This window comes from Bradyrhizobium sp. P3_C3, from assembly GCF_056402655.1.
In genome coordinates this window covers 339,597-395,469 of record NZ_JBFUGY010000002.1, presented here as the reverse complement: position 1 = coordinate 395,469, position 55,873 = coordinate 339,597, and the positions used below count along the sequence as shown (strand labels likewise).

General features: G+C 64.4%; 53 protein-coding genes and 2 pseudogenes (2 of these 55 only partly in view). 31 read left to right on the top strand and 24 right to left on the bottom strand.

Going from position 1 to position 55,873, the window contains the following annotated elements:
- Positions 1–142 carry the 3' end of an enoyl-CoA hydratase-related protein gene (locus tag AC1DW2_RS04375; RefSeq protein WP_441496825.1) on the top strand. The gene continues 659 nt to the left of window position 1, outside the view, so only the last 142 of its 801 coding nucleotides appear in the window; its start codon lies off the left edge, out of view; its stop codon occupies positions 140–142.
- Positions 143–203: 61 nt separating this feature from the next.
- Positions 204–1,124 (top strand): TonB family protein, encoded by a 921-nt coding sequence (locus AC1DW2_RS04370; RefSeq protein WP_441496826.1) that lies wholly within the window; start codon positions 204–206, stop codon positions 1,122–1,124.
- A gap of 23 nt (positions 1,125–1,147) precedes the next feature.
- Here the strand turns inward: AC1DW2_RS04370 and AC1DW2_RS04365 are convergent, their stop codons facing one another.
- On the bottom strand, positions 1,148–1,396 hold the full coding sequence (locus AC1DW2_RS04365) for a hypothetical protein (protein ID WP_441496827.1): 249 nt from the start codon (positions 1,394–1,396) through the stop codon (positions 1,148–1,150).
- Positions 1,397–1,595: 199 nt separating this feature from the next.
- On the opposite strand from AC1DW2_RS04365, the gene AC1DW2_RS04360 reads away from it, so the two are divergent.
- Both AC1DW2_RS04360 and AC1DW2_RS04355 read left to right on the top strand, forming a co-directional pair.
- Positions 1,596–2,585, top strand: a complete 990-nt coding sequence (locus AC1DW2_RS04360; RefSeq protein WP_028148334.1) for a TRAP transporter substrate-binding protein — start codon at positions 1,596–1,598, stop codon at positions 2,583–2,585.
- 17 nt (positions 2,586–2,602) lie between these two features.
- Positions 2,603–4,639, top strand: coding sequence for a methyl-accepting chemotaxis protein (locus AC1DW2_RS04355; protein WP_477005301.1), 2,037 nt, complete (start codon positions 2,603–2,605; stop codon positions 4,637–4,639).
- A 43-nt stretch (positions 4,640–4,682) separates the two neighbouring features.
- On the opposite strand, the gene AC1DW2_RS04350 is transcribed toward AC1DW2_RS04355, so the two are convergent.
- Entirely contained in the window at positions 4,683–5,567 is an 885-nt protein-coding gene (locus AC1DW2_RS04350) for a LysR family transcriptional regulator (RefSeq protein WP_441496829.1), read from the bottom strand.
- A 110-nt stretch (positions 5,568–5,677) separates the two neighbouring features.
- Here AC1DW2_RS04350 and AC1DW2_RS04345 point away from each other — a divergent pair, with 110 nt between their 5' ends.
- From AC1DW2_RS04345 to AC1DW2_RS04330, 4 genes are read left to right on the top strand one after another with little or no spacing between them, the layout of a single operon-like run.
- Positions 5,678–7,045, top strand: coding sequence for an FAD-dependent oxidoreductase (locus AC1DW2_RS04345; protein WP_477005300.1), 1,368 nt, complete (start codon positions 5,678–5,680; stop codon positions 7,043–7,045).
- Between the two features lie 45 nt (positions 7,046–7,090).
- Positions 7,091–8,095 carry an ABC transporter substrate-binding protein gene (locus AC1DW2_RS04340; protein ID WP_441496831.1) on the top strand — a complete coding sequence of 335 codons (1,005 nt, stop codon included), beginning with the start codon at positions 7,091–7,093 and terminating at the stop codon, positions 8,093–8,095.
- A 16-nt stretch (positions 8,096–8,111) separates the two neighbouring features.
- The gene (locus AC1DW2_RS04335; RefSeq protein WP_028159948.1) at positions 8,112–8,885 is read left to right on the top strand and encodes an ABC transporter ATP-binding protein; all 774 of its coding nucleotides are present in this window, start codon (positions 8,112–8,114) and stop codon (positions 8,883–8,885) included.
- Positions 8,878–9,696, top strand: a complete 819-nt coding sequence (locus tag AC1DW2_RS04330; RefSeq protein ID WP_441496832.1) for an ABC transporter permease — start codon at positions 8,878–8,880, stop codon at positions 9,694–9,696. The genes AC1DW2_RS04335 and AC1DW2_RS04330 overlap by 8 nt, the downstream gene beginning before the upstream one ends.
- A gap of 115 nt (positions 9,697–9,811) precedes the next feature.
- Here AC1DW2_RS04330 and gtdA read toward each other — a convergent pair whose 3' ends face one another.
- The gene (gtdA, locus tag AC1DW2_RS04325; protein ID WP_441496833.1) at positions 9,812–10,852 is read right to left on the bottom strand and encodes a gentisate 1,2-dioxygenase; all 1,041 of its coding nucleotides are present in this window, start codon (positions 10,850–10,852) and stop codon (positions 9,812–9,814) included.
- Between the two features lie 209 nt (positions 10,853–11,061).
- On the opposite strand from gtdA, the gene maiA reads away from it, so the two are divergent.
- A complete protein-coding gene (gene maiA / locus AC1DW2_RS04320; protein ID WP_354118633.1) occupies positions 11,062–11,694 on the top strand; it encodes a maleylacetoacetate isomerase in 633 nt (210 codons plus the stop codon).
- Positions 11,684–12,196 (top strand): MarR family winged helix-turn-helix transcriptional regulator, encoded by a 513-nt coding sequence (locus tag AC1DW2_RS04315; protein WP_212485708.1) that lies wholly within the window; start codon positions 11,684–11,686, stop codon positions 12,194–12,196. Before maiA ends, AC1DW2_RS04315 begins: the two co-directional genes overlap by 11 nt.
- A gap of 161 nt (positions 12,197–12,357) precedes the next feature.
- Here AC1DW2_RS04315 and AC1DW2_RS04310 read toward each other — a convergent pair whose 3' ends face one another.
- From AC1DW2_RS04310 to AC1DW2_RS04290, 5 genes are all read right to left on the bottom strand, one after another.
- Positions 12,358–13,971 carry a benzoate-CoA ligase family protein gene (locus AC1DW2_RS04310; RefSeq protein ID WP_477005299.1) on the bottom strand — a complete coding sequence of 538 codons (1,614 nt, stop codon included), beginning with the start codon at positions 13,969–13,971 and terminating at the stop codon, positions 12,358–12,360.
- Positions 13,968–15,107 carry an FAD-dependent monooxygenase gene (locus tag AC1DW2_RS04305; RefSeq protein ID WP_085398803.1) on the bottom strand — a complete coding sequence of 380 codons (1,140 nt, stop codon included), beginning with the start codon at positions 15,105–15,107 and terminating at the stop codon, positions 13,968–13,970. Before AC1DW2_RS04305 ends, AC1DW2_RS04310 begins: the two co-directional genes overlap by 4 nt.
- A gap of 188 nt (positions 15,108–15,295) precedes the next feature.
- Positions 15,296–15,511, bottom strand: a complete 216-nt coding sequence (locus AC1DW2_RS04300) for a hypothetical protein (RefSeq protein ID WP_028148322.1) — start codon at positions 15,509–15,511, stop codon at positions 15,296–15,298.
- A 126-nt stretch (positions 15,512–15,637) separates the two neighbouring features.
- Positions 15,638–16,429 carry a cysteine rich repeat-containing protein gene (locus tag AC1DW2_RS04295; protein WP_441496836.1) on the bottom strand — a complete coding sequence of 264 codons (792 nt, stop codon included), beginning with the start codon at positions 16,427–16,429 and terminating at the stop codon, positions 15,638–15,640.
- A gap of 241 nt (positions 16,430–16,670) precedes the next feature.
- Positions 16,671–17,672, bottom strand: coding sequence for an NADP-dependent oxidoreductase (locus AC1DW2_RS04290; protein WP_441496837.1), 1,002 nt, complete (start codon positions 17,670–17,672; stop codon positions 16,671–16,673).
- Positions 17,673–17,882: 210 nt separating this feature from the next.
- On the opposite strand from AC1DW2_RS04290, the gene AC1DW2_RS04285 reads away from it, so the two are divergent.
- Together AC1DW2_RS04285 and AC1DW2_RS04280 are read left to right on the top strand one after the other, a co-directional pair.
- Complete coding sequence (locus AC1DW2_RS04285) at positions 17,883–19,178, top strand: dicarboxylate/amino acid:cation symporter (protein WP_477005298.1); 1,296 nt, start codon at positions 17,883–17,885, stop codon at positions 19,176–19,178.
- 12 nt (positions 19,179–19,190) lie between these two features.
- Positions 19,191–20,111, top strand: coding sequence for an amino acid ABC transporter substrate-binding protein (locus tag AC1DW2_RS04280; protein WP_441496838.1), 921 nt, complete (start codon positions 19,191–19,193; stop codon positions 20,109–20,111).
- Positions 20,112–20,165: 54 nt separating this feature from the next.
- On the opposite strand, the gene AC1DW2_RS04275 is transcribed toward AC1DW2_RS04280, so the two are convergent.
- Positions 20,166–20,972, bottom strand: a complete 807-nt coding sequence (locus AC1DW2_RS04275; RefSeq protein WP_441496839.1) for an ATP-grasp domain-containing protein — start codon at positions 20,970–20,972, stop codon at positions 20,166–20,168.
- A 372-nt stretch (positions 20,973–21,344) separates the two neighbouring features.
- Here AC1DW2_RS04275 and AC1DW2_RS04270 point away from each other — a divergent pair, with 372 nt between their 5' ends.
- The 4 genes from AC1DW2_RS04270 (at position 21,345) to AC1DW2_RS04255 (ending at position 25,540) form a co-directional block, all read left to right on the top strand.
- Positions 21,345–22,118 carry a ferredoxin--NADP reductase gene (locus AC1DW2_RS04270; protein WP_014490313.1) on the top strand — a complete coding sequence of 258 codons (774 nt, stop codon included), beginning with the start codon at positions 21,345–21,347 and terminating at the stop codon, positions 22,116–22,118.
- A gap of 342 nt (positions 22,119–22,460) precedes the next feature.
- Positions 22,461–23,372 carry a patatin-like phospholipase family protein gene (locus tag AC1DW2_RS04265; RefSeq protein ID WP_441496841.1) on the top strand — a complete coding sequence of 304 codons (912 nt, stop codon included), beginning with the start codon at positions 22,461–22,463 and terminating at the stop codon, positions 23,370–23,372.
- Positions 23,373–23,574: 202 nt separating this feature from the next.
- Positions 23,575–25,200 (top strand): FMN-binding glutamate synthase family protein, encoded by a 1,626-nt coding sequence (locus tag AC1DW2_RS04260; protein WP_441496879.1) that lies wholly within the window; start codon positions 23,575–23,577, stop codon positions 25,198–25,200.
- 100 nt (positions 25,201–25,300) lie between these two features.
- Positions 25,301–25,540, top strand: a complete 240-nt coding sequence (locus AC1DW2_RS04255; protein WP_028159962.1) for a PilZ domain-containing protein — start codon at positions 25,301–25,303, stop codon at positions 25,538–25,540.
- A gap of 73 nt (positions 25,541–25,613) precedes the next feature.
- On the opposite strand, the gene AC1DW2_RS04250 is transcribed toward AC1DW2_RS04255, so the two are convergent.
- From AC1DW2_RS04250 to AC1DW2_RS04225, 6 genes are all read right to left on the bottom strand, one after another.
- Complete coding sequence (locus AC1DW2_RS04250; RefSeq protein WP_166074473.1) at positions 25,614–26,909, bottom strand: hemolysin family protein; 1,296 nt, start codon at positions 26,907–26,909, stop codon at positions 25,614–25,616.
- Between the two features lie 110 nt (positions 26,910–27,019).
- The gene (locus tag AC1DW2_RS04245; RefSeq protein ID WP_063986036.1) at positions 27,020–28,333 is read right to left on the bottom strand and encodes an ABC transporter ATP-binding protein; all 1,314 of its coding nucleotides are present in this window, start codon (positions 28,331–28,333) and stop codon (positions 27,020–27,022) included.
- Positions 28,334–28,346: 13 nt separating this feature from the next.
- Positions 28,347–30,080: an ABC transporter permease gene (locus AC1DW2_RS04240; RefSeq protein WP_477005297.1), complete on the bottom strand. Its 1,734-nt coding sequence runs from the start codon at positions 30,078–30,080 to the stop codon at positions 28,347–28,349.
- 28 nt (positions 30,081–30,108) lie between these two features.
- Positions 30,109–32,076 (bottom strand): carbohydrate porin, encoded by a 1,968-nt coding sequence (locus AC1DW2_RS04235; RefSeq protein ID WP_441496844.1) that lies wholly within the window; start codon positions 32,074–32,076, stop codon positions 30,109–30,111.
- Positions 32,077–32,472: 396 nt separating this feature from the next.
- Positions 32,473–32,736, bottom strand: a complete 264-nt coding sequence (locus AC1DW2_RS04230; protein WP_063980696.1) for a hypothetical protein — start codon at positions 32,734–32,736, stop codon at positions 32,473–32,475.
- A gap of 139 nt (positions 32,737–32,875) precedes the next feature.
- Positions 32,876–33,682, bottom strand: a complete 807-nt coding sequence (locus tag AC1DW2_RS04225; protein ID WP_477005296.1) for a creatininase family protein — start codon at positions 33,680–33,682, stop codon at positions 32,876–32,878.
- A gap of 139 nt (positions 33,683–33,821) precedes the next feature.
- Between AC1DW2_RS04225 and AC1DW2_RS04220 the strand changes: the two genes are divergently transcribed.
- The 7 genes from AC1DW2_RS04220 to AC1DW2_RS04190 all read left to right on the top strand — a co-directional run bounded on the left by AC1DW2_RS04220 (position 33,822) and on the right by AC1DW2_RS04190 (position 40,087).
- Positions 33,822–34,844 (top strand): ABC transporter substrate-binding protein, encoded by a 1,023-nt coding sequence (locus AC1DW2_RS04220; protein ID WP_085402695.1) that lies wholly within the window; start codon positions 33,822–33,824, stop codon positions 34,842–34,844.
- Positions 34,845–34,854: 10 nt separating this feature from the next.
- On the top strand, positions 34,855–35,670 hold the full coding sequence (locus tag AC1DW2_RS04215; protein ID WP_063980698.1) for an ABC transporter ATP-binding protein: 816 nt from the start codon (positions 34,855–34,857) through the stop codon (positions 35,668–35,670).
- Positions 35,667–36,485 (top strand): ABC transporter permease, encoded by an 819-nt coding sequence (locus tag AC1DW2_RS04210; protein WP_038942786.1) that lies wholly within the window; start codon positions 35,667–35,669, stop codon positions 36,483–36,485. Before AC1DW2_RS04215 ends, AC1DW2_RS04210 begins: the two co-directional genes overlap by 4 nt.
- Complete coding sequence (locus AC1DW2_RS04205) at positions 36,485–37,474, top strand: 2-hydroxyacid dehydrogenase (RefSeq protein ID WP_085402676.1); 990 nt, start codon at positions 36,485–36,487, stop codon at positions 37,472–37,474. Before AC1DW2_RS04210 ends, AC1DW2_RS04205 begins: the two co-directional genes overlap by 1 nt.
- Entirely contained in the window at positions 37,474–38,166 is a 693-nt protein-coding gene (locus AC1DW2_RS04200; protein ID WP_441496845.1) for an AprI/Inh family metalloprotease inhibitor, read from the top strand. Before AC1DW2_RS04205 ends, AC1DW2_RS04200 begins: the two co-directional genes overlap by 1 nt.
- Positions 38,167–38,265: 99 nt before the next feature.
- Positions 38,266–38,673 (top strand): YciI family protein, encoded by a 408-nt coding sequence (locus AC1DW2_RS04195; protein WP_441496846.1) that lies wholly within the window; start codon positions 38,266–38,268, stop codon positions 38,671–38,673.
- A 133-nt stretch (positions 38,674–38,806) separates the two neighbouring features.
- A complete protein-coding gene (locus tag AC1DW2_RS04190; RefSeq protein ID WP_085402673.1) occupies positions 38,807–40,087 on the top strand; it encodes an RNA polymerase sigma factor in 1,281 nt (426 codons plus the stop codon).
- A gap of 14 nt (positions 40,088–40,101) precedes the next feature.
- Here the strand turns inward: AC1DW2_RS04190 and AC1DW2_RS04185 are convergent, their stop codons facing one another.
- Positions 40,102–41,490, bottom strand: coding sequence for a peptidoglycan-binding protein (locus AC1DW2_RS04185; protein ID WP_477005295.1), 1,389 nt, complete (start codon positions 41,488–41,490; stop codon positions 40,102–40,104).
- 268 nt (positions 41,491–41,758) lie between these two features.
- Here AC1DW2_RS04185 and AC1DW2_RS04180 point away from each other — a divergent pair, with 268 nt between their 5' ends.
- From AC1DW2_RS04180 to AC1DW2_RS04170, 3 genes are all read left to right on the top strand, one after another.
- Entirely contained in the window at positions 41,759–42,133 is a 375-nt protein-coding gene (locus AC1DW2_RS04180) for a hypothetical protein (protein ID WP_441496848.1), read from the top strand.
- A gap of 163 nt (positions 42,134–42,296) precedes the next feature.
- The gene (locus AC1DW2_RS04175; RefSeq protein WP_441496849.1) at positions 42,297–42,617 is read left to right on the top strand and encodes a glycine zipper domain-containing protein; all 321 of its coding nucleotides are present in this window, start codon (positions 42,297–42,299) and stop codon (positions 42,615–42,617) included.
- A gap of 104 nt (positions 42,618–42,721) precedes the next feature.
- On the top strand, positions 42,722–43,585 hold the full coding sequence (locus AC1DW2_RS04170; protein WP_441496850.1) for a DUF1444 domain-containing protein: 864 nt from the start codon (positions 42,722–42,724) through the stop codon (positions 43,583–43,585).
- A gap of 30 nt (positions 43,586–43,615) precedes the next feature.
- On the opposite strand, the gene AC1DW2_RS04165 is transcribed toward AC1DW2_RS04170, so the two are convergent.
- Together AC1DW2_RS04165 and AC1DW2_RS04160 are read right to left on the bottom strand one after the other, a co-directional pair.
- On the bottom strand, positions 43,616–44,404 hold the full coding sequence (locus AC1DW2_RS04165) for a bestrophin-like domain (protein ID WP_477005294.1): 789 nt from the start codon (positions 44,402–44,404) through the stop codon (positions 43,616–43,618).
- 27 nt (positions 44,405–44,431) lie between these two features.
- Positions 44,432–44,593, bottom strand: a pseudogene (locus tag AC1DW2_RS04160) (JAB domain-containing protein); the annotation flags it as partial.
- A gap of 832 nt (positions 44,594–45,425) precedes the next feature.
- Here AC1DW2_RS04160 and AC1DW2_RS04155 point away from each other — a divergent pair.
- On the top strand, positions 45,426–45,677 hold the full coding sequence (locus AC1DW2_RS04155) for a hypothetical protein (RefSeq protein ID WP_477005293.1): 252 nt from the start codon (positions 45,426–45,428) through the stop codon (positions 45,675–45,677).
- Positions 45,678–46,123: 446 nt separating this feature from the next.
- Here the strand turns inward: AC1DW2_RS04155 and AC1DW2_RS04150 are convergent, their stop codons facing one another.
- The 3 genes from AC1DW2_RS04150 to AC1DW2_RS04140 form a co-directional block, all read right to left on the bottom strand.
- On the bottom strand, positions 46,124–49,048 hold the full coding sequence (locus AC1DW2_RS04150) for an autotransporter family protein (RefSeq protein WP_477005292.1): 2,925 nt from the start codon (positions 49,046–49,048) through the stop codon (positions 46,124–46,126).
- A 278-nt stretch (positions 49,049–49,326) separates the two neighbouring features.
- Complete coding sequence (radC, locus tag AC1DW2_RS04145) at positions 49,327–50,040, bottom strand: RadC family protein (RefSeq protein ID WP_441496854.1); 714 nt, start codon at positions 50,038–50,040, stop codon at positions 49,327–49,329.
- Positions 50,041–50,139: 99 nt separating this feature from the next.
- Complete coding sequence (locus AC1DW2_RS04140; protein ID WP_441496855.1) at positions 50,140–50,526, bottom strand: VOC family protein; 387 nt, start codon at positions 50,524–50,526, stop codon at positions 50,140–50,142.
- A gap of 534 nt (positions 50,527–51,060) precedes the next feature.
- Here AC1DW2_RS04140 and AC1DW2_RS04135 point away from each other — a divergent pair.
- Positions 51,061–51,384, top strand: a complete 324-nt coding sequence (locus AC1DW2_RS04135; RefSeq protein ID WP_477005314.1) for an antibiotic biosynthesis monooxygenase family protein — start codon at positions 51,061–51,063, stop codon at positions 51,382–51,384.
- Positions 51,385–51,978: 594 nt separating this feature from the next.
- On the opposite strand, the pseudogene AC1DW2_RS04130 reads toward AC1DW2_RS04135, so the two are convergent.
- Positions 51,979–52,374, bottom strand: a pseudogene (locus AC1DW2_RS04130) (EamA family transporter); the annotation flags it as partial.
- Between the two features lie 133 nt (positions 52,375–52,507).
- Here AC1DW2_RS04130 and AC1DW2_RS04125 point away from each other — a divergent pair.
- The 3 genes from AC1DW2_RS04125 to AC1DW2_RS04115 all read left to right on the top strand — a co-directional run bounded on the left by AC1DW2_RS04125 (position 52,508) and on the right by AC1DW2_RS04115 (position 54,545).
- The gene (locus AC1DW2_RS04125; RefSeq protein WP_247316363.1) at positions 52,508–53,104 is read left to right on the top strand and encodes a bifunctional transcriptional activator/DNA repair enzyme AdaA; all 597 of its coding nucleotides are present in this window, start codon (positions 52,508–52,510) and stop codon (positions 53,102–53,104) included.
- A gap of 103 nt (positions 53,105–53,207) precedes the next feature.
- Positions 53,208–53,774, top strand: coding sequence for a TetR/AcrR family transcriptional regulator (locus AC1DW2_RS04120; protein WP_441496859.1), 567 nt, complete (start codon positions 53,208–53,210; stop codon positions 53,772–53,774).
- A gap of 48 nt (positions 53,775–53,822) precedes the next feature.
- Positions 53,823–54,545, top strand: coding sequence for a 3-oxoacyl-ACP reductase family protein (locus AC1DW2_RS04115; protein WP_477005291.1), 723 nt, complete (start codon positions 53,823–53,825; stop codon positions 54,543–54,545).
- A gap of 73 nt (positions 54,546–54,618) precedes the next feature.
- Here AC1DW2_RS04115 and map read toward each other — a convergent pair whose 3' ends face one another.
- Together map and AC1DW2_RS04105 are read right to left on the bottom strand one after the other, a co-directional pair.
- Positions 54,619–55,437, bottom strand: a complete 819-nt coding sequence (map, locus tag AC1DW2_RS04110) for a type I methionyl aminopeptidase (RefSeq protein ID WP_063980716.1) — start codon at positions 55,435–55,437, stop codon at positions 54,619–54,621.
- Positions 55,438–55,544: 107 nt separating this feature from the next.
- Positions 55,545–55,873 carry the 3' end of a mechanosensitive ion channel family protein gene (locus AC1DW2_RS04105; RefSeq protein WP_071916939.1) on the bottom strand. 988 nt of this gene lie beyond the right edge of the window, so only the last 329 of its 1,317 coding nucleotides appear in the window; its start codon lies off the right edge, out of view; it ends in the stop codon at positions 55,545–55,547.

Below are 55,873 nucleotides of genomic sequence, written 5' to 3'. Positions count from 1 at the left end.
GTTTGGCGGGATGGCGGTGGACGATGCCGCGTACAAGCGGCTCGTGCACCTGCATTCGGTCAAGCGTCAGAGCGCGGAGGCGGCGGAGGGCCTAGCGTCGTTCGCCGAAAAGCGCGCGGGGCGTTGGAGCAACCAAGGGTAGATTTTGCTCCGGCGATGTGCTGGATGGCCACCACTATCGAGAGTGTGGGGGCTGAGAGGTCATGCGTCGGAAGTTCATTCTTGCACTGCCGTTGCTCGTCGCAATCTGGCCCGGTCATGCAAGCTCCGATGACAGCGTCGTCTGCAATGACGAGAAGGTTGCCTCCAACATACGCATCGAGATCTGCACAAGACTGCTCGATCAGGAGAAGAACAAGGAGAGCCGATCCCGACTGCTGGCCCGCCGCGCCGATGCCTATTTTGACAAGGACGACTTCGCACATGCGTTGACCGATTTCGACGAAGCGATTGCAAGTCATCCGGGGAATGCTGACGCCTTCATGCATCGCGGTTTCCTGCACTGGTACCGTCTCGAAGATGACGCCGCGTTCAAGGATTTCGATGGGGCGCTCCGGCTTGATCCGGCGCCATCGCGCCTGTTGTCCCGGGGGCGGAGATACGTTTTGCTGCGACAGTTCGATGCTGGGATCGCCGACATGACACGGGCGATCAAGCTCGATCCTCGTTCCAGGGACGCCTATGCGGATCGCGCATGGGCTTACAGCCGGAAAAAGGCATTCGATCTCGCGATCGCGGACTATGACCGGTTGCTCAAGCGTGACCCGAGCGACGGCCGCAGTACGCTGGCGCGTGACAATGTGCGCGCGGCGAAGGGCGCAGGTGTGAAATCCATCGATGAATACGGCCGCATGTTGGTTGCGCGGCTGCAAATCGAAAAGTCCTACCCGCGGCAGGCCGTCAGCGACAGGGTCGAAGGGGTGGCGGAGCTTGCATTCAGCATCACCCGCTGGGGATTGCTCGCGGCGAGCAGCGTGAAAACCAGCTCAGGCTCGGCCATGCTGGATGAGGCGGCGCTCAATACCCTCAGGCAGGCACAACCGTTCCCGCCATTGCCTCCCGGCAGCAGGTCGATCGAGGCCTTCGTGATCTCACTGATCTATCGAAATCAGTCGGAACGTTAGGCGCCTTGAGCTCGGTTGCGAGCTCAGCAACCGCGGCAGATGTTGTTGATACTGCGATAGACGGCATCGTCGTCCTGCCGCATCTGGCGCATCGATTCGAGCGTCTTGCTTTCCGCGCTGGGCTCCGGCTTGCGCTTGGCGGCCAGCGCCGCTTCCTGACGTTGGTAACACGCTTCGCGCTCCGGCTTGGCCTGGATGAACCGGCATTGCGCGACCTCGGCGCGGGCCGGGGCCGTACCGCCCATGATGCCGATCGCGATGGCGGCAGCCACGCATATTCTTGATCCCATCGTCATTCCCTCGAACCACACATTATCCCACAGCAACCCGATACCATCTGCATCGGACCTCCGTCCCAATTCTCGTCGGCGGCGGTTCGAAGCGAATCTCCGTAATTCCGCGGGGCCTTCCTTAAGGGTTCAATCATTCCCCGCCATTAGGGTTACGACAATTGTCACGCCATGGTGTCGAATGCACAGACAAGTTTTGGGACTTTGGAAAGCCGGATCGATCGTCGCCGCGGCGGCAGGGTTGCTGGTTCTGCAACCGGCTGCCGCTTCACCGCGATTGATCTCTCTGGCATTCAATTCCCAGCTGGGGAGCCCGCAGCAAATCGGAGCCGATGAGTTTCGCCAGAAGCTGGTGGCATCGGCCGGCAAGCGCATCGTGATCGACGAGCGCGCCACCAACGCGCTCGGCAGCGAGAACGCCATCCTGGCGGCGACCCGGGCCGGCTCGGTCGATATGGCGGTGCTGTCGGGGTCTGTGGTCAGTTCGGTCGTCCCCGAACTTGGCGTGTTCGACATTCCCTTCCTGTTCCGCGACACAGCCCACGCGAAGGCCGTGGCGCAAGGTCCGGCCGGCGCGGCGATCGCCACTAAATTCGCGGACAAGGGGCTGACGCTGCTGGCGATCGGCCGACAGGGATTTCGCAACGTCACGAATTCCAAACGGCCGGTTCGCTCGCCCGAGGATATCAAAGGGCTCAAGATTCGCGTCATTCCGAACGAGATCTACCAGATGACGTTCAAGGCGCTCGGCGCCGAAGTGGTCCCGATGGAATTTCCGCTGGTCTACACCGCGCTGAAGGACGGCCGGCTCGATGGGCAGGAAAATCCGGTGCCGACCATCGCCGGCTCCCGGCTCTACGAAGTCCAGAAATACCTCACGCTGACCGGTCACTTCTTCGCGCCGATCGCATTCGTCGCCAACCGTGCCATGTTCGAACAGCTTCCGCCGGCCGATCAGGCCATGCTGATCGCGCTGGCGAAGGAGGGAGCGGAGGCGACCTGGCAGGCGAAGCTCGATGCCGCGTCGCTCGAGCAGGTGCGTAGCGGCGGCATGGACGTCATCGAGACATTCGATCGCCAGCCCTTCGTCGACGCGGTCAAGCCGCTCGATCAGGAATTCGAGAAGCGGTTTGGCAAGGATCTGCTCGCCGCCATCCGCTCCACCCGTTGAAGAATTTCGGATTTGCCATGAAATTATCGCACATGATGTCCCGCGTCGGCGTTCGTCCGCGCGTGTTCGGCGGCTTCGCGCTGGTTCTCAGCTTTCTGGTCCTGCTCGCGGGCTTCGCCATGGTCCAGGTCGAGCGGATCGGCGGAACGGTCAATGAGCTCGTGACCAGCGCTGCCGGCGACGCCGGCATGTCGCAGGCACGGGCCGCGCTTCTGGAGGCGAACTCGGCAGTCGAGAAATTCATCCGAACCTGGAATGTCGGCGACAAGGATGCCGCGGCCAAGGCGATCGACGGCGTCGGCAAACTGGCCGATCAGGTCGACCGGCAGTTCGGCAAGCTGCAAGCGATCGCGGAAGGCATCGGCCCGGTCAAGACCGCGCTGGAAACCTATCGCTCGTCGTTCACCGCGGCAGCGGAGGCGGCGGATCGGCTGCGCGCCGCGACCACGAAAACCGACGCGCAAGGTGCAGCCGCCGGCCTCAATGTCAGCGGCATCCAAGTTGCGCTCGCCAACCGGTCCGAGGACGCGGAACGGCTGGTCAACCCGATGCGCCTGGCCGGCGTCGTTGACGCGCTGCGGATCACCGTGATGCGCTATGGCTCCACTTTGTCGACGGGCGATGCCGACGACGCCAAGCAGGCGTTGTCCTATGCCCAGCTGGCGATCGCAGACACCGAAGCTGAGCTGGCGGGGGCGAGCGACGCGAAGCTGAAGGCACTGGTCGCAGCGCTCAAGACTGCGATCACTGCCGACGCGGCCGCGCTGGACGAGGTCATCAAGGTGGCCGCCGATCTGCGCGCCAGGCAGGCCGAATTGAAGAAGGCCAGTGCGGCAATCGACGACCACGTCAACAAGATCAACGCGAAGCTCGGCACCGTGCGCGCCGAGCAGGGCGACAAGACCGCGGCAGCGGTCGATCAGACCAAGCAGACCGTCATCGCGACCGCGGCCGGCGCGCTGCTGCTGGGAGCGGTGCTGGCGTGGTTGATCGGCGCCAGCGTGTCCGGTCCGATTCGCAGCATGACCGACCGGATGCAATCGCTGGCGGCGGGCGAGCTCGATGAGCCGATCCCCGGCGGCGACTCGCGCGACGAAATCGGCCGCATGGCGCGCGCCGTCGAGGTGTTCCGCGAAAACGCGCTGGCGGTTCGCCGCATGGAAGGCGAGGCGACGGCACAGCGCGAAGCCAGCGAGGCTGACCGCGCCCGCATGATGTCGGATCTTGCCGGCCGCTTCGAGCAGGGCATGCAGGGAGTCATTTCCGGTGTCGGCGGCCGTGCCGACGACATGGGGCGCAGCGCCGAGGAGTTGGCAAAGGTCGCCGAACGCGGACGCGGGCTCGCCGAAGCGGTCGCGACCCGCGCCGAGCAGGCATCGATGAATGTGCAGACCGTCGCCTCCGCCACCCAGCAACTCGCGGCCTCGATCCGTGAAATCTCGAGCCAGGTGCACCGCTCCGTCGCGGTCTCGAACAGGGCGACCGACGAGACCAACCGCACCTCAGAATTGATGCATGGGCTGTCGGATGCGGCTGAGAAGATCGGCACCATCATTCAGCTGATTCAGGCCATCGCCAGCCAGACCAATTTGCTGGCGCTGAATGCGACCATCGAAGCGGCGCGCGCCGGCGACGCCGGACGAGGCTTCGCGATCGTCGCCAGCGAGGTCAAGAGTCTCGCCACCCAGACGGCGCAGGCGACCGAGCAGATCGCGAGCCAGATCGCGACGATCCAGAGTGCGACCGGCCAATCGGTTCAGGCGATCAGGCAGTTCGGCTCCACCGTCAAGGAAATGGCCGACATCGCCACGGCGATTGCCGCGGCGGTCGAAGAGCAGGGCGCGGCCACGGGCGAAATCGCGCGCAACGTCGAGGAGGCGGCCAACGGCACCACGGCGGTGACGCAGGAAATCGGTCAGGTGCGCGCCGTGGCGGGCGAGACCGACGCCGGCGCCGAAGCCGCCCTCACGGTCGCAGCCGCCCTCAAGCAGCAGGCGGATTCGATGAGGTCGAACGTCGACGATTTCCTCCACACCATCCGCTCGGCGGCCTGAACCCGGAGAAGCCGGCGACGCCACGAGGGCGCACGAGGCGGTCTTACAGCACCGGTAGCAGCGCGCTCTTCAATTCGCGCAAGAGAGCCTGCACCGCGGCGGCGTTGCGCCGCCGCTCGGGGATCGCGGCCTTGACCCACAGCTCGGGAATTGGAAAGTCGCGCAGCACCGGCTTGAGCGTACCGTCGCGCAGGGCATCCGCCACGAGATAATGAGAGATCAGCGCGATGCCGTTGCCGGCGGTCGCGCTGCGCGCCAGCACATGGCCCTCGTTGGAGGAGAGCAGCGGGCTGACCTGGACGCTGATGCGTCCGCGCGGGCCGTCGAAGATCCACTCCGGTCCCGTCGGCAGGAAGCTGAGGCAGCGATGGTCGACAAGGTCGCGCGGGTGCTTTGGCGCGCCGTGCTTCTTCAAATAGGCCGGTGAGGCGCAGAGCAGCCGTTTCAGCGGACACAGCGGCTCGTCGACCACACCGCCGAAGGAATGAGGGAAGGCGCCGATGGCGATGTCAAAGCCTTCGGTGACGGGATCGACCGGGCGGTCGATCAGCACGATCTCGAGTTTCAATCGCGGGTTCTGCGTCTGGAAGGCGCTGAAGGCGTCGGCAAGGCGCGCCACGGTGAGCGAGGTCGGCGCCTTGATGCGGAGGTGATCGACGAGATCGTGTCCCTTCTCGCCCATCCGCGAGAGCAGGTCGGTGGCATCGGCGACGACACTGCGGGCGCGATGCACATAGCGCTGGCCGGCTTCCGTCAGGCGCAATTGCCGGGTCGAGCGATGGAACAGCGGCGCGCCGATCCGCGCCTCCAGTTGCGTGACGCGCTTGGCCACGACCGAGGTCGAGACATTGAGCTTGCGCGCGGCGGCAGAGAATCCGGCCGCATCCGCGGTGGCGAGGAAGGCCTGAAGGTTCACCAGGATGTCCATGTCGACCTTTCTCGATTCGAGAAAGCTGATCGCATATTTTGGTGGATTGTAGCTCGCCCTGCGTTAATTCATAGTCGGCTTCAAGCAAGAGATTTTGGGAGCGGACGCGCATGCGGGCCATGATGATCGAAGAACCGGCACGCCAGGTGCCGCTCTACGGCGAATATGAAGTCGTCGTTCTCGGCGGCGGCCCTGCCGGCATCGTGGCGGCGGCGTCAGCGGCGCGCGCCGGACGAAAGACGCTGCTGATCGAGCGCTACGGATTCCTCGGCGGCATGGGCACGGCTGCCGGCGTCACCAATTTCTGCGGCCTGCATGGCAATGTCTACGGCCAGGCCCACCGGCTGGTGCAGGGCATGGCGTCCGATCTGCTGGCGCGGATCGATCATTTGAACGGCCTCAACGCGCCGCATCTGATCCTCGGCAAGGTCTTCGCCCAGGCCTATGACACCGCGGCCTACAAGATCGCGGCCGACGAACTGCTCGCAAGCCACAAGGTGCACCTCCTCTTCCATGCGCTCGGCGCCGGCGTCGTGATGGGCGATAACAGCCGCATCGATGCGCTGATGGTCGAGACCAAGGCCGGACGGCAGGCGGTCCGCGCCGAGATCTTCATCGATTGCTCCGGCGACGGCGACCTCGCGGTCTGGGCCGGGGCGCCGTTCGAGGTCGGCGATGAGCACGGCCATCCGATGTACCCCTCGATGATGCTCCGTCTCAACGGCATCGATCCCGAGAAGGCTGGCGATGCCTGGCGGACCATCCCGCAATTGATGGAGAAGGCGATCGCCGCCGGCACCCACACATTCCCGCGCAAGAGCGCGATCGTGCGACCGCAGAAATCAGGCATCGAATGGCGGGTGAATTTCACCCAAGTGGCGCGCGAGGACGGCCATGCCATCAACGGCATCGAGCCCGACGACCTCACCCGCGGCGAGATCGAGGGCCGCAAGCAGGCGCTGGCCGCATTCGAGTTCCTGCGCAGCACCGTGCCGGGCTTCGAAAAGTGCTACATCGTCGATTTGCCGCCGCAGCTCGGCATCCGCGAGACCCGCCGCATCAAGGGCGGCTACCAGCTCAGCGGCGAGGACGTGCTCGGCTGTGCCTCGTTCGCGGATTCGATCGGCGTCAATGGCTGGCCGATCGAGGCCCATGTTCCCGGCGACGTCGTCTTCACGTTCCCGCCAATCCCGGAATCGCGCGGCTATAGCGAGCTGCCTTACCGGATGCTGGTGCCCGAGGGCGTCGACAATCTCCTCGTCGCCGGCCGCTGCGCCTCGATGACCCATGAGGGGCAGTCGGCGGCGCGGGTTTCCGGTGCCTGTTTCGTGATGGGGGAGGCCGCCGGTTCCGCCGCGGCGCTGGCGCTCTCAGGAAACCGCATCCCGCGCGACATCCCCATTGAAAAATTGCAGGAAACGTTGAAACAACAGGGCGCCTTCATCGGGCGGGACCAGCCCGTGCCCGAAGGTTTGTGACGGTTGTAACATTACGACCGAGAGAACGACGACGGAGGACACGGGATGATCGGGATTGCGCGGCTCGCACTGGCTGGCCTGATGACGATCACAGCGATGGGCACGGCCCGGGCCGAAGACGCGCTGAAGGCCAGGATCGGCGTGCTCCGCCTGTCGTCGTCCGCGCCCGTCTTCATTGCGCAGGACAAGGGCTATTTCCGCGAGGCCGGTCTCGACGTCGAGCTGAAGTTCTTCGATGCGGCGCAGCCGATCGCGGTCGCGACGACCTCGGGCGACATCGATTTCGGCGTCACCGCCTTCACCGCCGGTCTCTACAATCTCGCCGGCAAGGGCACGCTGAAAGTGATCGGCGGCATGAGCCGCGAGAAGGCCGGTTATCCCCTGATCGGCTATTTCGCCAGCAACAACGCCTATGCCGCCGGGCTGAAGACGCCGAAGGACCTCGCGGGCAAGCGCGTGGCCGTGACGCAGGTTGGCTCGTCCTTTCACTATTCGCTGGGGTTGCTCGCCGACAAATACGGTTTCAAGCTCACCGACGTGAAGATCGTGCCGCTGCAATCGCTGTCGAACGCGGCCGCCGCACTGAAGGGCGAAACCGTGGATGCGGCGCTGCTGCCGATCTCCACCGCGCGAAAGCTGATGGACGAGGGCGGCGCGAAGTTTTTGGGTTGGGTCGGCGACGAGACGCCCTGGCAGCTCGGCGCAGTGTTCGCCTCGCCCAAGACGCTGACCAACAAGGTGCTGGTGACAAAATTTCTCGGCGTACTCGCGAAAGCCGACCGCGAATATCACGACGTCATCCTCGCCGCGATGAAGGACGGCGTCGCGCCCATCAACGACAAGACAAAACCGTTGCTGGAGATCATCGCAAAATACACCAATTTGCCGGTCGAGCAGGTGGTCGGCAATTGCGCCTATATCGATCCCGACGGCAAGCTGGACGTCAAGAACGTCGACAACCAGATCAAATGGCTCCAGGAGCAGGGCTTTGCCGACAAGGGCTTTGATGCGAACGCGATCATCGCCAAGGATTTTGTGAAGACGGATTGAGAGTAGAACGCAGCTTATGGACCTGATCGCCAACCACATCAGCCACCGTTTCGGCGACCTCGCCGTGCTCGACGACGTTTCCTTCACCGTCGGCGCTGGCGAGGTGGTGGCGATCGTCGGTCCGTCCGGCTGCGGCAAGAGCACGCTGCTGTCGATCCTCGGCGGGCTGTTGCAGCCGACCTCGGGCGCGCCGGAGCTGCGCGGGACGCCGCCGGCGGACAGCCTCAATCCGCTGACCTTCGTGTTCCAGGATTTCGCGCTGCTGCCCTGGGCGACGGTGGAGGAGAATGTCGAATTCCCGCTGCTGCATACCCAGCTCTCGGCCGTGCAGCGCCGCGCGCTGGTCGACGACGCCTTGCGCCGCACCGGCCTGACCGACTTCCGCACAACCTATCCGAAGCAGCTCTCCGGCGGCATGCGCCAGCGCGTCGGCATTTCGCGCGCGCTTGCGGTCAAGCCCGCCATCCTGCTGATGGACGAGCCGCTCTCGGCGCTGGATTCGCAAACCCGCGAATTGCTGATGGAAGACTTCGTCCGCCTGCTCGCCGATGGCGGCATGGGCGCGGTCTATGTCACCCACAATCTCGAGGAAGCCGCACGGCTCGCCGACCGCATCGTGGTGCTGTCGCGGCGGCCGGGCCGTATTCGCGAGGTCGTGACCGTACCGATGACGCGCACCGAGCGCGGCGAGATCGCTGCGCGTGAAAAGCTGCTGGCGCTTCAGAACCAGATCTGGTCGCTGATCCGCAACGAGGCGATCGACGCCGAGCGCGAGGTCCAGCATGCTTGATCGCGCGGGGACGTCTGCGAAGGATGACACGACGCGGCGCGTCCGTTTTCGCGGCGCCGGGTTCGTGCCCGCCAGCAGCCGCTTCGGCGGCTGGATCGCGCTCGCCCTCGTCATCGCGATCTGGCAGGCGGCCGGCAGCGCGGGGCTCGTCAATCCGCTGTTCCTGCCGGCGCCGGCTGCGATCGCGCGGGCGATCTACGAGCTCGCGATGTCAGGCGCGCTCTGGCAGCATCTGTCGGCCTCGATACTGCGCATCGGCGTCGGCTGGGTGCTGGGAACGGCGGCCGGCGTCGCGGTCGGCTTCGCCATCGGCCTGTCGCGGCTTGCGCGCAGCGTCGGCATCACCTTCATCTCGGCGCTGTTCCCGATCCCGAAGATCGCACTGCTGCCATTGCTCATTCTCTGGCTCGGCATCGGCGAAGAGCCGAAGATCGCGACCATTGCGCTCGGCGTGTTCTTCTCCACCGCGATCTCGGTCTATAGCGGCGTCGATGCGGTGCCGCGCAACCTCATCCGCATGGCGCAGAGTTTCAACGTTCCCTTCGCCACCATCGTGCGCAAGGTGATCTGGCCCGGCGCGCTACCCGCCATCCTCGCCGGCTTCCGCATCACCGCGTCCGTCGCGCTGCTGCTCGTCGTCAGCGCCGAGATGATCGGCGCCCAGTACGGGATCGGCGCCTTTGTGCTTCAGGCCGGCAATCTGATGCAGACGGACCAGCTGCTCGCGGGCGTGGTGATCCTGTCGGTGTTCGGGCTTGTGGTCGGGAAGGTGATCGGCTGGCTGGAGGTTAAATTATTGCACTGGCGGTGAGGCATACTCCCGTCATTGCGAGGAGCGAAGCGACGAAGCAATCCAGACAATCTCCACAGAAAGATTCTGGATTGCTTCGCTTCGCTCGCAATGACGATGTGGCTAGCAGCGTCGCCTACGCGTTCCCGCGATCCTCGCGGAACAGATCCAGCTTCTGCTGCACCGGGCGATCCGAGAAGCTGAACAGCACGGCGTCGTCTTCGGCCTCGTGCGTCACCCACTGCCAGCTCGGCACCACGAACAAGTCTCGTGGGCCCCATTCGAAAACGGCATCACCGATCCGGCTGCGTCCCTTGCCCTCAATCGGACAGAACACGGTCGCATCGGTCGCGCGGTAGCGTGCGGTCTTGAAACCCTTCGGCAGCAATTGGATGAAGGTGCCGATGGTCGGCATTGCGAAATCGCCGGTCTCGGGGTTGCTGAATTTCAGCTTCAAGCCGTGGCAGGCGTCCCACTCCTGGCTCGCGCGTGCCTTCTCCAGCGCCTCGCGGGTGTAGGCATAGGGATAGCTGAAGATCGGTGAGGTCTTGGACGATCGCTTTGCGTCGACCGGCAGCAGATTGTGGCCGTAGCGTGCGAAGCTGTCGCCGGCGGGCTTTGTGATCCTCTGCTGGTCGTCCTTGGAACCTTCCGCAAAAGAACAGTCGAGGAACTGCACCAGCGGGATGTCGAGGCCGTCGAGCCAGAACATCGGCTCATCGGTCTCGTTGGAATGATCGTGCCAGGTCATCGACGGCGTGATGATGAAATCGCCGGGCTCCATCGCGGTGCGCTCGCCGTCGACCGCGGTGTGGGCGCCCTTGCCTTCGAGCACGAAGCGCAGCGCCGACTGGCTGTGGCGGTGCGCGGGCGCGACGTCGCCGGGCACCACCATCTGCACGCCGGCATAGAGCGAGGTCGTGATTTTCGACTGGCCGCGCAGGCCGGGGTTCTCCAGCACCAGCACGCGCCGCTCGGCTTCCTTGGCCGTGATTAGTCGGCCCGCTTCCGTCATGTAGTCGCGGATGACGTCGAATTTCCACAGATGCGGGCGGCAGGCGCTCTTCGGCTCCGGCGTGATCAAATCGCTCATCACCGTCCACAGCGCGGTGAGGTTTTCGCCGTCGATCTTCCGGTAGAACGCCTCGCGTTCCGGCGTCTTGGTCACGGCTTCCATGGTGCGGCTCCCGTTCGTTTTGTTGATTGACAGTATACTGACGATCTAGGTAGCGTCAACGTGACGAACGGCCTACAAAGCCGCTGTCATTCCGGGGCGCGCCGAAAGGCGCGAGCCCGGAATCCATACTCCCGATCGTGGTTATGGATTCCGGGCTCGACGCTAGCGCGTCGCCCCGGAATGACGAATAAAATACAGGGAGGGTTCCGATGAAGCTGCACGGCTATTTCCGCTCCAGCGCCGCCTATCGGGTGCGGATCGCGCTGAACCTCAAGGGCCTCGGCGCCCAGCACCTGCCGCATCATCTTCGCAAGGGCGAGCAATGTGCGCCCGCCTATCTCGCCATCAATCCGCAAGGGCTGGTGCCGACGCTGGAGAACGATGCGGGAGCGGTACTGACCCAATCCGTCGCCATCATCGAATGGCTCGACGAGACGCACCCCAATCCGCCGCTGCTGCCGAAGGATCCGCTGCCACGCGCCAAGGTCAGGGCGTTCGCGCTGGCGATCGCCTGCGACACCCACCCGGTGCAGAATTTGAAGGTGCTGGCGCGGCTGCGCGAGCTCGGGCTCGCCGAGGAGAAGGTTCAGGACTGGGCGGCGTGGGTCAACCGCGAGGGGTTGTCGGCCTGCGAGACGCTGGTCAGGGACGAGGCGGGGCCGTTCTGCTTCGGCGATGTGCCGACGCTCGCCGATCTCTGCCTGGTGCCGCAGCTCGCCAATGCGCGCCGTTTCGGCGTCGATGTGTCGGCATATCCGCGGCTGCTGAAGGCGGAGGCTGCGGCAAAGGCGCTGCCGGCCTTCGCAAGCGCCGCCCCGGAGAAGCAGCCCGATGCCGAGTAAGCCCGCCCCTCCGATCACGATAGACGCGGTCTATGCCGCGCCGGGCTATCTGTTCCGGCGCATGCAGCAGATCGCAGTCTCGATCTTCATGGAGGAGTGCAAGGCGTTCGATCTCACGCCGGTGCAATACGCCGCACTGATCGCGATCCACACCCATCCCGGCATCGACGCGACACGGCTGTCGGCGGTGATCGCTTTCGACCGCTCCACGCTCGGCAGCGTGATCGAGCGGCTGCAGGCCAAGGATTTTATCGAGCGCAAGCCGGCACCCGAAGACAAGCGGATCAAGCTGCTTTATCTGACGAAATCAGGCGCCGCGATCCTGCGCGAGATCATCCCCGCCGTCGAGCGCGCTCAGGCGCGAATGCTGGAGCCGCTGAAACCCGCCGACCGCAAGGCGCTGATGGGGCTTTTGGTGCAGCTCGTCGACCTCAACAACGAGGCCTCGCGCGTGCCGCTGCGCGCGGAGGACGCGCTGGAGCATCTGGGGAAGGGTGGGTGAGGGGGGCGTCTCTCGTGTTTAGTGACGCCGTTGCCCCAGTCTCAACTGTCATTCCCCGCGAAGGCGGGGAATCCAGTACGCCGCGGCTTCTCCGCATCCCTCGCCGTCTCGGAATACTGGATCGCCCGCCTTCGCGGGCGATGACAGCGAGTTTGGGACTGCTACATCCTCAACAACGCCTGCCGATCAATCTTCCCCGTCCCCGTCTTCGGCAGCTCGTCGATGAAGATCACCTCGCGCGGATATTTGTAGGGAAGCAGCTTGCCCTTGACGTAATCCTGTAGCCGCCGCGTTGCCTCATTCTGATCGGTCGCGCGGTTGTTCATCACCACCACCGCCTTCAGCGTCATGCGGCGGTCCGGCAGCTCGGCAGCGAACACGGCGCATTCGCGGATGTCGGGGTGGTCGGCGAGGCACAGCTCGACTTCGAGCGGGTAGACCCACTGGCCTGAGATCTTGATGAGGTCGTCGGCACGGCCGCGGAAGAAGTGGAAGCCGTCGGCATCGCGCACGAAACGGTCGCCGGTGTAGATCCAGCCGCCCTCGCGGATGGTCTCGGCGGATTTGTCCGGCCGGTTCCAGTACAGCGGCGTGTTGGAATCGCCGCGCACCCACAAGATGCCTTCCTCGCCGTCGGCGACGTCGCGGCCGTCCTTGTCGCGCAGTGCGACCTCGTAGCCCGGCACGCGCAGGCCGGCGGCGCCGAGCTTCTTCTGCGCGGGGCGGTTGGAGAGATAGATGTGCAGCACTTCGGTCGAGCCGAGGCCTTCGACGATTTCGAGGCCGGTGAGCGTCTTCCAGCCGTTGAAGACGTCCGCAGACAAGACCTCGGCCGCGGAAAGCGACATGCGCAGCGACGAGAAGTTGGTCTTGTCCGCTCCCTCCGCTTTGGTCAGTGAGGTGTACAGCGTCGGCAGGCCGAAGAAGACCGTTGGCTTGTATTGCTCGATCGCGGCAAAGATCGATGCAGGCTTCGGCTGGCCCGGCAACAGCAGCGTCGCGGCACCCGCGGAGAACGGGAAGGTGACGGAATTGCCGAAACCGTAGGCGAAGAAGATCTTCGGCACCGAGAAGCAGATGTCGCCGGGCGTCAGCTTGAGCACGTTCTGCGCAAAGGCGGCATCGCTGTAGGCCATGTCGTGCTGGAGATGCACGATGCCCTTGGGCCGGCCGGTCGAGCCGGAGGAGTACATCCAGAACGCCATCTCGTCGCGATGGGTGTCCGCTTCCGCGAGCTCGGCCGGGAACTGCGCGAGCCAGCCGGGCGCCGCGATCGCCGCAGGCGCGGCGTGGTCGCGCGCTTCGCCGTTGACGACGATCAGCGTGCGCAGGCAGGTCGCCTTGCAGGCCTCCGCATCGAAGCGCGTCGCGAATTCGGCATCCGCCACCGCGACCGCCGCGCCGGAATCGGCGAGATAGAATTGCAGCAGGTCCGGCGGCGTCAGCGTGTTGATCAGCAACGGCACGAAGCCGGCGCGCACCGCGCCGAAGAAGGCGGCCGGATAGGCCGGTGTGTCGTCGAGGAACAGCAGCACGCGGTCGCCGCGCTTCAGGCCGAGCGATGCGAACCCGTTGCCCCAGCGGCAAGCTTCCGCGCAAAGCTCGGCATAGCTGCGCGTCCCCGCGGGCCCGATCAGCGCGGGCTTGTCGCCGCGGCCCTTGGCGAGCTGGTCGAACAGCACGCGGCTGGCATTGTAGGTTTGCGGAATGGCAAAGCCGATTTCGCGGGCGCCCGGGCTGTCGGCGGGCACCTGATCGCGGATCTCGCTGCTCATGCGGCATCTCCGCCGTTCTTCTCGGCCTCGTAGCGCGTCATGAAGGCGGGCGACATCGTGCGCAGCCGGGGGTCGTCGATGCGGCCGGAGCGGGTGATGTAGCTGTAGGCGAAGTCCATCAGGCCGAGCTGCATGTGCTGGGCGAAGTGCTCGTACCAGAAGGCCGAGGTGCGCGCGGCATTGACGAGCTTCTGCACCACCGGTTTTCGCGCGGCCTGATAACGGTGCAGCGCGGTCGACAGATGCGCATCCGACTCCAGCGCCTTGACCAGCGCAATGGCGTCCTCGATCGCGAGCCGCGTCCCCGAGCCGATGGAGAAATGCGCCGAGTGCAGGGCGTCGCCGAGCAGCACCATGTTCTTGAACGACCAGTGCTCGTTCCAGACCCAGGGAAAGTTGCGCCAGACCGACTTGTTGGAGACCAGGCAGTGGCCGCCCAGCGTGTCGGCAAAGACCTCCTCGCAGACGCCCTTGCACTGCTCGGCATCCTTGTAGGCGAAGCCATAGGCCTGCCATGTCGCGTGGTCGCATTCGACCAGGAAGGTGCTCATGGTCGGGGAGTAGCGATAGTGATGCGCATTGAAGGCGCCGCGGTCCGTCTTCACGAAGGTCTGCGACAGCGTGTCGAAGCGTTTCGAGGTCCCGTACCAGACGAACTTGTTGGAGGAGTAGGACAGCGACGTGCCGAAATCGCCCTCATAGGCGCGCCGCACCAGCGAATTCAGCCCGTCGGCCGCGACGATCAGGTCGTGGCCGTTGAGCTGGTCGATGGCGTGGATCTGCGTGTCGAAGCGCGGCGTGACGCCGGCGTCGAGCGCGCGCTGCTGGAGGAACTGCAGGAGCTCCAGCCTGCCGATCGAGGAGAAGCCGACGCCGTCGATGGCGACGCTGTCGCCGTGAAGGTTCAGCGTGATGTTCTCCCAGCTCTCCATATGCGGCGCGATCGCATCGACCGTTTCGGGGTCGTCGGCGCGCAGGAATTCCAGGGCCTGATCGGAGAACACGACGCCAAAGCCCCAGGTCGCGTCGGCCGGGTTCTGTTCGAACAGGTCGACTTGATCCTCGGGGTGACGCTTTTTCCAGAGATAGGCGAAGTAGAGCCCACCGGGCCCCCCGCCAATCACGGCGATCCGCAACGTCTGCCTCCCTAATTGACAGTATACTTACTATCTAGGGGTACACTAATGTGCTCCGGCCGTCCGCGCCAGCGGAATTATCGAAGGCGGGGCGCGTCGAAGCTTACTCCCGGACACGCGCCAGGCGCGTGTCCGGGGCAGTGACGTTGCGAACCATAGCCAAACCGCGCGAGCTTGGCCATCCGGGGTCAGACGCAGCGCTTCACGTAGACGCCGTTCACCAGCACCCTGGTACAGCGGACCGCGGGAACCGGCTTGCGCACCACGACGGCCGCATTCGGCCCGGCACAGCCGGCGCGGTAGACGCCGCGGGCGCACACCACCGCGTTGGCATCGGTAGACTCAAAGGTCATGCTCGCGCCGAAGGCGAGGAGCGCGGCAGCAATAAGCAGAAATGAACGCATGTCTTTCTCCGGTCTTGTCGTGATCGAAATCGGTTACTTGCAAAGGGTTTGTCGCGGCAGGCGCGCGAAAATTCATTCGCGCGCGGCCGGTCGGTGGCGCGCGCTTGGCGCGCAATCCCGCGCCGCTTATCGCGCCGCGAATGGCGCCAGCACTTCCTTGCAGGCGGGTGACAGCGACGCGGCATTGCTGGAGATGCATTGCACGATGCGGCCCCCGCCCGGCGCGACGCCGGCGCAGAGCGTGCGGATGTCGGCACCGCAGGCCGAGCGCACGATGAACAGTTCTTCGCGCGGCCGTAGCGGGCGCAGAACGATCACGGCCGGCGCCGCCGCCGGTGCTGCTGCCGGAGGAGCTGCGCCCGCAGGTGCTACTGTCGCAGCAGCGCCGCCGCCACCAGTTGCGGCGCTCACCGCCTTCTCACAGGCCGGCGAAACCTTGGCCTTGTTCTTCTCGAGACATTCGAGGGCGGGGGCGCCACCCGGCGGCACGCTGGCGCACACCTTGGGATAATCGGCGCGGCACGCGCTCTTGACCGCGGCAATCTGCGTGCTGCTCGGCTGCTTTGACGCCGCCGCTTTCGGAGCGGCTGCGGCGGCGGGGGCCGCTTCGGTCTTTGCCGGTTCGGACTTGGCGGGTGCAGCTTCAGTCTTCGGCGCCGCAGCGGGCTCGACCGCGCGAACCGCGGTCTGGCATCCCGATGACAGGCTGGACATGTTCTTCTGGAGACATTGATACGCCTCCACGCCGCCGGGCGTGACACTCGCGCAGTGCGCCATGAAGTCCGAGCGGCATGCGGAGCGGATGGCGCTCTTCTGAGCGTCGGTCGGCGCTTGCGCGAATGCGCCTGTTGCAGTTGCGAAGAGCGTTGCCGCCAGCAGCGCGCGACGCGTTGATGCATGTTTCAACGTGTTGAACATTTGGGTAAATTCCCTGCCCTGTCGGTCACGCCGACGACTTTTAAATGTAATGCAAGCAATCATTGCGGGTGATGCCGCGTGCATCATCATTGGCTGCCTCGGCCTCTACCGCAAGTAGATTATACGGGCGCAATTGCGACGTAACTAGAGCACAGCACGATCCGGAAAAGTGTGCCGCGGCTTTCCCTCGCGACAAACGCGGAATGCGTTGGCGCGGAGATCATGCTCAAACAATACGGCGTCAGAGCTTGACCATGCGCTTGCCGCGGTTCTCTCCCGCCAGCAATCCGATCAGCGCCTTCGGCGTATTCTCCAATCCGTCGATGATGTCCTCCTGCACCTTCAGCTTGCCGGATGCGACCCAGCCCTGGAGGTCGGCGAGCGCGCGCTGGCTCTCCTTCATGTAGTCCATCACGATGAAGCCCTGCATGACGAGCCGCTTCACCACGATCAGGCCGGGCACGCCGCGCGGGCCGTGCGCGGCAGGTGCGCCGTCATATTGCGAGATCGCGCCGCAGCAGGCGATGCGGCCGTAATTGTTCATCTGCGGCAGGCAGGCTTCCAGAATGTCGCCGCCGACATTGTCGAAATAGACGTCGATGCCTTTTGGCGCCGCCGCGCGCAGGGCCTTGAACACCGCGCCGTCCTTGTAGTCGACGGCGGCATCGAAGCCGAGCTCGGAGGTCAGCCAATTGCACTTGTCTGCGCCGCCGGCGATGCCGACCACGCGACATCCCCTGATCTTGGCGATCTGCCCGACGATCGAGCCGACGGAGCCGGCCGCCGCGGACACCACGACGGTCTCGCCCTCTTTGGGCTTGCCGACCTCCAGTAGGCCGAAATAGGCGGTGAGGCCGGCGATGCCGTACACGCTGAGCAGATGCGTCATCGGCTCCAGCTTCGGCATTTTCGTGAGATGCTTTGCCGGCACCGCGGCAAACTCCTGCCAGCCGGTGTCGCCGAACACGATGTCGCCGGCAGCCAGCCCCGGCGCCTTCGAGCTGACGACCTCAGCGATGCCGCCGCCGGCCATCACGCTGTTGGCCTCGACCGCGGAGCGATAGGTCGCGCCGTGCATCCAGGCGCGGTTGGCGGCGTCGAGCGAGATGTAACGCACCTGCAGCAAGGCCTCGCCGTCCTTCGGCTCCGGCATCGCACCCTCGACCATCTTGAAGTGCTCGGCACCGAGCTTGCCGCTGGGCTTTTCGACCAGAAGAATCTGGCGATTGATGCTGCTGCTCATGGCGTTTCCTCTTCGTTTGCTTGACGATTATTGATGCAGCCGCCGCAAAGAAAACGTGCAAGCCGCATTCGTTGTGCGCTGCATGAAGGCTAGATCGCGCCGACCCGTTTCGCAACGGGAACATCAGGCCATCGCGCGAGCACGCCAAGCGTGTTGCGTCGTCGTCATATCTGCGACATCATGAAGCGCCGGTGTAGGTGGGGGTAAGCGATGTCGAACAAGTTTACGCAATACATTCTGGCCGCGATGGTGCTGGGCATCGTCATGGGGGCGGCGATCTTCAACTTCCTGCCTGACACCAGAGCCGAATGGGCTTCCTCCATCAACCTGATCGCCATGATGTTCCTGCGCTTGATCAAGATGATCATCGCGCCGTTGGTGTTCGCGACCCTGGTCGGTGGCATCGCGCATATGGGCAGCGGTTCGCGGCTCGGGCGCATCTTCGCCAAGACCATGGGCTGGTTCGTCAGCGCGTCCTTCGTGTCGCTGCTGCTCGGCCTCGTCATGGTCAATCTGCTCCAGCCCGGCGCGAACTTCCCCGGCACGCTGCCGCAGGCGGGGCAATCGACCGGCTTGCCGGTCTCGGCCTTCTCGATCGAAAAATTCCTGACCCATCTGATCCCGACCTCGATCGCAGACGCCATGGCGCAGAACGAGATCCTGCAGATCGTGATCTTCGCCGTGTTCTTCTCGGTGGCGATGGGCTCGATGCCCGAACGGTCGAAGCCGATCCTGGCAATGATCGACGACGTCGCTCACATCATGCTCAAGGTGACGAGCTATGTGATGCTGTTCGCCCCGCTCGCGGTATGGGCCGCCATCACGGCCACTGTCGCCAAGAACGGCCTCGGCGTGCTGTGGAAGCTCATCGTCTTCATGGGTGGCTTCTATCTCGCGCTTGGGATCCTGTGGGTCATCCTGATGATCGTTGGCTTTATGGTGATCGGGCCGCGATACAGCCATCTGTTGAAGCTGATCMGCGAACCCCTGATGATCGCGTTCTCCACCGCGAGCTCGGAAGCGGCCTATCCGAAGACGCTGGAGGGGCTGACCAAGTTCGGCGCGTCGTCACGGATCTCGAGCTTCGTGCTGCCGCTCGGTTACTCCTTCAATCTCGACGGCACGATGATGTACTGCACCTTCGCGAGCATATTCATCGCGCAGACCTACCACATCGAGATGTCGCTCGCGACGCAGCTGGCGATGCTCGCGACGTTGATGATTACCTCCAAGGGCGTTGCCGGCGTACCGCGCGCATCCCTCGTGGTGATCGCCTCGACGCTGTCGCAGTTCGGCATCCCCGAGGCAGGCCTGCTGATGATCATGGGCATTGACACGTTCCTCGACATGGGACGCAGCGCCACCAATGTCATCGGCAATTCGCTCGCGACCGCCGTGGTCGCGAAGTGGGAAGGTGAGCTCGGGCCCGAGCACGAGCTCGGACCCGGCGAAGCGACGACGCCGGACATGGTTCCGGGCGAACTGCCCGCGATGGCCGGCCATTGACGGGAGTGCATCATGCGCCTTTCAACGGCGATATCGGGTGGCCTGTTGCTGGCGGCGTGCCTGCTGGCAACCGGCGCCTCCGCCCAGACCGGCGGCAGCGAAGGGCTTAGCCCGACGCTGTCGGCCATCAAGAACAGGCACACCGTGCGGCTCGGCTATCGCGAAAGCTCGCCGCCGTTCTCCTTCCTCGACCAGTCGGGCCGTCCGATCGGCTACAGCCTCGAACTCTGCGAGGCCATCGTCGAGGAGATCGGCGTCGAGGTCGACGATCCCGATCTGAAGATCGATTACGTCAAGGTCACCTCGGACGACCGCATCGACGCCGTGCTCCAGAACAAGATCGACCTGGAATGCGGTTCGACCACCGCCAATGCCGAGCGTGGCAAGCGCGTCGCGTTCTCGCCTTTGATGTTCGTCGCCGGCACCAAGCTGATGGTGCCGAAGGCGTCAAAGGTCCAGTCGTTGACCGATCTGAAGGGCAAGACCGTGGTGGTGACGAAGGGCACCACCAACGAGCAGGCGATCCAGGCGGCCGACAAGAAGTCCTCGCTCGGCCTCAACATCGTCACCTCGCCGGATCACGAGCAGTCATACCAGATGCTCGTCGACGGCAAGGCCGATGCGTTCGCGACCGACGACATCCTGCTCTCCGGCCTGATCGCGCGCCACAAGGCGCAGGACAAGTTCCGCGTCACCGGCGACTATCTGTCCTACGATCCCTACGGCATCATGTTCAGGAAGGGCGAGCCGCAACTGTCGGCGGTGGTCGAGCGCACCTTCCGCAAGCTCGGCTCCAATCGCGATCTCGTTCCGCTCTACAACAAATGGTTCAACGCGCGGCTGCCCACCGGCGAACGCCTGAACGTGCCGATCTCCCTGCAGCTGGAGGAAGCCTTCAAGGCGATGGACGACTCTGCCAGCGCGAATAATTAGCGGCGGCTTCTCTTACCCTCCCCCTCCAGGGGAGGGTGGGGATCTTCGCCGTGGCTATTGCGTTTCGTTCCCAAACACCCGATCCAGCGCCGCGTCGTACGTCGCCTGCACCAGCTCCGGATGCAGCTTCGCCAGCGCTTCCATCATCACGCCGGAATTGATTTCCAGCACCCGCCACACGCCATCGACACGGACCACGTCAATCGACGCAAAGGCGATGCCGATGGCGCTCGCGGCATCGGTCGCGAGCTTCACGCAGGCCGTACGAACCTTGTCGTCCTCCAGCAGCACCGGCTTTGCGCCGGCATCGAGATTGTGTCGCCAATCCGACCCACGCTGCTTGCTGTAGACGACGAGTGGCGCATCATCGAGCAGGATCACGCGCACCTCTTGCTCGATCGCGACATAGGGCGAGATCACGAGTCCGGCGCTCATCGAAAAGACCTCGGCAACCGCGTGGTCGAGTTCCGCCTCTGTCGTCACCTTGAACACCGAGCGCCCCGATGTCCCCTCGTTCGGCTTCACCACCACGCCTTGCGGATGGTCGTGAAGCAGCTCGAGCATTGCGTTTCGCCAATTGGGGCCAACAACGTTCTTGCCCAGCTTCGGGTTGAGGAAGAGGCGATGCGGAATGCATGGCACGCCCTCAAGCGCCAGCACCTCGGCAGTGGCCGATTTGTCGTTGGCGAGGCGGTGCGCGATGGCGCTGTTGAGGCCGATGTCGTAGCCGAACGCGAAGTGGCGCTTTACGCGGCTGCGCATCGCGAGCAGCCAGCCGCCGGCGCGGACATCGAGCGCGATGCCATGGGTTGCGCAATAGCGCCTGATCGCCTGGACGAAGATCCGCTCGCCGCTTGCCATGTGTTCAGTCGTTCCTGTCGCCAAGCCGCAAAAATGCGGGAAACGGCGCCAAACCGGGGTGAAAGTCAGAGCTATTCTTAATGAAATTCTCGCGAGCGCGACGGAAATTAAGTGCTGCAATCAGGCCCTGAAGGGAAAAGAAATTGCCCGCCGCGCATGCCCGGCAGCAGATTCATTAATGATGTGGCCATTTCCGCCGCAAATGCCGGTTTGAGCGGCATCAATTGCATCCGGAACGAGGTTGATTATTGGCCTCAATGGCGTAGATCACACACGCGAAATCCTCCGCCATGGCAATGGTGTCCGCCCCGCTTTCAGGGGCCGGGCAATGCTTTTGCCCTAAAACCGCAATTATTCGGAATATCGAAAATCATGAGCGCGTTTTACCGAGAGAAGGTTCTTTCCGTCCAGCACTGGACCGATACGCTGTTCAGCTTCCGCGCCACGCGCGACACCGGCTTCCGCTTCCAGAACGGCCAGTTCGCCATGATCGGCCTCGAGGTCGACGGCCGTCCGCTGCTGCGCGCCTACAGCATGGCGAGCGCCAACCACGAGGAAGAGCTCGAGTTCTTCTCGATCAAGGTTCAGGACGGTCCGCTGACCTCGCGCCTGCAGAAGATCAAGGAAGGCGACACCATCCTGGTCGGCCGCAAGGCGACCGGCACGCTGATCACCGACAACCTCATTCCCGGCAAGCGGCTGATGCTGCTCTCGACCGGCACCGGTCTCGCGCCCTTCGCCAGCCTGATCAAGGACCCCGAGGTCTACGACCAGTTCGACAGCATCGTGCTGGTGCATGGCTGCCGCCAGGTCTCCGAGCTTGCCTATGGCGAGAAGCTGGTTGCTTCCTTGCGCGAGGACGAGCTGTTCGGGGAGCTGCTGGCGGACAAGCTGATCTACTATCCGACCGTGACCCGCGAGCCGTTCAAGAACCGTGGCCGCATCACCGACCTCATCAACTCCGAGCAGATCTTCAACGATATCGGACAGGGCCCGCTCGACATCGAAACCGACCGCATCATGATGTGCGGCAGCCCGGCGATGCTGGAAGAGCTGAAGGTGATGTTCGAAGGTCGCGATTTCATCGAGGGAAGCGGCAACAAGCCCGGCCATTTTGTGATCGAGAAGGCGTTCGTCGAGCGGTAAGCGCCGTTCGGCTTTTGATTGACGCTCCGTAGCCAAAACATCGGTGTCGTCCCGGGGCGCGCGACTTGTCCGCCGTAGCTCGAAGAGCGAAGGCGGAAGCGCGAGCCCGGGACCCATAACCACAGGAAGTGGTTTGGCGACGGCTAGTGGTTATCAGCTCGCGCCATAACCTCTCCCTGTGGTTATGTGGCCCCGCGTTCGCGGGGACGACGGCGGAGAGTTTGGCTGGCATCCCGCCGCACACTCGCCAGCCATCCACGTCCCTCACCATCCTCCCCCGACTTTGTTATTGGCGCGTCTCGCGCGCCCCTTGTTATAAGCTCGCGCCAAAATCTCGCCGCGATGTTGCAATGCGAGAGCTGGGGAGCTGCGCAAATCTTGTCCGTGATCGACCATGGTCCGCCGAAACCGACTGCCTTCGTGCTGGCGGGCGGCGGCAGTTTTGGAGCGATCCAGGTTGGCATGATGCATTCACTGGCGCGGCACGGGGTCGTCGCCGATCTCGTCGTCGGCTCCAGCGTCGGCGCGATCAACGGCGCCTATTATGCCGGCGACCCCTCGCTCAAGGGCGTGCTGGGGCTGGAGGCGGTCTGGCGCGGCCTGAAGCGTCATGATGTCTTCCCGGTCACCTGGAAGAGCCTCGCCGGATTCATGTGGCGGCGCGATTTCCTGATTCCCCATGACGGCATCCGCAAGCTGGTCGAGGACCACATCCCCTATCGCAACCTCGAAGATGCCGCGCTTCCGGTGCACATCGTCACCACCGATTTCGTCTCCGGAGAGAGCGTGGTGTTGTCGGAGGGGGCGACGGTGGACGCGATCCTGGCGTCCACTGCGATCCCCGGCGCGTTCTCGCCGGTCTACTACCGCAATCGTTTCCTGGCCGACGGCGCGCTCTCCTCGAACACGCCGGTCCGGGTCGCGATCAAGAAAGGCGCAAAACGGCTGGTCGTGCTGCCGACCGGACACGCCTGCGCGGTGAAGGACCCGCCGGTGGGCGCGGTTGCCAATGCCCTGCATGCGCTGACGCTGCTGATCGCCCGGCAATTGGTGGCGGAGCTCGAGGGGGTGGCGTCCGACATCGAATATGTCGTGGTGCCGCCGCTCTGTCCGCTGGTGGGATCGCCCTACGATTTTTCGCGGACCGACGACCATATCGAGCGTGCGGTCGCGAGCACCGATGCCTGGCTGGCGCGAGGCGGCCTCGAGCAGCACGGCGTCATTCCGCACGAGGCGCAGCCTCATGGTCACTGATTTGTCATTTCATTTGAATCTATTGCACTGCGAAGCCCGCCGCGGGATGGATTGATTTGCGGCATCCGGATTCGGTAGCCTCAAGGCGGGGTCCGCGTCATAACCATGGACGTGGCGCGGGCGTATCATGCCCTGTCAGACTGACGAGAGGGATGTGGTCGTGGCCAACGATAACAAGACGCAAGCTTCGCCCGAAGGGCTGATGGAAACCCTGCTGCTGCCGTTCTCGCCGCGCTTCATCGTGCTGACCATCTGCGCGGTCGTCACCGCGCTGCTGATCGGCATCGGTCTCGCCGATGGCAAGATCTTCGACATCCTGCTGATCCCGATCCTGATCTTCGGCGCTCTCACGCTGCTCGGCGTCCGCGATCTCATGCAGAAGAGTCACGCGGTGCTGCGCAACTATCCGATCTCGGCGCATATCCGTTTTCTGCTTGAAGAGATACGCCCCGAGATGCGGCAGTATTTCTTCGAGAGCGAGAAGGACGGCATGCCGTTCTCGCGCGATACCCGCTCGCTGGTCTATCAGCGCGCCAAGATGGAGCTCGACAAGCGCCCGTTCGGCACCCAGGAGGACGTCTACCGCGAGGGCTACGAGTGGATGCATCACTCGGTCTCGCCGAAGACGCATGCCGAGGAGAAGTTTCGCGTCCCCATCGGCGGCCCCGATTGCGCAAAGCCATATTCGGCATCGGTGTTCAACATCTCCGCGATGAGCTTCGGCGCGCTCAGCCCGAACGCCGTGCGCGCGCTCAATGCCGGCGCTAGGAAGGGCGGCTTCGCGCATGACACCGGCGAGGGCGGCTTCAGTCCCTACCATCGCGAGATGGGCGGCGACATCATCTGGGAGATCGGCTCCGGCTATTTCGGTTGCCGTCATCTCGACGGCACGTTCGATCCGGAGGCATTCGCGCGCGTCGCGAGCCAGGACCAGATCAAGATGGTCGAGCTCAAGATCAGCCAGGGCGCCAAGCCCGGCCATGGCGGCGTGCTGCCGGCTGCGAAGGTGTCGGAGGAGATCTCAAAAATCCGCGGCGTCACGATGGGCGAGGACTGCATTTCGCCGGCCTCGCACCGCGCCTTCTCCACGCCTGTTGGCATGATGCAGTTCATCGCCGAGATGCGACGCTTGTCCGGCGGCAARCCGGCCGGCTTCAAGCTGTGCATCGGTCATCCCTGGGAATTCCTGGCGATCTGCAAGGCGATGCTGGAGACCGGCATCTATCCGGATTTCATCGTCGTCGATGGCAATGAAGGCGGCACCGGCGCCGCGCCGCTGGAGTTCATGGACCATCTGGGCATGCCGATGCGCGAGGGCGTCAATTTCGTCCACAACGCACTGGTCGGCATCAATGCGCGCGACCGCATCAGGATCGGCGCATCCGGCAAGATCGCGACCGCCTTCGACATGGCGCGGGCGATGGCGATTGGCGCTGACTATTGCAACTCGGCGCGCGGCTTCATGTTCTCGCTGGGCTGCATCCAGTCGCTGAGCTGCCACACCGACCGCTGCCCGACCGGGGTTGCGACCCAGGACCCGACACGTGCGCGTGCGCTCTATGTGCCGCTCAAGATCGACCGCGTGCATAATTATCACCATGCCACACTGCACTCGCTCACCGAGCTGATCGCCGCGGCCGGCCTCGAACATCCGCAGCAGCTGCGCCCGATCCACTTCAGCCAGCGGACATCGACCACCCAGGTGCGATCCTTTGCGCAGCTCTATCCGTCGCTGCGTCCGGGCGAGCTGCTCGAAGGCACCGAAGATCCGCGCTTCCGCGATGCCTGGCTGATGGCGCGGGCGGAGACGTTCCAGCCGGCGCCGTAGGGGCCACCGCATGATCCGCCGCATCCTGCGGCGGTAAAAATTCATCGGGATTGTGGTTGTGTTTTAACGTCTGTGTCAGCTTGGGGTGTAAATTGGCCCCATGGACGAGCGACGCGACAAAGCCAGGCACCGCGTGCTGAAAGCCGGAACCATCGAGTTCGGCGGCGGCGCGATCGACTGCACCGTCCGCAATTTCTCCGATACTGGTGCCGCGCTCGATGTCACCAGTCCGGTCGGTATCCCCGAGCGCTTCACTCTGGTCATCCAGGCCGACGGAACGCATCTCGCCTGCACGGTCGTCTGGCGCAAGGAGAAGCGGATCGGCGTGCGGTTCGGGTGAGCGGTCTGCGTTTGATCGGCGCGCGCTTAGGGCGCGCTTGTCCGGGACGACGGGTGGAGGGTTGGGTGCGCAATCACCCCGTCTCGACCTCACTCAACCGGCCCGCCAGAATCTTGTCGATCCTGCGTCCGTCGAGATCGACCACCTCGATATGCCAGCCGGCGAAGTCGAAGGCATCGCCGACATTCGGCAGCACGTTGAACTGTTGCAGCACCAGGCCCGCCACCGTGTTGTAGCGGTGCGGCGGCAGCTCGACGCCGAGCAACTCGCCGAACTCGTCGACCGGCATCCAGCCGGAGACCAGCAGCGAGCCGTCATCGCGCCTGACATAGGCCGGCTCCGGCGGTCCCTCCTCGGAATGGAAGGCGCCGACGATCGATTCCAGAATGTCAGCCGTCGTCACGATACCCTCGAAGGCGCCGTATTCGTCGTAGACCAGACCGACATGAACCGGAGCGGCTTTCAGGATCGCCAGCACGTCGCGGGCGTCGGCTGATGCCGGAATGCCGGGCGCCTCGCGCACCAGCGCTCGCAGATCCGGCGTGCGCTCGTTCATGTAGGCAACCAGCAGGTCCTTGGCCTGGAGCACGCCGATCGGCTTGTCGCGATCGCCGTCCGAGACGGGAAAGCGCGAATGCGGGCTCTTCGCGATGATCGCTTGAATGGCCTCCGGCGCATCGTTCAGATCGATCTCGTTGACCTCCGTGCGCGGCGTCATGATCGCGCCGACCGGCCGGTCGCCGAGCCGCATGACGCCCGCGATCATCTCCTTTTCGCCCGACTCCAGCACGCCCGCGTTCTCGGCTTCGCTGACGAGGTGATGGATCTCGTCCTCCGAGACCTTCTCCTCGGCCTTGCCGCCGCGCCCGAGCAGCGTGAGGATCAGCTTGCCGGAGAGATCGAGCAGGAAGACGAGCGGCAGCGAGATACGCGCCAGAACGTGCATCGCGGGCGCGACCTTGACCGCGATGCTCTCGGGGTCGCGCAGCGCCACCTGCTTCGGCACCAGCTCGCCGACGATCAGGGTGGCGTAGGTGATGAGCGTGACGACGATGCCGACGCCGACGATGTCGGCAATCCCTGAGGACAGGCCGAGCTCGACCAGCCATTGCGTCAGCCGCTGTCCGAGCGTCGCGCCGGAGAACGCGCCCGAGAGCACGCCGACCAGCGTGATGCCGATCTGCACCGTCGAGAGGAACTTTCCGGGATCGGCCGCCAGCGTCAGCGCCCGCTCGGCGCCGCGCACACCCTTGGCTGCGAGCAGCGACAGCCGGGCCGGGCGGGACGAGACCACGGCCAGCTCGGACATGGACAACAGGCCGTTAATGACGATCAGGACGACGACGATGATGATTTCGACGGACAACATTGTGCGCAAGGAGAAGGGATACTTGACCCGGCGAACGCCGGACCAAGCCCCTTATATATGAACTCGATGCACAATTTGTCCGGTTCCCGACCAAATTGCCGCAGGCGGGATCAAGCGCTCTCGCCCGGGTTTTCGAGGCTGAACGTCTCCGACTGCTCGTCATATGCGAACAGCTCGCCATAACGTCCCCAGGACACCACGGTCCTGAGCGTCTCGTCCGCATAGTCCTCGGACATGTAGTCTTCGAGCTCGTTGCGGAACCGTGCCGCGGGGGCGGTATGGGAGGGACGTTCGTCGAGCACGCGGCGAATCAATCCCATCACCGGCACGTAAGTGACGAGATGTTCGGCGAACAGCTTCTTGCGTGCGTCGGTTTCGAGATGGGCAAAACGCTTGCCCGTGTCGGTGAGCATCAGGTCACCTTCGCTCAGCTGGGCGAAGCGCAGCAGTTGCAGGGACTCGCCGAGGTGGAGGATCTCGTCGGCCTCGAGCTGGAGCTGGCTTGCGAGCACGGGCAGGTCGGCGTGTCCGTGATAGGGCGGCCCCGCCAGCGTCTCGATCAGGCCCGACAGCACGTTGGACGATACGTGGTGCAGGGTCATGCCGACACCGGAGCCCAGGATGCCTTCGACGGGGGGCGCCTTCGGTTCGGCGCGTTGGGTCATGCGCGCGTAGATGTTGTCGACGAGCTGCCGGAAATGGGGGTCGAGCCGGTTGCGCGGATGCGGCATGTCGACCTTGATCTCGGCGGCGACGCGCCCTGGATTGGATGAGAACACCAGGATGCGATCGCACATCAGGACCGCCTCCTCGATATTGTGCGTCACCATCAGGATCGATTTGATCGGCAATCGGCCCTCGATCCAGAGGTCGATCAGGTCCGTGCGCAGCGTCTCGGCCGTGAGGACGTCGAGTGCCGAGAACGGCTCGTCCATCAGCAGGAGGTCCGGATGCACCACCAGCGCGCGGGCGAAGCCGACGCGCTGGCGCATGCCACCCGACAGTTCCTTCGGGAAGGCGGACTCAAACCCGTCAAGGCCGATCAGGTCGATCGCAGCAAGAGCGCGCTTGTGGCGCTCGGTGGCATCGACGCCCAGCGCTTCGAGTCCGAGCTCGACGTTCTGGAGCACGGTCAGCCAGGGAAACAACGCGAATGACTGGAACACCATGGCGACGCCGTTCGGTGGCCCGACGATGATCTCGCCGCGACAGGTCGCCTGTCCCGCAGACGGGCTGACCAGACCGGCGATGATCCGCAGCAAGGTGGACTTGCCGGAGCCGGAGCGGCCGAGCAGGCCGACGATCTCGCCCGAGCGGATCGTCAGGTCGACCTTGTCCAGCACCAGGAGCTGTTCGCCGCTGCCTTTCGGGAAGGATCGGCAGACACCGCGGATGTCGATGAGCGCAGAGGGTTGATCGAGCATGATGGTCTCCTCGTCAGCCGAGCCGCAAGCGACGCTCGCCGAAGGCATAGAGCGGCCGCCAGACCAGACGATTGAACAACGTCACCAGAATGCACATCGTGGCAATTCCGAGCACGACGCGCGGGAAGTCACCGGCTTCCGTGGCGGAAGCAATATAGGCACCGAGCCCGGTGGCCTTCAGATGCGTGTCGCCCCAGCTTGCGACCTCCGCGACGATCGACGCATTCCAGGAGCCGCCGGACGCGGTGATCGCGCCGGTGATGTAATAAGGAAAGACGCCGGGCAGTATCACCTTGAACCACCATCGCCATCCCCGGAGATGGAAGCTGCCGGCGGCTTCGCGCAGATCGGTCGGAAAGGCGCTCGCGCCCGCGATCACGTTGAACAGGATGTACCACTGCGTGCCCAGGATCATCAGCGGGCTCAGCCAGATGTCTGGATTGAGCTTGAAGCTGACAATGGCGACGACAAAGACGGGGAAGGCGAGATTGGCCGGGAAGGCCGCCAGAAACTGGGCCAGCGGCTGGATTCGTTCGGCGAGCTTCGGGCGAAGCCCGATCCACACGCCAACCGGCACCCAGATCAGCGTGGCGAGGGTGATCAGGATGGCGACGCGCAACAACGTGATGAGCCCGTCCCTGATGACGACGAGAACGTCGGACATTCCGAGACTGGCCGAGAGATAGCGATAGGTCAGCCAGGCGGCATAGGCCGTGCCGGCGAGGATCAATGCGATCCAGACCGTATCGACGAGGCGTGACGTCTGGTCTTGACCTGGTGCCGCGGGCGGCAGCTTTGGCAGCGGAATGCGCAAGTTCGAGATCGCGCGGTTCAGCGCCGCGAAAGGAAGGGTCAGCGCACGCAGCGCCCGAGTCCGGCGGAACAGGTCGAGCATCCAGGAGGCCGGCGCCTCGCCTGAGGCGGTCTGCTCGAAGCGGAATTTGTCGGCCCAGGCGACGATGGGGCGGAACAGCAGCTGATCATAGGCGATGATCACGAGCAGCATCGCCAGCATGGCGTAGAGGATCGCCGGCAAATCCTGCTGCTGAATTGCCATCGCGACATAGGAGCCGATGCCCGGCAGCGTCACCGTGGTGTTGCCGACCGTGATCGCCTCCGAGGCCACCACGAAGAACCAGCCGCCCGACATCGACATCATTGCGTTCCAGATCAGGCCGGGCATCGCGAAGGGGACGTCGAGGCGCCAGAAGCGCTGCCAGCCGGACAAATGGAAGCTTTGCGTGGCCTCTTCCAGATCCTTCGGAACGTTGCGGATCGACTGGTACAGGCTGAACGTCATGTTCCAGGCCTGGCTGGTGAAGATCGCGAACACCGAGGCGAGCTCGGCGCCGAGCACCTGCTCCGGAAACAAATTCATGAAGAACACGACGGTGAAGGTGAGGAAGCCCAGGATCGGGACGGATTGCAAAATATCCAGCAGCGGGATCATCACCAATTCGGCTCGCCGGCTCTTGGCTGCGATCGCCGCGTAGATGAAGGTGAAGACCGTCGAACAGACGATGGCGAGCAGCATCCGTAAGACGGTGCGCAAGGCGTAAAGCGGAAGGTTTGCCGGATCGAGCGTGACCGGTGCGCGCTCGAGCTCGGACAGCGGCGCCGTGGTCTGCTCGCCGCCATAGACGATCAGGACCATGGCGCCGATCACGAGGATCAGCGCCGCGACATCCCAGACATTGGGGAGTAGCGCCCGGCCGATCGCGGCCGTGCGGATATCTCTCGGCTTCATAGGCCCGCCCTTGGGCTGGAATTTTGGGCTAGAACTCTGCGTGCAGGCGGCCCGAGAAGATCGAGACCGGCCCGCGGTCGGCGTTATAGGCCGGGTTTGTGATCAATTGATAGTCCGCGGTCAGCGTGACGTTCTTGTTCACCGAATAGGCATAGTAGGCCTCAAGGATGCGCTCCTTGCGGTAGTTGAGAGCGCCGTCGCCGATGAGAACACCGAGGCCGCCGGCGGCCAGGAAGTCGCGATAATCCTGCGAGATAGCATTGACCGCGCCGCCGATGCCGACGACGTCGTCAGGCCGGCCCCATTTCGTGCCCTTGATCGACAGTCCGCCGGCTAGGCTGCTGTTGATGTCGGTGAAGGCGAGTGTTTCGGTCTTGCCGTCGTTCCAGCTCCAGCGGCCGAACAGCCCGATATCCTCTGTGATCGCCTGCTCGAGGTTGACGACGTAGCCGACCTTGAGGCGGCCGCGGCGGGTCTGCGCGATGTCGAGATTGAGCGCAGGATTGTCCAGCGTCTCGCGGAAGCTGCCCATGTTGGCGCTGTCGACCCAGCCCATGGTCCTGAGCTTGCCAGGTTGGCCGAGCAGCGAGAACCGCGTCTCCAGCTCGATCGCGTACTGACCGCGTTCCCCGACCCTGGTGTCGAAATGATTCGAATTGGACTCCGCGACCATCAGGAAATAGCCGCCGCGCAGCGCCCATTGCTTCTGGTTGAGCTCGGCGGTGACGCCATAGGTGAGACCGACCTTGTCGGCGGAATAGTCGAAGGCGCCCGGCGCCCACAGCGACCAGTTCATGAAATCCTTGCGGGTGTCCTTGGCAAAGGCATTGCCGTCGAACACGTCGATCACCGCGAACTTGCCGGCTTGCACTGTGAGCCGGGAAATGTCGACCTTCTGCGCAAGCTGCAATTGGCCGCTCGCGAGCTCTTCCTGCTCGCCGCCAAAGCCGAACGTCTGGCGCACGAACAGCCGCGAGGTGTTGTAATGCGGATAGGGGAAGTTCGACTTCTGCGCTTCGCCGTTGGGAAAGCCTGCCGCGCCCACCGTGTCGTTCAGTCCAAATCCCTGGAGCAGTTCGGGATTGTAATAGACCTCGCCGCCGTCCCACAGCCGCGCGTTCAGGAACAGGCTGTTGCTCCAGGTCGCCTTGGCCTGGGTTGAAGGCGAGAGCGAGTTTGTTCCGCTGTAGAGAGCGGGGAACGACGGATAGCCTTGCGGCAGATAAGTGCTCTGACCGTGAATCTCCCAGCGATCCGATTCCGTGTCGATCAGGGAGCTCTTCGGATTGTAGCTCGGCATGCCCGGCCAATCGACCTTGCGGTTGAGCCCGAGCCTGATCGACTGGAAGTCGAGCGGCGAGGAGGTGTATTGGGCCCCCGTGGAGAAGGCGACGTTGGCGCCGTCGAAGCGGCTATGGAGATATTCGAGCCGTGCGCTCCAATGCGGCGCGAAGCCGTATTCGATGCCGGCACCCGCGATCCAGCCGGGCCGCGTGTTCAGGATTTTCGGGACGTCGCCCGCGGCCGGCGTGTCGAAATAGCGCTCGCCCATCCACGCAAAGCCGCCGGTGGCATAGACGAGCCATGGACCGCTGGTGTAGCCGACGCGGCCGCGCAGGCTGGCGGTGTAGTCCCACTGCTGGATGACCGTGTTGGCAGGTGTCGCGAGGAAGGAAACGATCGAGTTGGAGGTGATGTAATTGGGAAACGAAAAATCGCCTTCGACGCCGACGAGCCAGCCGGAGTTGAGCCGGTAGTTGTAGCCGGCCTGCACGCCGCCGATCATGCCGCTGAAGACGCCGCTGCCGTTGATCGCGGTGCCGTCGTTCAGCGCGAAGCTGGACGAGCCACGGCTGTAGCCGGCATGCGCGCCGATATAGAGGCCGGTCCAGTCATAGACCGCTTTCAGCGCCGGCGCCTTCAGCGGCAGATCGGCCGCGTGTACGGCGGCGGGAAAAGCCAGCACGCCCGAGGCAATCGCCGCGGCCGTTCGCAAATACCGGTGTCGGTGACCTCTCAACTTCAAAACGCACGCCCCCAAACGCGAATGTGTCCTATTCGCCGCGATATCCCTGCAGATTCGCGGCGACCCTGTCACGAAGTCTTGGTTGTTCACGCGATCGGACCAGACGATCCCGATTCGACGCGATTTCTTCCCAAGCCCCTGTGCTTGTTACAAACCTTATTGCGATTAATTCGCAATAGCAACTGGCACGGATTGCTGCAGCGGATGGTTCGCACTCTTGTGTGACGAAGCTGCAACAAATTCTCAGGTCCAAAATGAATGACCCGCCCGGGGGGACAGCCGGGCGGGTCGGGGGCACGACACGGGGTGGATGAGGCGCCCGTGTCGAACGCGGGATCCACGTGAGATCGGCCTCAGGTACTCAAATCAGTAGCAAGTACGAACGCGGCCGACGTACTGGCCGAAGGCGTTGTACTGGGCGACCCAGCCGCAGCGGTGATAGCCGTAGTAATAGGGGTCGTTGCTGGCGGCGATCGCGGAGCCGACGACGGCGGCGGTGGCGATGCCGGCACCCACACCCCAGACCCAGCCGGGCTGCTTGGCTTCGGCCGAGGAGGTGGTGGACACGATGCTGCCGGTGACGGCGAGGGCAGCGAGCGCGACGGCGGCAATCCTGGTCTTGATCGACATGTGAAACTCCATCCGGGTTGAGGCGGTCCGTTGTGGTCCGCGTGCCCAGTTGGACGGAGGCTTGTCGCGTCCGGTTCGAATCCCGCAAAAGCGGGCGTGCAGCCAGGATGTTTCCTGAATGATTCCAGTCGGATGCGAGCTAGCCGAGAGGCCCTTTGGCGAGCCTGTTCACGTCGAAGTTATCGACCTCGGCCAGCAGCTCGCAGAAAGCCGCCGCGCCCTGATCGAGCAGCTGCGCACCCTTCTCGGGGACGGCCAGCGTCGCGTTGCCGATCGCGCCGCTCGTGTGGAGATCCTGCGCCTGCCAGGCGAACGGCGCGGGYCGCTGTGTCGACAGCCAGCGATACTGCTTTTCCATGGCGATGCTGCTCGCGGGAAAATCCGCGATCGCATCCTTGCGCACCTGATCGGGATAGCGTGCCAGCATGATCGACGTCTCGACGGCGCCGCCGTGAATGCCGTGGCGCACCTCATCGGCCGGGAACAGTTTCTCCGCGCCCGACAGCCGCGACCACGACGTCGTCACCACAAAGAGCTTGTGATGCGCGCGAAGATCCTGCGCGACCAGCATCATTGCCGCGCTGTTGCCGCCATGGCTGGTCATGATGACGAGCTTCTTCACGCCGCGCCGCGCGATGTCCTCGCCGATTGCGGTCCATCGCTTCAGCGCCACCTCGGTCGGCAGCGTCTGCGTGCCCGGATAGTCGATATGCTCGGTGGAAATCCCGACCGGTTCAACGGGCAGGAACGTCGCCGGAACATTTGCGGGCAACAGCTCGCGCACGCGCGCGAGATACGCGTCCGCGATCAGCACGTCGGTCTCGAGCGGCAGATGCGGGCCGTGCTGCTCGGTCGCCGCCAGCGGCAGCACCGCGATCCAGCGCGACACGTCCGCAAGGCTCCCATCGGCCCAGTTGATGTCGATCCAGTCGCGAGGCGGCGTCATCGTGGTTTCTTTGCCCGAATTTGTCGCGTATTTTGGGGTTATCAGGGGACGCGGGCCTGGCCGGCTCGCGTCCCCGAACTTCATGCGGTTCTATCGCGTTGCCTTCACATCGGCCAGCCACGATCGACGGAGTGCCATCATGACCCCCTCTCATCTGCGGCGAGCGTTAACGGCGAGCTTGATGGCCGCTTTCGTCTCTCTCGCGCCGGTGCGCGCCGAGACGCTGGACAAGGTCACCTTCGGCACCAACTGGGTCGCCGAGGCCGAGCATGGCGGTTTCTTCCAGGCGGTCGCCGACGGCACCTACAAGAAATACGGGCTCGACGTCACCATCGTTCCCGGCGGTCCGAACGAGAACAACCGGATGCTGCTGATCGCCGGCAAGATCGATTTCTTCATGGCCGCGAACACGCTGATGTCGTTCGACGCGGTGGCGAATAACGTCCCCGTCGTCACCATCGCAGCGGTCTTCCAGAAGGATCCGCAGGTGATGCTGACGCAGCCGGACGCCAAGGTCGCCAAGATCGAGGATCTCAAGCCGCTGACCTTGTTCGTCTCCAAGGAGGGCATGACCAGCTACTTCCAGTGGCTGAAGTCCGAATACGGCTTCAACGAGAAGAACGTCCGTCCCTACAATTTCAATCCGCAGCCCTTCATCGCCAACCCCAAGAGCGCGATGCAGGGCTACGTCACCTCCGAGCCCTTCGCGGTCGAGAAGGCCGCCGGCTTCAAGCCGAATGTGCTGCTGCTTGCCGATTACGGCTTCAACACCTATTCGACCCTGATCGAGACGCGCCGCGACATGGTCGAGAAGAAGCCGGACCTGGTGCAGCGCTTCGTCGATGCCTCCATGGTCGGCTGGTACAATTACATCTACCGCGACAATTCCGCGGGCAATGCCATGATCAAGAAGCTCAACCCGGAGATGACCGACGAGCTGCTCGCCTATTCCGTCGCCAAGATGAAGGAATACGGCATCGTCGATTCCGGCGAGTCCTTGAAGAACGGCATCGGCGCGATGAGCGACGAGCGCTACACGTCCTTCTTCAACAAGATGGTGAAGGCCGGCGTCGTGAAGGCGGATCTCGACTTCCGCAAGTCCTATACGCTGCGCTTCGTCAACAAGGGCGTCGGCGTCGAGCTGCGCCCGAGCAAGCCGTAGCGCAAGGTCCATGTCATCCGTCAAAAGCTCGTCCGGGGTCGAGGCCGGACTGACGGCTCTCGCCGTCAGCCTGCGCGGCGTGACGAAGGCGTATGACAATGGCGTCATGGCGCTCGGCCCGCTCGACCTTGCCGTTCGCAAGGGCGAGTTCATCTCGCTGCTGGGCCCGTCCGGTTGCGGCAAGTCCACTGCGCTGCGCCTGATCGCAGAGCTCAGCGCGCCATCGTCCGGCATCGTGCGGGTGGCGCGCCACGAGGGCGATGTGCTGCCGGGTCATGGCATCGGCTTCGTGTTCCAGGAGCCGACGCTGATGCCCTGGACCAGCGTGCGCGAGAATGTGCGGCTGCCCTTGAGGCTCGCAGGCGTTCCGAAGGCGGAGGCGCGCGCGCGGGCCGATGAGGCATTGGCCAGCGTGGGTCTTGCCGATTTCGCCGATGCTTTCCCACGCGAGCTCTCCGGCGGCATGAAGATGCGGGTGTCGCTGGCGCGTGCGCTCGTCACCGACCCTGATATCCTCCTGATGGATGAGCCGTTCGCCGCGCTCGACGAGATCACGCGCTTTCGCCTCAACAACGACCTGCTCGCGCTGTGGCGAGCCCTGGGCAAGACCGTCATCTTCGTCACCCATTCGGTGTTCGAATCCGTCTACCTGTCGCAGCGGGTCGTGGTCATGACCGCGCGGCCCGGCCGCATCCAGGCCGATATCCGCATCGAGACGGTCGAGCCGCGCGGTGAGGAGTTTCGGACCTCGGCCGCCTATTCCAATTATTGCCGGAAAGTGTCGGCCGCGCTGGCGCCGTCCTATTCGGGGCAATCGATGCTATGAACGCGCAAGCTGCCGTTACCGCAAAACCATCCGGCGCGCAACGCGCGATGCGCTTCGTGCTTCCCGTCATCGTGTTCGCGGCCGGACTCGCGGCCTGGGAACTGGTCGTCCGCATCAAGGACATCCCGCCTTACGTTCTGCCAGCACCCTCCGTCATCTTCCTGACGCTGATCAAGGACTGGGCGGTGCTGTCACAATCGCTCGCGACCACGCTGCTGACCACGCTCGAAGGTTTTGTCGCCGCCAGCATCGGCGGCATCGCGCTGGCGCTGCTGTTCAACCAGTCGAAATGGGTGGAATATTCGCTATTCCCCTATGCAATCGTCCTCCAGGTGACTCCTGTCATCGCGATTGCACCGCTGCTCCTGATCTATCTGGAGCAGCAGACCGCGGTCGTCGTCTGCGCCTTCATCGTTGCCTTTTTCCCGGTGCTGTCCAACACCACGCTCGGGCTGAATTCGGTCGATCGCAACCTTGCCGGCCTGTTCCAGCTCTATGGCGCCTCGCCGCCGCAAACCCTGCGCTTCCTGAAGCTGCCAGCGGCGCTGCCCTATATCCTCGGGGGCCTGCGCATTGCCGGCGGCCTGTCGCTGATCGGCGCGGTTGTGGCCGAAATCGCGGCCGGCACCGCCGGCGCGGGCTCCGGGCTCGCCTACAGGATCGCCGAATCCGGCTATCGATTGAACATACCCCGCATGTTCGCAGCGCTGCTGCTGTTGTCGTTGGCCGGGATTGTCATCTATGGGGTGCTGGCGCTAGTTTCCCACCTCGTTTTACGGCGCTGGCACGAGAGCGCGCTTGGAAAGGAAAACTGATGACTACCGGTTCGATTTCGTCCGAAAAGATCGACCTTCTGATCTATGGGCCGGTGCGGCCAATTCTCGACAACGGTTTTTCCGATCATTTCGTCGTGCACAAGGCGGAGACCCGGGGCGATCTCGAGCGGCTGACACCGGCGATCCGCGAAAAGATCCGCGGCGTGGCGGTGACCTATCACACCGTGCGTGCCGACAGGGACTCGCTGTCGCAATTGCCCAAGATCGAGATGGTGGCGAGCTTCGGCGTCGGCTACGACCACGTCGACGCCAAATACGCGGCCGAGCACAACATCATCGTCACCAACACGCCCGACGTGCTGACCGAGGAGGTCGCCGACGTCGCGATGGGTCTTCTGATCTCCACCGTGCGTGAGTTCATCAAGGCCGACCGCTACGTCCGCTCCGGCCTCTGGCAGACGCAGAACTATCCGCTCAGCGTCGGCTCGCTGCGCGACCGCAAGGTCGGCATCGTCGGCATGGGCCGGATCGGCCAGGCCATTGCGCGCCGGCTCGATGCCTCGCTGGTGCCGGTGGTCTACCACTCCCGCAATCCGTCGAAGGACGTCTCCTACAAGCACTATCCCGATCTGATCGAGATGGCGAAGGCGGTGGACACGCTGATGGTGATCGTGCCCGGCGGCGCCTCGACCAACAAGATGATCAATGCCGAGGTGCTGAAGGCGCTCGGTCCGCGCGGCGTGCTGGTCAACGTGGCGCGCGGCTCGGTGGTCGACGAGGCGGCGCTGGTCCAGGCGCTCAAGTCCGGCACCATCCTCGCCGCCGGCCTCGACGTGTTCGCGGCCGAGCCGAGCGTGCCGGACGAGCTCAAGACCATGCAGAACGTCGTGCTGCTGCCGCATATCGGCTCCGCGTCGGTGGTGACGCGCAACGCGATGGATCAGCTCGTGGTCGACAACCTCAAGTCCTGGTTCGCCGGCAAGGCGCCGTTGACGCCGGTTGCGGAAACGCCGTTCAAGGGGCGCTGATGAGAGGTCTTCGGGTCGTTGCATTCGCCGTCGCGGCCTGCGTGGCCGCGATCGGCATCGCGCATGCGCAGGATGCGACGACCCTGAAGAAGACGATGCCTGGGCAGTGGGAGCTCTCGACCACCGAGCGCAGCAAGACCTGCGTCGTCACGATGAAAGGCGATGCCGCGGGGCAGGGGTTCAAGCTGGAGCTGGAGCCGGCCTGCAAGACCACGCTGCCCTTTACGAAGGACATCGTCGCCTGGAGCGTCAGGGGTCTCGACATCGTTCGTTTGCAGGACGCGACCGGTGAAGCCGTGATCGACTTCACCGAGGTCGAGGCCGGCATCTTCGAAGGCCTGCGGCAGGGCGAGGGCGTCTACATCCTCCAGGACCTCGCCGCCGCCCGCTCGATGGCCAAGTCGATGGACCAGATGATCGGCGACTGGTCGATGGTGCGCGGCAACGGCCAGCCGGTGTGCGGGCTGACGCTGACCAACACCGAAGCCGGGCCGGACAATTTCCAGGTCTTCGTCAAGCCGAAATGCGATCCGGCGATTGCTCAGTTCAATCCGGCGCAATGGCGGCTCGAGCGCGGCCAGATCGTCCTGATGTCGAAATCAGGCGAGGCCTGGCAGTTCGAGGCCGATGACAACGCGCAATGGCGGCGCGTCCCCGATACCGCCGATCCCCTGATCATGCTGCGGCAATAATTCTTCCGGTCGATGTCGATTTAGCCAAGGCTCAATCGTCACATCCATAGCGAGCCGGTTTGCAGCCGGAGCGGCTGCTGCTCGCCAAGGGAGTTTTTCATGCGCTTCATGTACATCGTCACCTCCAGCCAGCCGATGGCTGCCCCGAGCCCGGCGCTGATGGAGGCTATGCAGAACATATCCGAGCGGGAGATCAAGGCCGGTCGAATGATCGACAATGGCGGCCTGATGCCGCTTGCGACCGGCGCACGGGTGCGAATCGTCGACGGCGAACTCAGCGTCATCGACGGCCCCTTCGTCGAGGCCAAGGAAGTCATCGGCGGCTATGCCATTTTCGAGCTGCGCGACAAGGCTGAAGCCGTGGCCATGGCGAAGGAATTCATGCAGCTGCATCTCGATCACATGCCGGGCTGGGAGGGGACCTGCGAATTACGGGCATTCGCCACGCCGGGCGCCGACATGGCCTGCGAGGTCGACGCGCAGTCCAGGGTGGCTGCCCACGCCTGATGGACACCACCGCTCGTCCTGGAGCGTTTTCTCGCGAAGTGAATACCGTTTCGCGTCAAGAAAACGCGTCAAAACAAGAATCTAGAGCCCCGTTCCGATTCCATCGGAACGGAAAGGGCTCTGGTCGGCGGCGATGACGACCGCCGACATCGATCACGCGATCCGCGCCGCGATTCACGCAACCTGGCGCGTCGCGCAGCCACGGCTGATCGCCACGCTGTCGCGCATGCTGCGCGACGTGCCGCTGGCGGAGGAATTGACCCAGGACGCTCTGGTCGCAGCGCTGGAAGCGTGGCCGCACAGCGGGGTGCCGGACAATCCCGGCGCCTGGCTGGTTGCGACGGCCAAGCGCCGCGGGCTCGATCATCTGCGCCGGGCAAAAATGCTCACCCGCAAGCAGGACCTGCTGACGCACGAGCTGATGCAGGAGCAGGACGCGATGCCGGATTTCGACGCCGCCCTCGACGACGATATCGGTGACGAATGGTTGCGGCTGATCTTCACGGCCTGTCACCCGCTGCTGCCGCGGCAGGCCCGCGCGGCGCTGGCATTGCGCATGATCTGCGGCCTGACCACCGACGAGATCGCGCGCGCCTTCCTGGTCACGGAGGCAACCATCGCCCAGCGCATCGTCCGCGCCAAGCGCACGCTGTCGCGGTCGGGCCTGAGCTACGAGATCCCGGGCGGCGAGGCGCTTTCGGAGCGTCTCGCCTCGGTGCTCGAGGTCGTCTATCTGATCTTCAACGAGGGCTATTCGGCCTCAGGCGGCGAGGAGTGGCTGCGGCCGCAGCTCTGCGACGAGGCTCTGCGCATGGGGCGGGTGCTGGTCGGGCTCGCGCCCCTCGAGCCCGAGGTCCACGGTCTGATGGCGCTGATGGAGCTGAATGCCGCGCGGAAGCAGGCGCGCACCGGCATCGATGGCGAGCCCATCCTGCTCATGGACCAGGACCGCAGGCTCTGGGACCGGCGCCAGATTGGTGGCGGCCTTCGCGCGCTCGATCGCGCGCGCGAGCTCGGTGGTGCCGGCCGGTTCTACACGCTGCAGGCCACGATCGTCGCGTGTCACGCGACGGCGGAGACGGCCGCTGCCACCGACTGGCGCCGCATTGCGGAGCTCTATGGCCAGCTTGCGGCGCTGGTGCGCTCGCCGGTGATCGAGCTCAACCGGGCGGTCGCGCTTGGCATGGCCGAAGGGCCGCAGGCCGGTCTCGATCTCGTGGACATGATCGCTGACGAACCGGCGCTCGGGGCCTACCACCATCTCCATTCCGTCCGCGGCGACCTCCTGGAGAAGCTCGGCCGCTTCGCCGAGGCGCGATTATCGTTCGAGACCGCCGCACGTCTCGCGAACAATGCGCGCGAGCGCGTGTTGATGGAGCGGCGTGCGGCAGCTATTGCCAATGCCGACGGCTGAAGACGCAAACGGCTTTACGTCGTCGGCTTCGGCGGCGGCGCGGTGCCTTGCGCCCACTTCTCGAACTTGCCGAGCACGCCCCAGGCCGTGAGCGCCAGCGAGATCGGCATCGCGAACTGGCCGAGGCCCGGCACCGCCGATACGATCGTTCCGAGCAGTCCGGCAATACCGCCTGCATTCGGGCTCGCGGTCACCGAAGAGAGCAGCGCAGTGAGCACCGAGCCGCCGATGCCAAGTGCCGTCTTCTTGCCGTCGAGCAGCTTGCCGATGGTCTCGCCGAGCGCGCCGTTGACCTGGCCGAGCATGGGCTTGCCGTCCTTGTTGAGCAAGGTGCTGAGCAGGTCGACGACCTGCTTCAACTGATCGACGGGGGCCGGGTTGGTCGGACTGACCGGTCCTGGCACGGGCGCCGTCTTGTTGATGAGGGAGAAGAGCCGTTCGAACAGGCTGATCGGATCGTTGGTGGCGGGCAGCGTATTGCCCGGTGTCGTCGTTCCCGGTGTTACGCCGCCGGCTGCCGGTCGCAGCAACTGTGCGAGGTCTTCCAGCCGCTTCAGGACCTTGGAAATATCGCCACTCGGCAGGGAGCCTCCCGCCTGCGTTGCACGCGTGAGCGCCGCGACCGTGGCCCCGTCGAGAAGCCCGGTATCCCTCAGGCCGTTCTGCTGCTGAAACTGCGAGACCGCGGCCCCGGTCTTCGGTCCACTGATGCCGTCCTCGACGAGCGGCGGATTGGCGCCGAGCTTGTTGAGCGCCTGCTGCATCAGAACAATCGTCGACGCGGCATCGTCCTCGGGCTCGGTGCGGCCGGCGAATTGCGGGCTACCGTCGAGGGTGATCGAGGAATCGAGCGACATCATCGCATGCAGGATCACCGCCGTGCCGAGTTGGGAATCGACGTGGTTCGAGTCGAACACGTGGTCGCGGACGAATTTGCCGGCCCTCGCCTCGGGCGGGCCGTACAGTGTCGAACCGCCATAGAGGTAGGGCGAATTGCAGCCCTTCGAGTGATAGCCGAAGCCGTTGAACGCCTCGAGCCGGAACAGCATCCGCGCGATGCCCCAGTCGTGGGCGCCGATGAAGTTCTCGATTCTGAACGCGTCCACGGCGCCGTCCACGAACGTGGTAAAGGGGCCGCGCCCCTTCGGAACGATGGTCGTCACGCGATGAAGCGTTTCGCCGTTGCCGAGATAGGTGTCGAAATCGAAGTTGGATTCGCGGTAGTGGCAGAGCGCGGCAAAATACCAGGGGACTCCGGTCAACCGCTCGATCTGCTGATAGGTCGCCTTGCCGTTGATCGCCTTGCGCGCGACGCCATTCGCGTCGCCGAGGCGGGAAGGCCGGATCTCGAGATCGGCCCAATTCCGCTCGTACTCGCTTTTCAGACTCTCGAATGAGACCATCTTCCGCTCCCGAAAATTGATGAATTATCGAAATTTCGTGCAAGTCAGATATGGACCAGGTGCCGTGATCGGGTGTGACTCCAACGTGATCTTCCGGCAAATGTGGCAGGTTGCCGGCCCGGCGCATGTGAAATGGCTTACAGCCTGGGCGGGAAAATGTGCCGCAGGATCGGACCCGCGCCTTCGCCGGCAGCGCGCCCCGGCAGTGGGGGAACCGGCATGGTCGTTCGTCCGTTAGCATTTTAGACGATGCGGTAGGGAGCCCTGCATGGCCAAGCGCGTCCTCGCGATCGGCATCGAACCCGGCAGTGCGGATTACAGCGCATTTCCGCAGCTCACGCCGGAGCTCGTGCGCCATCATATCGAAGCGCAATTGCTGCGCCTGCGTGATCTCGGTTACGAGGTCACGAGCTGCCTGATCGATCTCGACGCGACCGCGGAAGCCGGCGTCACGGCCGCGATGCGCGACGAGCGCTTCGACTGCATCGTGATCGGCGCGGGCCTGCGCGAACCGAAGGAGCGCCTGCTGCTGTTCGAGAAGGTGCTCAACCTCGTCCATCAACTGGCGCCTGACGCCGCGATCTGCTTCAACTCCACGCCGGCCGATACCGCCGAGGCCGTGCAGCGCTGGATCTATCCCTGACGTCCGATTGGCCGGCCTGTGCATCGCTCGCGGCATGGTTTGAGCCGTCTTCGCGCTGCGCCTCCGGCGCCATCGCGCAGCGTCGTGAGCCGCGCCGCCGGCTATTTGTCTGGTCCGAATCCGCTTCCGTCGCTATGACTGGCTCATCACAGGGAGAGCGAGCATGCTTCGAGGTCTTCGCATTGGAAGTTTTGGAATCGCGGCATGTCTGACGGTCGCGATGGTGATGCCGGCGCATGAGGCTGCGGCCCAGGATGCCATCGGCGGCGCGATCATCGGCGGTGTCGGCGGGGCGATCCTCGGCGGCGCGATCGGCGGCGGACGCGGCGCTGCAATCGGCGCGGTCGTCGGTGCCGGCACGGGCGCTGCGATCGCCTCCGAGGGCGAGCGTCGCCGCTCCGGCTACTACGCCTATCAGCGCGGCTGCTACATGCAGCGTCCCGACGGCTATTACGTCCGGGTCAGCCAACGCTATTGCTATTGATCGATCAGCCGCCGGCGTCGCAGGATCGATGGCGGCCGGCAGTAGATTGGACGCGGAGGGGTGAGTATCGGCCGGCGAGCCGCTCTCCCGAGCCGGTGGTTCGCATGAGCATCCGATCTCGCATATGCCGGTGGCTGATCGCCGCGGTCGTGGCCAGCGATCTGGTCGGGGCCGGGACTGCCCGGGCGCAACAGATTCCAGCCGACGAACCGGCGTTTACGGCTTTCGTGGCCGAGCGCATCCGCGCCGAGATGCGTGACACCCCGGTCGTGATCAAGGGACCGCTGACGCTGTCGGTCGGCCCTCTGCAAACCAACCTCGACCGCATCTACGCCTTCTGCAAGGCCAACACCGGCGGCTGCGCCAGGGAGATCGGCGCCTATGTCAGCGGCGTCAAGGCAACGGCGAGCAGCCGGAACGATCCGCCGACCCGAGCAGCCCTTCGCGTGGTCGTACGCTCGGCTGACTACATGCGGCAGGCGCTTCGGGAGGTCGATGCGCGCGGCCCGGCGCTGACGCGGCCCCTGGCGGAGGGGCTGGTGATCGTCCCGGTGCTGGACTCGCCGCGGGCGGTCAGGGTGTTCAACGACAAGGATCGTGCCGCGCTCGGCTTGACGCAGGACCAGGTCTTCGACATCGCCATCGCCAATCTGCGCAGCAGCGTGAAGCCGCTCACGACGGTCGCAAAAGCGGTCCCGTCAGGACAATTCGGCACGCTGACGGGGGACTATTATCAGACCAGCCGGCTCGCGCTGGTCGACAGCTGGGCGCCGCTCGCGCAGGCCCAGGGCGGTGTCCTGATCGTCGCGGCGCCGTCGGCCGATCTCGTGCTCTATGCAAGCGAAGACAGCAGTGCCGCGATCGACGCGCTGCGGACGCTGGCCAGGAACATGATGGCGCGCGCGCCGAAGCCGCTGTCCGGCACGCTGCTGCGCTGGACGCCGAAGGGGTGGCAGTTCGTCCGGTGAGATGCTCTCTCGCGGGGCAAGCCGCTCTGCTCAACTCTTGCCGGGGTCTGCCGGCATGATCTGGAGCAGCGGCTCCGGTTGGATCGAGATCTGGCCGGCGAACGGCCGGTCGTGCGCAGCGATGAGCAGCACGGAGGTGGCGACGCCGGTGGCGAACAGGCCCATCGCGATCGCCGATCCCAGCCGGTTGTCGCAATGAACAAGGCCGATCACCAATAGGGCGCAGGCCGCCTGGAGATACAGGCACCACCATTTGACCGGGTTCACCGCGGCGAGGCTGACGATGATCCGCTGCCGCCGCGCGTCCAGCGCCTGCTCCAGCGCGGCGATGAGCTCGCGCTGCACATTCGCCTGCCCCGGGCCTTGCGGCGTCATCGCGACGACGAACTGCAGGGCTTCGGCAAGTGCCGGCGGCGTGACCTTCAGCGACACTTCCTGATGCGCCATCATCGGCCATTCCACCGCGACGGCCTGGCCGACATAGTCGCGCACTAGGCCGCGGAGCTTCGTCTCCTGCTCCGCCGGCAAGCCGGCGGCCAGCAGCACGGCGCTGCGTAGCGCACTGGCCTCGCGGCTCACCGCGGCGCTGGCGCGGTCGCTGTCGCCCCAGACCTGCGCGGCGATGAAGGCGACGAACAGGCCGAAGATGATGCCGAGCACCGGCAGCATGCCCGGCGAGATCGCCTTCAGCGACTTCGCGCGCTTCTCCGTCGCAGCCCTCGCGATGCCTGCGAAGATGGCCGCCGCGAGCAGGTACGTGAATCCAAAGATCACCAGCGCCATCACGGGCACCGGCAGATTGTGCAGCCAGTCGCTCATTGTGTCCTTGTCATCTGATTTGAGGCTCTAGATCAACCGCATCCCGCGCAGGCTGGCATGCCCGCTTCTGCCGACGATGATGTGGTCGTGCACCGCGATGCCGAGCGGCTTTGCGATGTCGATGATGGCTTTCGTCATCTGGATGTCGGCCTGCGAGGGTGAGGGATCGCCCGAGGGGTGGTTGTGGATGAATCTATCGCTTCACGTAATGCGTTGAACACACAATAGATTTTTTAGGTGGGGTAGTAGCAGGGGACGTAGACAGGGGACTGTAAGCAGTGATCGTTCGTGATGATCACGTTAACACGTGGAAGCGCCTTTATAAGCCATTTCACTCACTAGGGACCATCAGCGGACTTCAGCTCTCACCTCAGTGGCGGACATTCTGCTTCGGCGTCGTGAGGTCCGAGACGGGCCAGAAGCGGAAGTCGCCGTAAACAGATCAGCGCAAGTGATGCTTCAGTCCGACGCGCACGATGCAGCCCGGAATTGTCGTCATTTGAGCTGCGCGCAACAATTAGCACGGCGCGGCTGCGGCTTTATCCGGTGGCAATATAGCCGCGTGCGCCTCGTCGAGATGCAGAAACAGCTATTTCTGATCCAGACCAACAGCGCTGAAATCCCGGAAGCGGATGGCAACGTCAGCAGTTCTGACGGAGCTAGTGATCGGGTTAGTGGCTTAGGCGACTGGCAGAACGAAGACCGCCGCCCGAGGCCAAGCTGAACGGTCTCAGAGAGCCGCTCCAAAGAGAGCCCCGACCTTACCAGCCGGGGCTCCAGGCCAGATCCGCGCGGCCGGGAGAGCAAGCCGCGCAATTTCGGAGTATGCCTGAGTCCATGCTGCCTCCTGTGATGGAAGTGCGGCGGTCCACAGGAAAGGCTGCTCAAAGCAATCCGCTCGCCACGAACCTGCAACGAGTGGCCGCCACCGCGTAACAAGTGAGGTGAACTCCAGAACGCCACTGCCGCGCCACCAAATCGCCTAACGACTCAACGACGCATGTTGCATCGGGCGGGGGCGATGCGCATGGGTGGTGTAGTGATGCGCAATTGGTACAATGTTTATGTGACTGCGTCCGTGAGCGGGCTGATGGTCACGATGCTTTTGCTTGGCGCGATCCTCGCTCGAAATGTCGGACTGGCGGAGAAGAAAGGCGACCGGGTCATCGCTGTGTCAGCGCACAGCGAGGCCCGCACCCAGACGACTTCTGAGAACGGTGGCGGAGCCACGGTAGATTTTGGTGTCGCGGACCTTAGAGGGTCGCTGCCGTAAGGAAGTGATCATCGGCCCGCCCTGCCGAGCTCGCTGAGAGACCTTCCGGCTGGCCAGTCATCTTGCCTAAAGCGCGATGAGATTGGGATGAATCGTCATCGCGCTTTAGGTTGTTGTTTGAGCATGATCTCCGCGCAAACGCGCTCCGCGTTTGTCGCGAGGGAAAACCGCTGCGCACTTTTCCGGATCATGCTTTAGCCGAGGCGATCGGCGCGTTGTAGGCTGCCATTCCGGGTCATTCGTGACCAAGCGAAGACGGCCGCATGGAAGCGGCCTGCCTTGTGCGCTGGCCACTTCCGGTCTTCCTCGGTTCGCGGACATTCTCAAGGTCGGTCGGCATGTCTCAAACAGGGCCGCATCCGGACATGCACATAGTGTATACGGCAGGCCGCGGAATGCGGGCCTCGCTGCGCGTAGAGATCGCAAGCAGCTTGATGGAACCATATTCACCAGCTGTAGCGTATGCCCGCGGTGCCTTTGGCGCCTTGCGGGCCCGCGTTGACCGTGCTGCCGACGTCGAATTGATAACCGAATTGAGCATAGACGCTATAGCTCTTGTCGAGCTTGCCGGTGAAGCCGACGAAGGTTTCGACCGTCTGCATCTTCTGCAGCAGCAGCACTTGATCGATGCCAAAAGTGGTGTCCGCTCCMGCGCCCCAGCTGCGCCAGTAATTGATGCCTGCATAAGGCTGCCAGAGCATCCCGTTGCTGCTCGTGGTATTCCACTGCCCGCGCAGGCCGAGCCGTCCGATCGGACCCGACGTCGTGCCCAGCCCGACCGGGCCCAGACCGTCATTGGCTTCGTCGAACGAGACCCGTTGCCAGATGATCTGGGCCTGCGGCTCGAGCACGAAGCCTGGGCCAAGCGGCATCGGGATTGGATAGCCCGTCTCCAGCGAAGCAACGAAGCCGGCGCCCTTGAGCGGCAATTGCGTGAATTGCGTCGTCGCGTTGCCACGATAGAGCGTCCCCTGCAGGATCGCGTCGAGGTACCAGCCGGTCGGACCGTAGTGTGTCCAGTAGCCGCCGGCCGAGTAAGCCTGGATGTCGTTGGTCCCGGTGTGGGTGAGCATGTAGCCAGTGGCCGCCGGGTTTGTGACCAGCCCGGTCACGTCGGCCCGCGCCTGGATATAGGCGAAGTAAAGTCCAGCAGAGTCGCGGTGACCGGGGATGGTGCTGCCGCGCCAGAGATCGATTCCGCCTTGGAAGCCCGCCAGCCAGCCATCGGTGCGCGGGTCGGCGAAGGCCTGGTAGTGGCCGTTGATCTGCTGACCGAAAACGCGCGCCCAGTCTGACCGGCCCCAGCCATCAGGGTCGGTACCCGCATTCAACAATGTCATCGTGTCGCCGACTCGCTGGTTGAGCGTACCAAGCGTGGCGAGGCCGATTTGCCGGGCCATAGGTTGAACGGACCCGTAGGTTGCAAGTCCAGGCCCGATGATTGGGTAGGTGCCGGGCGGCAGCCCGTCCGGAGGCGGATCGGGCGGCAGGATCGGCGGCGGGATAATCGGCGGGTCCGGGGGTGTCGGCCCCGAATCGAAAGTCGAGCGCAGAAACCAATCCTGGGGCGCATTGCCGTTAATGCCGCCGCGAAACAGGAAGTAATCATAAGCGCCGCCGCGCACCTCGCCGGCGAGTGAGAAAGCGCCGGGCGCCGTGGTGGCGTTGTTGACGGTCTGCACCAAAAGGATGCCGTTCGCAACGGTCTGATCGCCGGGACCGGTCGTGTTCAATACTCTGAGCGCTGTCGAGCCCGTCGCTGCGCCGCCGTTAATGACCAACCTGTCGGATGGCGAAGTGTCGTTGCCGAGAAAAGTATTGAGCGTGATCGAGCCGCCTGCGCCCCCATAGTTATTCGCAATCAGCGTCTTGTAGCTCGACAGTTGTGTGGGGTCCGCGGTCGGCGGGGTGAAGATGATCTCACTGCTGTTGTTGGTCAGGTTGGTTGCGTTCGAATTGCCCGTCATCGTCCAGACGGTATTCTGCGCAAGGGTGACTGTGCTGATGCCGCCGGCCGCCGTCGTGATCACCCCTCGCAAGGTCGATGCCTGTGCGTTGAACGTCGTGCTGGCTCCAGACACCGTTTCGAGCAGGGTGTTGTTATTTGTTACTGCGACGGCATTACTAAGACTGATGTTGGCCGCGGCGCCCTGCACCGAGAAGGAGGCGGCGCTGGCCACGATGGTGGCGTTGCTGTACTGCAACGTGTTTCCGGTACCGTTGAACAGAAAGCCGAAGCCGCCATTTCCTGACGCGGTCGCGTCGGTTCCGGTCATAGTTACGTTGCCGCCGTTCTGCAGCAGCCCGCCCGCGCCGTTGACGACGGACACCGAGCCACCACTCGTCGTAACGGTGCCGCCAGTCGTCGCATTCACTCCAGCGTTTCCACCGCCTCCCGTCACGCTGACGACCACATCGTTTGCGGTAACCAGGCTGTTCGCCCCCGTCGCCCGAAGTCCTATCTCCCCGCCGCCAATGCCGGGAACGGTAACGGAGCCGCGCGTCAACGTCACCTGGCCCCCGGACGCGGCGTTCACACCGACATCACCACCGCCATTACCTACCGACAAGCTCAGATCGGTCGCCGTGATCGAACTGTTGGCCCCTGTTGCCGATAGGCCGGTATTCCCGCCGCCTCCGGCGAACGTGATGCTGCTGCCGCTCGCAAGCTGGATACTCCCCCCGTTCTGCGCCGTAGCCGCGGTCATGCCGCCCGAAGCACCCATGTTCACGGAAAGACCATTGGCGATGATTTGGCTTGTCGCACCGTCGGCGGTCATCAACTTGCCGAAGCCACCGCTGAGATTGATCGACGAGCCAGGTGTGAATTGAATCAGACCTCCCGCCGTGGCCTGCACTACCCCGCCCACCCCGACCGCGGCGCCGCCGTTCCAATTCACGGTCGTGCTATTTGCGATGATCGTGCCGGTGGTGGCGATCATGGCCGCGCCGCCGCCGCCAGAATTCGCCAGGGTGATCGCATTAATGATGATCGTGCCGCCGGTGTTCGCAATCAGGCCAGTGCTGGCGGCGGTTACATTTGCGTTTGCGGTGACCGTGGCGTTGGTGGTGGCCTGGATTCCTGTTCCACCACCATTGGCCGTCACCGTGCCATTGGTCGTCACGTTTGCGCCGTTCAACGCGCTGACCGCGATGTTGAAACCGGTGCTCACCGGACTATTGGCTACGCAGGTTCCGCCGTTCTGAAGGATGCCGCCGTTGACAGGATCAGTTGTACATTGAGCGCGGGCCGCTTGCGGTGCGGCGATGATAATCACGCAAGGCAGAACAACGGAAAGCACCCGTGCTCGCAGAGGGTGCCGACGCGGCGCCTGACCGGCAAGTAATCGCAAAGGCTTGCGCAGTTCCATTTTGTTGCGCCCGATCACACGCGATCGCGAAAGGCAACGAGCACCAGAATTGTTGTGCGAAGACGCCGCATCTGTGGCGATCGCGGCAGCAATCCATTATCCCGACCGCTGTCGCTTACGAGTCACGCATGGGACAACAATGCTGATCCAACGGATCCACGCCGTGCTCTCTGGACAACCTCGAGTTGCCGGCGGGATTGATGACTGCTCTGGGGCAATCGCGTCGTTTGGCGAGGTTCGCGGTAAGGTCCGCTTTAGCCCCCAAGAGGGGACGTCGTTTAGATCAGCTTCAGTCCCTTCAGACTGGCGTGACCTTGTTTGCCGACGATGATGTGGTCATGCACGGCAATTCCCAGCGGCTTGGCGATGTCGATGATCGCCTTCGTCATCTGGATATCGGCCTGCGACGGCGAGGGATCGCCTGAGGGGTGATTGTGCACCAGGATCAGCGCGGTCGCCGACAATTCCAGCGCGCGCTTGATCACCTCGCGCGGATAGACCGGGGTGTGGTCGACGGTGCCGGTCTGCTGCACCTCGTCGGCGATGAGCTGGTTGCGCTTGTCGAGGAAGAGCAGGCGGAATTGCTCCTTGTCGGCAAAGGCCATGCTGGAGCGGCAATAATCGATCACTTCGTTCCAGGACGACAGCGCGTTGCGGCTGTTGACCTCGCCCTTGGCGACGCGGTGCGTTGCCGCCGCGATCAGCTTGAGCTGGTGGATCGCGGCTTCGCCGATGCCGTCGACCTCGCGCAAGCGCGCCACCGGGGCGTGGACGACCTCGGCGAACGAGCCGAAAATCTTGATCAGCGTCTTGGCCAGCGGTTTGGTGTCGCGCCGCGGCAGCGCCGGAAACAGCGCCATCTCCAGCAACTCGTAATCGCTGAGCGCATCCGCGCCGGCGCTGTAGAAGCGCTCGCGCAGCCGTTCGCGATGGCCGTGATAGTGCGGCGCGTCCTCGGGCTTGCTCTTGTCGTGGTCGGTCTTGGCGGGCATCAGGCATAACCATGCCGTACGGCGCGTGTTTTGCAACCGGGAAGTGTCCGGCCCTGGCGGCTCGCTCATTGGCACGACGGCCGGTGCCTCGTCGTCCGCCTACGGCGAAAGCCCTCCCGGCGGGGTGCAGACCTCGACCAGGACATGGCCCGGCGCGGTGACATAGAAGTGCGGGACGCGCGCGCCGCCGCCACGGTCCATGAAGGCGATCCTGCTCGGGTTGAGGCCCGCGGCCTTTAGCTCGGCGTGCTTGGCTTCCACCTCGGCCGCCTCGTCGTAGTAGAAGCCGATATGGAAATTGGCGGGATAGTCGGCCGGCTCGCCCGTCCTGCCGCGCATCACGGTCAGGACGAAATCCTCCTTGTTGCGCAGGACGACGAGGGCTTCGCCACGCGAGGCATAGGGTGCAAAGCCGAAGAAGCGCTCGAAGAAGGCGGCAAGCGCGGTGACGTCCGAGGTCACGAGGTTGAGATGTTGCAGTCGCATAGGTGGGCTCCGTTCAGGTGAAGGAACGGACAGAACGAGATTCCACACTGAACGGCGGCCGAGATGACACGATGACATGACCTGCCGAGCAGCGTGACGATCGCGTCACTCTGTCCGGCCGTGGGTCCTACCGTGGAGACGGTGGCAGAATTCCTGGCAAGTCAGGAACAGGCCGGGCTTACCAATCCGGCCATGCCTTTTTCGGCGCGCTCCGGGTAGCAGAGTTCGCGCGCATCGGCAACGCCGGGAGCCGGTCAGGATGTTGCCGGCCCGGATTCCCGGCGCCGCCTACGCTCGGGGCGATTGAGCCGTCGAGAAAAAATTTCACACCAGCTGTCTTCGTTCTGCTGCCTCGTTCGTCTCAGCGCTGTTGGCCGGTCGAGTGGCCAGCCGATCTTCCGCAACAGGAGAATATCAGTGTCCCGGACCAGACCTGAGCCGTCGCGTCGTGCCTTCGTTGCCACCGGCCTCGGAGCGGGCGTCTTGCTCGTCGCGCAAGCGGCGCCGTCCCACAGCCAGAACAGGAGTTCGAAAATGGAAGCGACCATTCGCACCGGCAGCGACGTCACGACCCTCGTCAACGTCTTCACGGTCGAGCCGGACAACCAGCAAAAGCTGGTTCAGTTGCTGAAGGAGGGCACCGAGGCCTTCTTCAGCAAGCAGCCCGGGTTCATCTCGTCCAGCGTCCACGCCAGCAAGGAGGGCCGGCGCGCGATCAACTACTCGCAATGGGCAAGCGCAGGGGACATCGAGAATTTTCGCCGGGATCCGCGATTTGCGCCGTACATCCGGAGCCTTGCGGCGCTGTCGAAGGCCGAGACGATCCTGTGCGAGGTCGTCGAGGTCAATCACGCCTGATCTGCAACGGCGACTCGGGGGCGGTCCAAGAGACCGCCCCGCAGGCACCGTCACTGTTCGAGACCACGGCGCTGCGCCGGCTGGGGCATCGTGATGGCGATGACCCCGGCGAGAATGAGCGTCATGCCTGTAAGGGCCGACCAGGTGAAGCGTTCGCCGAGCCATGCCGTGCCGAGCGCCACCGCAAAGCCCGCGCGCAGATAGCTGCCGCTGGTTGCGCCGAGTGGGCCGAGCGTGCGGATCAAGCGGAAATAGATTCACCATCGCGAGCGCCGTGCAGACCACCGCGAGGCCGACGACGGCCGCGACCGCGTGCGAAGTCGGTGCCAGCGTCCAGGGTCGCTCGAGGACGAGTGCGGCAGGGACCATGAGGATCGCGGCACAGCTCATGGCGCCGGCCGCGGTGACGGTGGCGGGAAAGCCGGAGAACCGCTGCCCCCATATCGGTGCGAGCGCGTAGCAGAGGCTTGCGCCGAGCACGGCGGCCTGCGCCAGCGGGGCCGTCGTGCCCAAGGAGGACAGCGCATCGATTCCGATCGTGACCGCGACGCCCGCAAGACCAAGCGCGACGCCGATGATCTTCCGGCTGCTGATCGCCTGCCGCCCGCGTCCGGTCATCATCGCGATCGCGAGCACGAACATCGGCGGGGTCGCATTGAGCACGCCGGCGAGACCGCTTGCGATATGCATCTCGCCCCAACTGATCAGGGTAAACGGCAGCGCGCTCTGCAGCAGCCCCTGCACGAAGAAAGCCGCCCACACCGGTCCCCGGGCCGGAAGAGCGTGCCCCTGAGCGCGCGCGATCGCGATCAGGAGAATGGCCGCGATCGTCACGCGCGCGGCGACCATCGTGAACGGCGGGATCGTCGGGATTGCGACCTTGATCAGCGTGAACGAGCTGCCCCAGATCAGTGAGAGGAGGAGCAGGAGCCCGATCTCGAATGTGAGGGTGGTTTGTCCTGACGTCGTTTGTTGCGCCTGCGTGTGCATTGCGAATCTGCTCCGGGATGGACCGGGACCATGATCCGGCGTGGTGGCGCAGGCTGGCTGGATTCGGACCTCATCGCCCGATCGAGTCCGATTCCAGCTACTCGGCGGGCTGCGATGAAACTATTCTTCCGCCATGGCAACAGGCTCGGCACATCGGCAAACGCTGCCGCCGCATCTCGACTGGGACACCTGCGATCGGGCGCGGCTGGCGCGGGCACGCGCGTTCGACGGGCTGTTCTTCTCCGGCGTTCGCTCGACGCGCATCTATTGCCGGCCGGTCTGTCCGGTTCGCCCGGCGCGCTCGGAGAACGTCACCTTTTATGCGACCGCCGCTGCCGCCGAGCGCGCCGGATTTCGCCCATGCCTGCGCTGCCGGCCGGAAACCGCGCCGGGATCGCCGGCCTGGATGGGAACGGCCACCACCGTCGCGCGCGGGATGCGCCTGATCAATGACGGATTCCTAGATCGCGCGTCGATGATGGACCTTGCGGAAGTCCTGGGAGTCGGACCGCGCCATCTGCTCCGCCTGTTCATGCGCCACGCCGGTGCGAGCCCGAGCGAGATCGCCGCGACACGCCGTGTGCAGGAAGCCAAGCGTCTGATCGACCAGACCAGCATGACATTGGCGGAGATCGCCTTCGCCGCCGGCTTCGGCAGCGTTCGCAGATTCAACGATGCATTTGTCGCGACCTACAAGCGGCCGCCGTCGTCATTCCGGCGTCGCCACTAGGCCGCCGAGCCAGGCATCACCCGATCTGCTTCCCGCCATGTCGCGGGCAATGTCGCCGTATTTTATAATTGACTATTCGTTCCAGAATAACTATTGTCGTGTCATGGCAAGGACAAAGGAATTCGATCAGGACGAGGCGCTCGATGCCGCGATCGGTGCGTTTCGCGAGCACGGTTTCGAGGGAACCTCGACGCCGATGCTTGTTGACGCCATGGGGATCGGCCGCCAGAGCATCTACGATACGTTTGGCGACAAATGGCAACTCTATTGCGCCGCGGTGCGCCGCTACGCGGCCAGCGAGGTCGAAGCCCATCTTGCCGCGCTGCGGGCGCCGCCGCGCGCGATTGACGGCCTCAGGGCGATGATCGACCGCGTCGTTCGCGACGCGAACGAGGCTTGCCTGGGCATCGGCTCGATCAGCGAGTTCGGCCGCTCGCGGGATGACCTCACCAGCATCCATGCGGCGTCAGGCCGCGCGCTCCAGGGCGCCGTTTCGAAACGCTTGTGCGAAGCGCAGGCGGACGGCGACGTGGCGCGGGATCTCGACGCCGACGACGCAGCCGAGTTTCTGCTGGCGAATGTTGCCGGTATTCGAATCGCCGCGCGCGGTGGCGCCAGGCCGCGCCAATTACGGGCGCTCGGCGCCATCGCATTGCGCGCCCTCGGGTAATTTTTTTGGTCAAATCTGGAACGATCGTTCCAAATAAGGAGAGGGCAAATGAGCAGCAAAGTCGCGTTGGTGTTTGGTGGAGCGCGCGGCATTGGCGCCGCGATCGCGGTCCGTCTCGCACGGGACGGGTTCGATATCGCGCTAACCTACGTGTCGCGACCGGACAGTGCCGCCGAAATCGTGGCCGCGATCGAGAACGCTGGCCGCAAGGCCGTCGCGATCAAGGCCGATAGCGCCGATCCCGCCGCGATCCGCGCGGCCGTTGCCGAGACCGTGAGCCGGCTTGGGGTGCTTGATGCGGTCGTCGTCAACGCGGGCATTCTCCGCCTCGGTCCCGTCGAGCAGTTCAGCCTCGAAGACCTCGACCTCATTCTCGATGTGAATATCCGCGGCGTCTTTCTGGCCATCCAGGCGGCAGCCGGGCAGATGCGTGACGGCGGCCGCATCATCACGATCGGGAGCAACACGGCGATCCGGACAGGGACGCCGGGAGGCAGCGTCTATGCCATGACCAAGGCCGCCGTTGCCTCCTTGGTCCGCGGCGTTGCGCTCGACCTGGCGCCTCGCCGGATCACGGTCAACAACGTCCAGCCGGGCCCGACCGAGACCGACATGACGGCCACGATGGTGTCGCGGCTGAAAGAGATCGTTCCGTTGAAGCGCGTCGGTGAGCCCGGCGAGATCGCCGCGCTGGTGTCACATCTGGCGGGCCCGGAATCCGGCTATATGACCGGCGCCAGCCTCACCATCGATGGTGGCTACGTGCTGTAAGAGGTCCGCCTCTGACGACGGATCGTCGCCGGCGAACAGGATGGCAGGATCGCATCGCGGTCCTGCCGGGCCATCACCCGATCTGCGTCTCGCCGTGCCGCTTCGACAGCGTGAAGATCTCGACGCCCGTCGCGGTCACGCCGACGGAGTGCTCGAACTGCGCCGACAGCGAGCGGTCGCGCGTCACTGCGGTCCAGCCGTCGGAGAGGATCTTCACATGCGGCTTGCCGAGATTGATCATCGGCTCGATGGTGAAGAACATGCCGGGCTTGAGCTGAACGCCTTCGCCGGGCCGGCCGATATGGATGATGTTCGGCTCGTCGTGGAACATGCGCCCCAGGCCATGGCCGCAGAAATCGCGCACCACGCTCATGCCCTGCGGCTCGACGAAGCTCTGGATGGCGTGGCCGATGTCGCCGGTGGTGGCGCCCGGCTTGACCGCGGCGATGCCGCGCATCATCGCCTCATACGTCACCTCGATCAGCCGCTCGGCCTTGCGGGCGATCGGGCCGACCGCATACATCCGGCTGGAATCGCCGTACCAGCCGTCGACGATGAAGGTGACGTCGATGTTGACGATGTCGCCTTCCTTCAACGGACGGTCACCGGGCATGCCGTGGCAGACCACGTGGTTGAGCGAGGTGCAGGTCGAGTAGCGATAGCCGCGATACATCAGCGTCGCCGGATAGGCGCCGTGGCTGAAGGCGAAGTCGCGGACGAACTGGTCGATGCGCTCGGTCGGCACGCCGGGCCCGACGATATCGGTGAGCTCGTCGAGGCACTTCGCCACCAGCGCGCCCGCCTTGTGCATGCCGGCAAAGGCGCTCGGCCCGTGCAGCTTGATCTGTCCGGTCTTGCGCAGGGAGGTATCGGAGGCTTCGACGTAGCTCATGCGGGGCTGGTCTCGATGTCGGCGGAAGGGCTTGATTTCAGGGCCATAATCTAATGATCACGGGCCTTCATGCAAGTCAGGCGTGGCTCTTGCGCCCGAAACAGGGCCTAATTCGGGACTTCTACGGTGGTTTCCACCGGCAGGGCGCCGCCCCGGACGCGAATCTCGCGGACGGGATAGGGAACCCGGATGCCCTCGCGCTTGAAGGCCTCCCATAGCGCCAGCATCACATCGCTCTTGACGCCATCCATGCCGTCGGGGTCCGCGATCCAGAAGGTCAGCGAGAACTTCATCCCGGCTTCCGCGAACTCGGTCAGGATGCTGTTCGGCGGCTTGCCCTTCTGCGCGCGGGGATGGGCGGCCGCGGTCTCCGCGGCGAGCTTGCAAACCAGCCGCGGGTCGGCGTCGTAATTGGTGCCGAAGGCGATCTTCACCA

Coding starts and splice junctions, on each gene's coding strand:
- AC1DW2_RS04370 (WP_441496826.1), top strand. CDS start 204: ATGCGTCGGAAGTTCATTCTTGCACTGCCGTTGCTCGTCGCAATCTGG.
- AC1DW2_RS04360 (WP_028148334.1), top strand. CDS start 1,596: ATGCACAGACAAGTTTTGGGACTTTGGAAAGCCGGATCGATCGTCGCC.
- AC1DW2_RS04355 (WP_477005301.1), top strand. CDS start 2,603: ATGAAATTATCGCACATGATGTCCCGCGTCGGCGTTCGTCCGCGCGTG.
- AC1DW2_RS04350 (WP_441496829.1), bottom strand. CDS start 5,567: ATGGACATCCTGGTGAACCTTCAGGCCTTCCTCGCCACCGCGGATGCG.
- AC1DW2_RS04345 (WP_477005300.1), top strand. CDS start 5,678: ATGCGGGCCATGATGATCGAAGAACCGGCACGCCAGGTGCCGCTCTAC.
- AC1DW2_RS04340 (WP_441496831.1), top strand. CDS start 7,091: ATGATCGGGATTGCGCGGCTCGCACTGGCTGGCCTGATGACGATCACA.
- AC1DW2_RS04335 (WP_028159948.1), top strand. CDS start 8,112: ATGGACCTGATCGCCAACCACATCAGCCACCGTTTCGGCGACCTCGCC.
- AC1DW2_RS04330 (WP_441496832.1), top strand. CDS start 8,878: ATGCTTGATCGCGCGGGGACGTCTGCGAAGGATGACACGACGCGGCGC.
- gtdA (WP_441496833.1), bottom strand. CDS start 10,852: ATGGAAGCCGTGACCAAGACGCCGGAACGCGAGGCGTTCTACCGGAAG.
- maiA (WP_354118633.1), top strand. CDS start 11,062: ATGAAGCTGCACGGCTATTTCCGCTCCAGCGCCGCCTATCGGGTGCGG.
- AC1DW2_RS04315 (WP_212485708.1), top strand. CDS start 11,684: ATGCCGAGTAAGCCCGCCCCTCCGATCACGATAGACGCGGTCTATGCC.
- AC1DW2_RS04310 (WP_477005299.1), bottom strand. CDS start 13,971: ATGAGCAGCGAGATCCGCGATCAGGTGCCCGCCGACAGCCCGGGCGCC.
- AC1DW2_RS04300 (WP_028148322.1), bottom strand. CDS start 15,511: ATGCGTTCATTTCTGCTTATTGCTGCCGCGCTCCTCGCCTTCGGCGCG.
- AC1DW2_RS04295 (WP_441496836.1), bottom strand. CDS start 16,429: ATGTTCAACACGTTGAAACATGCATCAACGCGTCGCGCGCTGCTGGCG.
- AC1DW2_RS04290 (WP_441496837.1), bottom strand. CDS start 17,672: ATGAGCAGCAGCATCAATCGCCAGATTCTTCTGGTCGAAAAGCCCAGC.
- AC1DW2_RS04280 (WP_441496838.1), top strand. CDS start 19,191: ATGCGCCTTTCAACGGCGATATCGGGTGGCCTGTTGCTGGCGGCGTGC.
- AC1DW2_RS04275 (WP_441496839.1), bottom strand. CDS start 20,972: ATGGCAAGCGGCGAGCGGATCTTCGTCCAGGCGATCAGGCGCTATTGC.
- AC1DW2_RS04270 (WP_014490313.1), top strand. CDS start 21,345: ATGAGCGCGTTTTACCGAGAGAAGGTTCTTTCCGTCCAGCACTGGACC.
- AC1DW2_RS04265 (WP_441496841.1), top strand. CDS start 22,461: ATGTTGCAATGCGAGAGCTGGGGAGCTGCGCAAATCTTGTCCGTGATC.
- AC1DW2_RS04255 (WP_028159962.1), top strand. CDS start 25,301: ATGGACGAGCGACGCGACAAAGCCAGGCACCGCGTGCTGAAAGCCGGA.
- AC1DW2_RS04250 (WP_166074473.1), bottom strand. CDS start 26,909: ATGTTGTCCGTCGAAATCATCATCGTCGTCGTCCTGATCGTCATTAAC.
- AC1DW2_RS04245 (WP_063986036.1), bottom strand. CDS start 28,333: ATGCTCGATCAACCCTCTGCGCTCATCGACATCCGCGGTGTCTGCCGA.
- AC1DW2_RS04240 (WP_477005297.1), bottom strand. CDS start 30,080: ATGAAGCCGAGAGATATCCGCACGGCCGCGATCGGCCGGGCGCTACTC.
- AC1DW2_RS04230 (WP_063980696.1), bottom strand. CDS start 32,736: ATGTCGATCAAGACCAGGATTGCCGCCGTCGCGCTCGCTGCCCTCGCC.
- AC1DW2_RS04220 (WP_085402695.1), top strand. CDS start 33,822: ATGACCCCCTCTCATCTGCGGCGAGCGTTAACGGCGAGCTTGATGGCC.
- AC1DW2_RS04215 (WP_063980698.1), top strand. CDS start 34,855: ATGTCATCCGTCAAAAGCTCGTCCGGGGTCGAGGCCGGACTGACGGCT.
- AC1DW2_RS04210 (WP_038942786.1), top strand. CDS start 35,667: ATGAACGCGCAAGCTGCCGTTACCGCAAAACCATCCGGCGCGCAACGC.
- AC1DW2_RS04205 (WP_085402676.1), top strand. CDS start 36,485: ATGACTACCGGTTCGATTTCGTCCGAAAAGATCGACCTTCTGATCTAT.
- AC1DW2_RS04200 (WP_441496845.1), top strand. CDS start 37,474: ATGAGAGGTCTTCGGGTCGTTGCATTCGCCGTCGCGGCCTGCGTGGCC.
- AC1DW2_RS04195 (WP_441496846.1), top strand. CDS start 38,266: ATGCGCTTCATGTACATCGTCACCTCCAGCCAGCCGATGGCTGCCCCG.
- AC1DW2_RS04190 (WP_085402673.1), top strand. CDS start 38,807: ATGACGACCGCCGACATCGATCACGCGATCCGCGCCGCGATTCACGCA.
- AC1DW2_RS04185 (WP_477005295.1), bottom strand. CDS start 41,490: ATGGTCTCATTCGAGAGTCTGAAAAGCGAGTACGAGCGGAATTGGGCC.
- AC1DW2_RS04180 (WP_441496848.1), top strand. CDS start 41,759: ATGGCCAAGCGCGTCCTCGCGATCGGCATCGAACCCGGCAGTGCGGAT.
- AC1DW2_RS04175 (WP_441496849.1), top strand. CDS start 42,297: ATGCTTCGAGGTCTTCGCATTGGAAGTTTTGGAATCGCGGCATGTCTG.
- AC1DW2_RS04170 (WP_441496850.1), top strand. CDS start 42,722: ATGAGCATCCGATCTCGCATATGCCGGTGGCTGATCGCCGCGGTCGTG.
- AC1DW2_RS04165 (WP_477005294.1), bottom strand. CDS start 44,404: ATGAGCGACTGGCTGCACAATCTGCCGGTGCCCGTGATGGCGCTGGTG.
- AC1DW2_RS04155 (WP_477005293.1), top strand. CDS start 45,426: ATGCGCATGGGTGGTGTAGTGATGCGCAATTGGTACAATGTTTATGTG.
- radC (WP_441496854.1), bottom strand. CDS start 50,040: ATGCCCGCCAAGACCGACCACGACAAGAGCAAGCCCGAGGACGCGCCG.
- AC1DW2_RS04140 (WP_441496855.1), bottom strand. CDS start 50,526: ATGCGACTGCAACATCTCAACCTCGTGACCTCGGACGTCACCGCGCTT.
- AC1DW2_RS04135 (WP_477005314.1), top strand. CDS start 51,061: ATGGAAGCGACCATTCGCACCGGCAGCGACGTCACGACCCTCGTCAAC.
- AC1DW2_RS04125 (WP_247316363.1), top strand. CDS start 52,508: ATGGCAACAGGCTCGGCACATCGGCAAACGCTGCCGCCGCATCTCGAC.
- AC1DW2_RS04120 (WP_441496859.1), top strand. CDS start 53,208: ATGGCAAGGACAAAGGAATTCGATCAGGACGAGGCGCTCGATGCCGCG.
- AC1DW2_RS04115 (WP_477005291.1), top strand. CDS start 53,823: ATGAGCAGCAAAGTCGCGTTGGTGTTTGGTGGAGCGCGCGGCATTGGC.
- map (WP_063980716.1), bottom strand. CDS start 55,437: ATGAGCTACGTCGAAGCCTCCGATACCTCCCTGCGCAAGACCGGACAG.